Raw genomic sequence first — 57671 nt, forward strand, 5'->3', positions numbered from 1 at the left:
AAAAGTGTTACCTATGTCCCGGTACATGTGTAACCCATGTCCTGACCCCATACAGTTAGTCCAGAATGTAAAAATGTAAGGTCAGACCCCGGGCGTACCGGGCATATAGCTATGGAGGGCAGGCCGCGTGTGTCTCGGTTCGCGAGAAACGGGGGCCGTGAGACGCCCCGGGCAGGCAGAATGACATCAGCTCTTTGTCATCCTGAACGATAGTGAAGGATCTGCTTGAGTCAGATTGCTTCGCGCCCATCGGGAGCTCGCAATGACATTTTTGTTCTTGGCGCTCGTGTAGCTTTCTCAGCGAAGGAGGAGGAGTTTCTTGGCGGCTCTGTACTCTCCCGCCTTGATCTGGGTGAAATAGACACCACTGGGAAGTCTGTGATCCGCCGCATCAGTGCCATCCCATGTAACATGGTGTGGACCTGCCTTCGGTTTCCCGTTGGTGAGAACCTTCACCTGTCTGCCTGCAATGTCGTAGACCTTGATAGTGACCGCGCCTGGTCGAGCCAACTGCAGTGGGGACAGGTATAAACTTTTGGTTCGCGATTGGTGGAGCGGGCTGCGAGAAATTTCTTCAGGTTTTTTGATTCTTCTCTTGACTTACACCTAACTTACACCTATATTGTGAGTGCTATGGGAATCACTCCAAAACAGAAAAAGGTGTACGATTTCATAAGAGGCTACATCGGAGCATATGGTTTCTCGCCATCTTATGATGAGATACGGAAGCACTTTGGCCTGAGGTCCTACAACTCTGTGCAGAAATATCTCAGACAGTTAGAAACCAAGGGGATGATAAGGACCCCCTGGTCCAACAAGAAGAGGGCCATAGAACTCGTGGAGAAGCCCGGAACGACCTTGCAGATCCCACTCCTCGGGACAGTGGCAGCTGGCAGCCCTATTGAGCCCATACAGGTGAGGGAAGAGATCGAGATCCCCGAGGGGTTTGTGGACAGGGAGGACCATTTCGTTCTGAGAGTGAAAGGCGATTCCATGGTTGACGAGGGGATAAATGATGGCGACCTCGTCGTTGTGAGAAAGCAGAAGGTGGCTGAGAATGGTCAGACCGTGGTCGCGCTGGTCGACGGAGAGGTGACGATAAAGAGATTCTATGTGAAGGGCGAGAGAGTTGAGCTCAGGCCTGCGAATGAGAATCTCAAATCCATCTTTGTTGGGGCCGTTCAGGTGGAGATAGAGGGTGTAGTCGTTGCTCTGATGCGGCGGTACTAAAAGCAGCACAATGTGCATTTCCTGTAGAAGGTCCGCTGATACACGACGGGGTTCTGAATGGTACGGAACATAGTCCATCTGCATATTCCGGCTTTTGCAGTCGCTGTGGAGAGAGCGAGAAGCGCGAAACTGCGGGATAGACCGCTCATTGTGGGGCCGATTTCATCGCCCAGAGGCCGGGTCGTGGCAGCATCCTTTGAAGCTTACGAAGCCGGGATAAGGCAAGGCATGCCCCTGTCCAGGGCGCTCAAACAGTGCAGAGGTGCGGTCGTGGTCAATCCTGACCAGCAACTCTACTCCCACGTATCGAAGAGGATCATGAAGAAGCTCCTCTCGTTTTCTCCTGCTGTGGAGCCGATCAGGTACGGTCATTTCTTTGTGGATATGTCAGGTACCAGAAGGATTTTCGGCCACGTGGTCGACAGTGCTCTGAAGATGAGGAGGGAGGCCACAGACGACCTAAACCTGTGTGGGACTGTGGGGATAGCCTGCAACAAGCTTGTAAGCTCAGTTGCAGCAAGAATCAACCAACCTGGGGAGTACATCTGCGATGTGCCCTGGGGAAGTGAGTCTCAGTTTCTTGCCCCATTTAATGTGAGAGTGCTTCCCTCTGTGAAGAGAGTCGAGGAGACTCTTGTTGAGGATCTGAATGTCAAATTGGTCAGAGAGCTTGCATCTATTAAACTTGCTCACCTTTCCCGACTTTTTGGGGCGGAGGGGAGTTCGCTCTACAAGGAGGCTCGCGGAATTGACGAATCTCCTGTACGCCCCCCCAGAAGGGAACCCTCAGTTCTTGTGGAGAACATACTTCCAGAGGATACGAACGACGATGCAGTTCTGGTTATGGTTCTCTACAGGTTGACCGAACAGGCCGCAGAAATACTCAGTCAAAGGGGGGTTTTTCCTCGGGCGGTGACAGTCTACCTTAGATACTCAGACCAGTTCGATGCAACCAGAACAGCTTCGATCGACTCCTGCTCAAACCTGGATTCGGTTCTGTTCCGTTCGGTGGAGGACCTTTTCTTCAAAGTGTGTAGCAGGCGGCAGCGGGTCCGCTATGTCTCTGTTGAGTTCACACGGCTCACTCCAGTGGAGAGGCAGATGAGTTTCTTCGCGAGCGAAGGTCTGGATAAGGGGGAACAAGTGAGCAGGGCTGTCCAGCAAATCAGAGAGAGATTCGGTTCCTCAGCCATCAGTCCCGGGAGAGCATTTTGAGTTTCGTGCACCTTCATACCCACAGCTATTATTCGATGATGCGCGGGACTGCCAGCCTTGAAGCCTTGTGCAGGGCCATGCTAGAGCGGGGTATGGAGAGTTTTGCTCTGACCGACACAAACGGAGTATACGGGCTCAACTTCTTTCTTCAGATCGCAGAGGAGTTTGGAATAAGACCAATACTCGGAGCCGAGGTGAGGAAGGGGAGGCAGAGGGCAGTTGTTCTAGTCAAGGACGATGAAGGGTATCGCAACATGTGCCGGATCCTGACCGGTCTCCACTGCGATGAGAACTTTTCGATGGTCAGCAGTCTGCGGGAGAAACACGCCGGCCTTTTCATACTGAGTGACTGCGAGGATGTGGTGGTCGCTGTCAAAGAGATACCGGATGTATATGTTGAGCTTGTGTCGGGTCAACCGGCCCGCGAGAAGATTCACTTCGCAAGGAAAGCAGGTATTCCAGTTGTGGCGACCAGTGACGTCCACTTCGTCAACGCGAGCGACTACAAGCTCCATACGCTGCTGCGGGCAATCGACCTGAACACCAAACTATGCAGACTTCCGTCTGAAGAGCTCGCGCCTGAGTCAGCCTGGCTGAGGAGCCCGGCTCAGATGTCTCAAAGCTTCAATCACTGTCCTGAAGCAGTTGAGAATGCCCTGAAGATTGCATCCGGTTGCAAGAAGGACTGGAAGTTTGATGAGACTGTATTTCCAGGCACGAATGTGAAGGACCCTTCCGGACTGCTGAGAGAGAAATGTTATGAGGGTGCAGAGAAGAGGTACGGCCAGCTCTCCAGGAAGGTGACGGACAGAATTGAACACGAGCTCTCTGTCATAGAACAGAGGGGATTTGCAGAATATTTCCTCATTGTGCAGGAGATGGTAAATCAGGCCCCGCGGACGTGTGGCAGAGGTTCTGCAGCTGCGAGCATAGTCTCGTATTGTCTCGGCATAACTCACGTTGACCCCATAGCGCACAACCTCCTCTTTGAGAGATTCCTCAATCCCGGGAGGAAAGATCCACCGGACATAGACGTTGATTTTCCCTGGGACGAGAGAGATGACATACTCGATTTTGTTTTCAAGAAATATGGAAACCAGAGAGCTGCCATGGTTGCGAACCATGTCTGTTTCAGGGCAAGAGCAGCAATACGAGAGATTGCAAAGGTGTATGGGCTTAGTGAGCCTGAGATCAAGACAATAACTGGAAGGCTCGGGGGTATGTGGGTTTTCGAAAATGGCGAGGAGGTGGTAAGAACCCATCCAAAGTTCAAGGACGTAGAGTTGAAGGAGCCATGGCCTGAAATACTGAAGTGGGCGCGCGCCCTTGAAGGGTTTCCGCGGAACATGTCGGTCCATTGTGGGGGTGTGGTGATAGTTCCTGATGAGGTTTCCAGGTACGTACCCGTTCAGCCCGCTCCCAAAGGGGTGAACATAATCCAGTGGGAAAAAGACCAGACAGAAGACAGCGGGCTGTTGAAAATAGACCTTCTCGGAAATAGGTCGCTTGCTGTGATAAGGGACGCTCTGGTAGCAATTGAGAAAAACTACGGGACAAGGATAGACTACGCAGATTTGAACCCTCTGGAGGATCCCGATACAGTCGCTCTGCTTGCAAAGGGAGAGACAATCGGAGTCTTCTATGTGGAGTCACCAGCGATGAGGCAGCTTCAGGTGAAAACCGGAGCGGGTGACTTCGAGCATCTCATCATACACAGTTCGATCATCAGACCTGCGGCCAACGCATTCATAAATGACTATGTGAAAAGGCTTATGGGCGCGCCATACAGGCCGCTCCATCCTGCTCTTGATCAGTTGTTGAGCGAGACATATGGGATAATGTGCTACCAGGAGGATGTGACCAAGGCTGCGGTGGCCATTGCAGGGTTCGATATCGCTAGAGCAGATGGGCTCAGAAAGGCTCTCTCCAAGAAGAGGCCATTTACGAAGCTTGCTCAATACAAGAAGGAATTCTACGAAGGGGCGCTGCAGCGCGGAGTGAAGTTGGATACCGTAAGCAAGATTTGGGATATGATAATGAGTTTTTCTGGATACAGCTTCTGTAAAGCTCACAGTGCATCGTATGCTCTCGTTTCATTCAAATCAGCATACCTTAAGGCTCACTACCCGGCAGAGTTCATTGCAGCAGTAATAACTAACCAGGGCGGGTACTACTCCACATTTGAGTATGTCTCCGAGGCCAAGAGGATGGGGCTTCAGGTTCTCCTGCCAGACATAAATGAAAGTGAAAAGGGATATACCGGCAGAGCCAGGGAGATTAGAGTTGGTCTCATGCAGTTCAAGGGGCTGACTGAAAAGGCAATAGGTGCGGTTCTTGCTGAAAGGAAGAGAGGTAGGTTCAGTTCCTTTGATGATTTCATGAGACGGGTTGACGTTGATGTCTCGGACGTGCGGATACTCATTAAGGGAGGATGTTTTGACTCGATTTTGAAAGAGGAAACAAGACCTGGCCTGATGTGGAGGCTTCACCTGGGCAGGCCGTGTGCAAGGAGCAAAGGAGATATGCTTTCACTCTTTGATGCTGATGCCCCTCCTTCTCCCTCTGTTGGAGACTACGACGAAGCAGCAATGTTGAAGCAGGAGGTTGAGGTTCTCGGTTTCCTGGTGAGCAGGCACCCCCTTTCACTTTGCGAAGATAGGTTGGCCGGACTGGATTATGTGAGAGCTGGACAACTGGCCAGCCACATAGGAAAGAAGGTCAGGACCATTGGATGGCTGGTGACCGGCAAGACCGTACACACAAAAAATGATGAACCCATGGAGTTTGTCAGTTTCGAAGATACAACTGGAATATATGAAGCGACATTCTTCCCTGATGCTTACAGAAAATTTTGCCACTTGCTGGGAGTGGCCAGGCCATACATTCTCACAGGTCAGGTGGAGAGCGATATGGGAGCTATATATTTCTCTGTGGAAAATGTCCAGCCGCTGGACGAACAGAGGCCTCAGGCAGAGAAGGACGGCCGGACCAGTACTGTGCTGGCTACGAACGATTTTCTCGTTGAGCTCGCGGCTCAGCGGGGTCCGGGGCACTGCTGAGATTAACTTCTTTCCAGCGGTCAGCTGGCTCTGACATGTGAGAAATGATAAGTGTCAGATTGATAAGCCTACCACTAGGTACTTGAACTTGCATCAAGCAAGTGATAGAATGCGCCAGCACAACGGCGATGGTGAACATGCTCCAACCGGCTGACAAAACATGGAGATGTGGACGTGCCCCACGAATCGAAACTAAAACTTGATCGCATTGGCTACTGGTCTGAGATCAAGCTAGACATAGTAAAGCGATATGCGTCAGAGTACTCAAAGATACTGGCTGCACAACCCTCTCCCGGCTTCTACCACGTATATATAGATGCTTTTGCAGGCGCAGGTATGCATGTTTCTCGTCGTACTGGGGGCTTCAAACCTGGTAGTCCGCTGAACGCACTCTTGGTCACTCCGCCCTTCAGAGAGTATCATCTGATAGACATTGACAGAGAGAAAGTAGACATTCTGAGAGAGCTGGTGGAACAGAGGAGGCCGGAACAATGTGCAGTGCACGTCTATGAAGGCGACTGCAATTCTGTTCTGTTGACAGATGTTTTTCCCACTGTGCGCTACGAAGACTATCGCAGAGCCCTGTGTTTGCTGGATCCCTACGGTCTACACCTAGATTGGAAAGTAGTCGAGACAGCAGGACGGATGAGGAGCATAGACATGTTCCTCAATTTCCCTGTGGCTGATATGAACCGCAAGGTGTTTTGGCGAAATCCCGCTGGCGTGGCTGAGTCTGACATAGCCAGGATGAATGCATTTTGGGGAGATGAATCATGGCGCGAAGTCGCCTACACGACGGACAAGGATCTGTTCCAGATGATGGAGAAAACAGACAACGAAACGATTGCCGGAGCCTATCGTCAGCGATTAAGAGACGTTGCACACTTTAAACGAGTTCCGAGACCCCTCCCGATGCGGAACTCTAAGGGGAGCGTTGTGTACTATCTTTTCTTTGCCTCACAGAAGCCTGTGGCTTCCCGCATCGTAGAATACATTTTCGACAAGTACCGGAAGCGGGGGCAGAGTTAGTGGCTTTAAGATCAAGCATTGAGTGGACAGAATCTACGTGGAATCCTGTCACGGGGTGCACGAAGATAAGCCCCGGGTGCAAGCATTGTTACGCAGAGCGGATGGCAAAGCGCCTCCAGGCCATGGGACAGAAGAACTATGTCAGAGGTTTCGAGCTTGCGATTCACAGAGATGCACTGGAGACTCCAATGCGCTGGCGGAAGTCGCGAACCGTATTTGTAAACTCCATGAGCGACATATTTCACGAAGAAGTCCCGCCATGGTTTATCGATCAGACATTTGATGTCATGCGCCAGGCATACTGGCATCGATTTCAGATACTCACCAAGAGGTCTAAGCGTCTACTTGAGCTCAGTCCAACGCTACCATGGAGTCCGAATATCTGGATGGGCGTAAGTATTGAGAGCAAGATGTTTGAATTCCGTGCGGACCATCTTCGTAGGACAGGAGCTGCCGTCAAGTTTCTTTCACTCGAACCACTGCTGGGTCCGGTGCTTGAGCTCAATCTGCAGGGAATAGACTGGGTCATTGTCGGGGGAGAGTCCGGTCCAAGATCTCGGCCGTTGGATCCAACCTGGGTTATTGGCGTCCGGGACCAATGCCTCAAGGAAGACGTTCCCTTCTTCTTTAAACAGTGGGGTGGGGTGAATAAGAAAAAGGCAGGCCGTGAGCTAGAAGACCGGACATGGGACCAAATGCCCGGAGACTGGAAGACACGACCAGAGTCTGCTCATACCCGCCCAACACTTACGCTATAGACCGCAATAATCCCGTTCGCCTCTCTTGCTGCCGAAGGTCGTACTGGTATCATCCCCGGAATAAGGGAAAAAAGTCCTTGACTTCGGAATTACGATACTGTAAAAGGTCTTTAGGTAGTCTGTGAGGTTTTTCATGGGGTGGGGCTTGGGTCCTCGGCTACCTCTTGTGATGCCCCGCTGAGTCAGTCTGAGAGTTGCTGGATTCTGAAGCAAAGTTGGAGGGAGGTGATAGAAGAGGTTGTTGGGTGAGGTAGGCCGCAGTTTAATCAGGTTTGTGATAAAACAGTGGGGGGGATGATGAAGAGATTCATTAGTTGTTTGGTTCTTGCAGGTTTCTGTCTGGCAGCATCCATTGCTTTTGCAAGCGACCTGAAGATATCTGGTTTTGGCCAGTGGTGGTACTACTACACTGACGCTGGCACCCATGGGACCAGCGAGTTTATGATGAAAAGGATGAGATTCAAGCCTTCCTATCAGATGACAGATAAGGTCGGTTTCTTCACACAGTTTGACTTCAAGGCAGGACCTTCGGTCCACCTGCTTGACGCTCTGCTTGATGTTAAGTTGGCTCCCTGGATGAAATTGAGAGCAGGCCAGTTTTGTATTCCTTTCGGCATTGAGACTCCAAGCTCTCCTTTTGCCCTAGATGTCATTAGCTATTCGTATGTGGTGGGGGCGGGTGAGGGCACGGGTTTGTTCCCGGGCCTCCGCGAGGTTGGATTCCAGATGAGAGGAAAGTACCCTCCTGTCAATTATGCCTTGGCGGTCATGAATGGAAAGGGTCTTACCGGCGGTGAGGACAACAAGTTCAAGGATATAATGGGCAGAGTCGGTTTCAGCAAGCCCGGTATCAGCGTCGGTGGCTCTGGGTACTATGGATTTCACAATGCTGTGGTCGGCTTTGACTCAGTCAACATGGTAGACATAACTGATCCTGATTCCCTGTGGAACGTGCTCAGATATGGTGCGGATTTGAAAGTCGACATCGCCAATGTGCTCGTGAAGGGCGAATTCATTATGGGTTCGCACGGCGTAGCCGATGACTCGACCATGGGTCAGATGGGCTACTATGTTCTGCTTGGTTACACGATCCCAATCGGAGAGTACGGTCCAAAGGAACCGGGATACATGGCGTTGCAGCCCATGGTCAGATTCGATGCCTGGGACGGGGACACGGATGCGGATGATGACGGCCTATCCAGAATCACGGCCGGCGCCAACTTCTGGTTTGACAAGAACACCAAGGTTTCCGCTTTCTACGAAGTCAGGACGGAGGGCGGCGATCTGGACGTCAAGGACGACAAGTTCAGGCTCCAGCTAGGCCTGGCCTGGTAGCATCCGAAGAATTCATTTTGTAGAGGGCGCTGCCTCACCGCAGCGCCTTTTTACACAAACGAGTCCCATTCTGTAGTCTGTGGTTTGCAGATTACAGGTTTCGTTTAGTAATTCGTAATTTGCAATTCTGGAAGTTATCAGAGTTCTTTCAATCCGTTGAGGGCTTTCTTATTTGTGGGATCTATCTTCAGGACCTTTTTGAACTCGCGTGCGGCTTCCCTTTTCATTCCACTGCCGGCGTACGCTTGCGCGAGTGCAAGGTGGGTTGCTGCAAACGTCGGGCCAAGTCTGACGGCCTGTAGTAGGGGCTCAAGAGCTCTCTCGGGCATACCTAACGCGGTAAGAATCTTACCCAACCTGTAGTTTGCAGAGCTGTAGGGATCTCTGTCTCTGGCTTTCCGATAATAGTCTGCTGCAGTTTGATAATCGCCAATAGCCTCAGCTATGAACCCAGCCTGCTCAAGGAGCTTCGGACTTCCGCCAAACTCGGAGAGAGCATTCCTCACATAGTCTCTGGCTTGATTATAGTCCTTTAGATCGTCTACCAGAATCTCTATCAACTCCTCATAGTATGATCGTTTTGGTCTAATCTGGATTGCCTTCTTGAGGTAAGCGGCTGCTGCCTTGGGTTCTTTCTCCATCGTGGCAAAAATTGCCATTCTTCTATATATCTCGGCGGTGTTTGGACTGAGAGCCAAAGCAGTTTCCAGGTCTTTTCTTATTCCTGAGCGATAGATCGTGGCCCCCTTCGCGGCCAGGTTCTGGTAAACGCTTGCCCTCTTGAGGTAGGGCAGATACCAGTCTGGGTCGAGATTCATGGCCAATTCATATTCTTCAATGGCCTTCATGTAGGAGTCGTCCAGGAAAAAGAGATTTCCTCTTCTGAGGTGGATCTTTGCCTTTTCCTTTTCTGTCCACACGACACCCCGGGGCGGGAATATTTCCGGTCCATGGACCTGCTCTGCCAGGTCGCCAGTGAGAACATCGATGGGAAGATGAAGACTCTTGGGCGCAGAGAATTCAAGTATAGGCATGTCATCTGTGTTTATGGTCGCATCACGAACAATATCGCCCCACCCCTTTTCATCCACAAGGAAATGGGCCAGGAAGTCTGTTACTGTGGTTATTCCTATTTTCTTCAAATCGTATGCAACCTCTTGCACCTTCATCTTCTTTTTCATTCTGTCTAGATCGATCTGAATCTCATCGGCACTCCCTATCATGAGGTAATCGACTCCGAACGAACTCGACCAGAGCTGTTTGTGCGGGAATACGGAGGAGAAGGTCGCCATGACCATTTTGAAGTCCTCCGGGGTGAGGTTGTAGCCGTGGATGAATTGACACATGATGCCGCCCGGCTTCAACCGCCTGGTGCATATTTCGTAGAACTCCTTTGTGAAGAGGTTTGATATGCCAGCCATCCAGGGATTGGAAGGTTCAGACGTGATCACGTCGTAGTTTTCGTCCGTAGATAGAAGGTAATTTCTACCGTCAGCCAGTATTATTTGAATATTCGGGTTTTTCAAAACATTTCTGTTTACTTCAGAGAAATATTCACTCGCGGAGACTACTGCGGGTTCAATCTCCAGGCATTCTGAATACCGGACACCAAAAGAGGCTGTTGCAGCCAGACTGATGCCCGAACCTAAACCCAGGACCATGACCGTCTCCGGTTCACTGTGGAGAAAGAGAGGCACGTAGCCTATTAGAAGCTGAGTAGCAAGATCTCTTTTCGCACTCGCATCAGTCTTCCCGTCTATGGACAGGCTGATGTCGCTCTGATCCTTGAGTACAGCCACTGTTGAGTTCAGTCCATATCTGTGGTAGATGAGTTCGGGCACAGAGGCTATGTCTTCCAGGCTTCCCATCTTTGTCAGTTTCTCTAGCCACACGGCATTCGGTGCCACTCCAATGGTCATGACGTTCTGGTTCCACTGTTTTGGTGCTACAAAGACCAGAGCTATGAGTGCGGCAGCAGAGGCTGAGAAGATGCATTTGGCCACCTTGCCCTTTTTGCTCAATAGAAAGACCGACCCTGCCACGAGAACATTGACCGCTATGGCCAGCTTCAGCGTATCCTGCAACCCGAGGATGGGGATGAGGGCAAAGCTGGCTCCTGCAGAACCGACTATACACCCTGCTGTGTTGGCAGCATATACCTTGCCAATACTGGTCCCGATCAGCCGCCGGTCTTTGGTCAGTATGTGGCTGATCATGGGTAGGGTCGTTCCAAAAAGAGTTGTGGGAATGAGCATAACCAGAAAACAGATGAGGATCTCTCCAAAGAAGAGATGCCCCGCAGTGGGGCCAAGTGCTTTGTACATGTTCAGGAAAAGGACCGGGAGACGATCGAAAAGGAGAACTACCAGAAAGCAAGAGACACCAATAGCGAGCTCCACGGATGAAAACAGGGTGATGCTTGGAGTTCTCCTTCGGAATATCAATGCGAAGATAAGGCTGCCCAATCCTATGCCAAATATGAAAGATAAGAGCATTGTGTTGAAGGCATATATTGAGCTTCCTATGACGAGGGTCAGTGACCTCGACCACGAGACCTCATAGATCATAGATGCGAGCCCGGAAAGACCGATTGCAGAGGCCAGAACCAGAGCAGACGCATACCCTGGCCCCGCTGGCCTACTCCTGGCCACCTCTGGCCTGCCAGGGACAGGTGTGCGGACAGCGAAGCTGATCAGACCAACTACCACCGCGACAAAGAAGTTGATTGCGACGGCCAGAAGCATAGTGTTCCTCAGACCTATCTTTGGAAGAATCAGAAGCCCTGCAAGGGCGACTCCCAGGACTGCTCCGAAAGTGTTCAGGCTGTAAAGCGCCCCCACTTTGCCGGCTACGTCCTTGTTTCTTCTTATGAGTGCTCTGCTGATGACCGGGAGTGTGCCGCCCATCAGGGCCGTGGGTATCATGAGAACGATAAATGAGAGACCAAAGGTTAGAAGCGCCTGCCCCATAAAAGAAGATGTCGCTCCGCCATAACCTATGGCTGCTCGGCGTGCCAGGTTGAGAAGTGGTGGCACAAGGAAAGCGGTCAGACCTATGCCAGCTTCGAGTAATGCGTATCCAAGGAGTGGTCTTCTCCAGGTGTCTGCTGCTCGGCCAAAGAAGAAGTTTCCCAGTGCGAGGCCGGCCATAAATGAGGAAAGGACTGCTCCAACGGCAAACACCATGCTCCCGAAGGAGAGTGTGAGCAGCCTCATCCAGACTATTTCATACATCAGCCCTGCAGTCCCGGATAGAAAGAAGGAGAGATAGATTAGGGGCAGGAACGGGTTCCGGACTGGCGCATCAGGTGCGTGTGCCTTTTCTCCCTTGTGGGGTTTCTTTCTTGACACCTGTTAATGTTACAACACAGAATCGTCCGGGGCAAGCCATTTCTGGAGTGTGCGTTTGTCAGGCCTTGAATAGCGTGCGTGATCTAGACAGGCACCTCAGGCCACACTAAGCAAAGCACACTTGAGATATTCCGTCTCCTTGATAGAAAGGAGAACCGGGTGGTCTCTGGATTGAGTTCGCATTTCCAGAATTCTGAACGTCCGGCCAGCGACAGAAGCTGCTCTTCTGAGCATGTCAAGGAAGGCTTCCTCTGTCACCTGATACGAACATGAACAGCTAATCAGGATTCCGTTGGGATTGAGAATCTTCATGGCACTAAGGTTCACCTGTTTGTAGGCTTTAAGTCCCTCGGCCAGAGTGTTGCGAGACTTAACATAAGCCGGAGGGTCCAGTATGATAAGGTCAAAACGTTCGCGTGTTTGTTCAAATGACTTAAGTAACTCAAAGACGTTTGCTTCCTGGAAACTGCAGCTTTCCAGGCTGTTCAATCGTGCATTGGAACGTGCCCGTTCTACGGCGACCGGGGATGAATCAATGCCCAGAACCTCTTTTGCACCGAAAAATGCGGCGTGAAGTCCCCATCCTCCTGAGTAACAGAAGCAGTCAAGGGTCCGGGCGGACCTGGCGAATTCTTCAAGTCTGAGGTAGTTCTCTCCCTGATCGAGGAAAAGACCGGTCTTCTGGCCATCAAGAGTGTCCACTTCAAACTTCAACTTTCCGACCTCAACCACGAGGTTAGGATTGGGTTTTCCTTTCAATATCTTTTTTTCACAAGGGAGCCCTTCCGATTCCCGGGCCCTGGAATCGTTTCTTGCGATGATGACTGCCGGCCTCAAAAGCTCATCCAGAGATTTGACTATGGTCGGGAGCATCCTATCTATTCCAAGTGTATTGGCCTGTACGACAATATGGTCGTCATACTTGTCTACCATCAGGCCAGGAACGAAGTCGCCAGCGCCATGCACCAGGCGGAACGTGTTTCTTTCTGGGAAGATGGTCTTCCTGTAGTTGAAGGCGGCATCAAAACGCCTTTTGAAGAAACGGGCGTCTATCTCCTGAATCCGTTTGGTGAGTATCCTGACCACGATACGCGAATGGGGATTTATGTATCCTCTGCCAAGAAAAGTCCCGTTCGCATCAAGGATATCAACTATGGAGCCTGGCTCGAACTCCTTTATGTCTGTCTCAATCTCGTTGTCAAATACCCGCAGATGGCCCTGTCTCAGTCTGCGGTCTTTTCCTCTTCTTACGACGATCTGTCGAATCATGCCAGCATCTTACCATCTGGAGGGTGTCTTTTCAACTGCGTGAACCATATTCCCTGGATCCCGCTGAAGGGACTTCCGTGCGCCACATCAACCGAAACTGACAAGCATCGCTCCCAGAACGGCCAGGATTACGGCTGCCACGCGCCGCAGGGTGAGCGGCTCGCGCAGGAACATGGCAGCCAGTACAACAACAAATATGTTGCTTGTCTGGTTCAGAGCAGATGATATCGAGGCTTGAGTGTATTTCATGCCGGCAAGCCAGAGAATCATGGCCAGATAGGCTCCAGTGAAAGAGCCGCCGAGAGTGTAGTGCCAGGTGCCGGGTAGGGTAATGGAAGTGGCAATTTTCCGCCTGAGTGGATGAAAGAGGAATATGAGAGCCAGAGCGGGGACGGCACCAATCAGGCGTACCTCAGTCGCCCATAGTAGAGGAGAACGGTTGAGTACCGGTTTTATCATGACAATGCCCACGGCCATACATGCTGTTGCCAGCACACCCCACACGATTCCCAAAAGCAGGTCGTGCCTGCTCAGCTTCCCTACTGCTTCTTTTCGGGTTGTGGAAAGCACAGCAAGCACGACCATCAAGGCACCAACAATTTGCAGAATGGTGAGACGCTCTCCCAGCCAGATGACTGAAAGCCCAATGATGAAGGGACTGTACAGGCAGACAACAATCGCGGTCAAGCCCGCTCCGAGCTGGTTCAAGCTCTTGAAGAAGAGTGTATCACCCACCGCTATGCCGATTGTGCCGCTGAGCATTAGCAACCAGTATTCGGAGGGTGGTGCCTGGTGGAACAGGGTCTGGCCGAAAAGATACATCGTAGGAAAGACGAGTACGAGTGCGAGTGAATTCTTGAAAAGGTTGAGGGCTATGGGGTGGACCTTCTCACCGCTCCTTTTGAACAGAATGACCGCAGCCGCCCAGACAATGGCAGTCAGGAGAGAGAAGCCCTCACCGACATAGGTGATATTTTCCATGCCCCGAAACTACCCACATCCCCAACGATAGTCAAGCCCCAATAACCGGTGCCAGGCGTGACACATTGACATCTTTGACGGCCAGGCATCACTGTCAGATGTCACTCTTTTCCTTCGGGCCAATCGCGCGGGTTTCCAGGGAGCGAACAATTTTCTCGACACGTTTGCGCAACTGTCTGTCACTCAAGACCTTCGATTCGTACCGATATATTGCCTTTGACGTCGCAGAGGGGCTTAGACCCAGGATTTGAGAGAGCTGTTTTGTAGACGCATTTGCCAGTTTCTTGCTAAGAAAGGCGAATAAGCCCCTCCAGTGGGTATGATTGTACCTCTTACTCTCTCTTAAAGTCCCGAACGAGAGTCCTGATTCTTGCAAGACCAGACTCAATATATCGTGGATAGTTGGTGTACGCACGTCATCCAAAAACCAACCAGGCAACTTAGTGTCGACAGTGCTGTATTTGGCGTAGATTTGCGCTATAAACTCATCGTCTCCCAGGAATAGCCCGTCCTTAACAGGGGGTTCGATCCATGCAGTGCCTTCCTCAAGACCCTCTAGTACGAATCCTCTGTACGCATCATGCTGTGCTTCTGGAGTAGTGCCGAATTGGTCCAGGACAATTGTTGAATCGAGAAATGGAATTGGCCTTGAGCCGATGAAGTGTGGATAGCTCGACCAGCGCCATTCCTCTGGCAGAGCTACCAAATTGGCCCTCACAGGGTTAAGGTGGATATATTGGCTGAGTTTGAGTGAGTAGTTCGTTTCTTGCACGAGCGTCGCCTGGTACCGGGATCCGTAGAGGTGTCCTGTCCTGTTTCTCTTCTTGTTGTACCATTTGGCGTAGGCGGAATGCAAACGATGCATGAACATGGGCAGGTTCGCCAGCAGCGTTCTCAAGAAAAGGTGGAAATGGTTTGTGAGAAGGCAATATGATATGAGCACCACAGACATTTCCTTAGCGTATTTCGTCAGATACCAAAGGTACTTCATCCTGTCTTCATCATCCCGATAGACCGGATGCCTGTCGTTGCCGCGGTTGTATACGTGATAAAAAGCTCCTGGAAACAGGATCCTGGGTTTTCTTGCCATTCTTGATTACCTCCTTCAAAGATGTCAATGTGTCACGCCTGGCACCGGTTCATCCTGCCCGCTCAGAGGGGGATGGGGTAGTGGCGGTCGAGGGAGCGGTACTGGATTGCTTCTGAGATGTGGGGGGAGGTTATTCCCTCTGTTCCTTCGAGGTCGGCAATGGTTCTGGCTACTTTCAAGATTCGGTCGTAGGCTCTTGCTGAAAGCCCAAACTTGGTTATTGCCGCGCGGAGTAGTTCATGTGATGCTGAGTCTATCTCGCAGTATTTTCTCACGTCCTTTGGTCCCAGGTGTGCGTTGCAGTAAGTCCTCTTTCTCTCTTTGTACCTTTCAAGTTGAATGTTTCTCGCTTCGTCCACTCTGGCCTGAAGGTCAGAGGACTTCTCACCAGAGAGCTTGGAGGAAAGTTCCTTATACCTGAGAGCTGGAACTTCAATGTGTATGTCTATTCTGTCAAGGAGGGGACCCGATATCTTTGACATGTATTTTGCTATCTGGCCTGGATGACACGTGCACTCCTTGGTGGGGTCGGTATAGTATCCACAGGGGCAGGGGTTCATGGCGGCAGCCAGCATAAACCTTGCAGGATAGGTGAGCGACATGGCGGCCCGCGCTATGGTCACACTGCCGTCCTCCAACGGCTGCCTCAAAACCTCAAGAACGTTCTTATTGAACTCGGGAAGTTCATCCAGGAATAGCACTCCATTGTGCGCCAGACTCACCTCCCCGGGCCTGGGATGCGTCCCTCCACCTATAAGCCCTGCATCAGATATCGTATGGTGCGGCGATCGGAAAGGTCTCCTTGCCACCAATGCACCGTCAGCGCTCAAAAGGCCTGCCACACTGTGGATTTTGGTCGTTTCGAGTGCTTCTTCAAGGGTCATCCTGGGGAGGACTGTCGGGAGCCTTTTTGCCAGCATGGTCTTGCCAGAGCCAGGAGGACCTACCATTATGATGTTGTGTCCGCCGGCAGCGGCCACCTCCAGCGCTCTTTTGGCATGCTCCTGGCCCTTCACCTCGCTGAAGTCGACAACGTACTGTGAGCTTCTCTCGAAGAGTTCCCCGGCATCCACACAGAACGGCTGGATGTCCAGATCACCACCAAGGAGCGCCACGGCCTCCTTCAAGTTAGCAATGGGCAAAACATCTATTCCTTCCACTATTCCAGCCTCATTCGCGTTCTCCACAGGTAGGATTATCTTCTTGAAGCCTGCTTCCCTGGATCCCACAGTTATGGAGAGTGCTCCTCTTATCGGTCTGAGCGATCCATCAAGCGAAAGTTCTCCAAGTATGACCGTTCTTGAAAGAAAGGAGACAGAGGCCTGGGCAGTCGCGCCAAGTATGCCCACGGCGATTGGCAGGTCGAATGCCGCCCCTTCCTTTTTTATGTCAGCTGGTGCAAGATTTATCGTTATTCTCTTGAGGGGATATGAATACCCGGAATTCCTTATTGCTGAAGCAACCCTCTCTTTTGATTCTTTGACAGCACCTTCTGGCAGACCGACAGTGGCATAGGCAGGAAGGCCCGATGATACATCGGCCTCGACTTCAACGACATATGCGTCTATGCCCAGCACAGCGCCTGAGTTAACCTTGGACAGCATGCAACCCTCCTTATGTCACAGATGAAAGCTCAATCAATGACACGAGCAGAAGTATCGTTCTATGGAACTGATGAGGGACTCAGGATGAGTTGCAGCCTGTCTACTGGACTATTTTGCCCAGGACTGTTCTCCTGGCTGCGCCTGTAACCTGGGGCAGGCTTGAAGGCTCCCCAGCAATTGCCTGGTTTGCCAGTACTGCAAAAAGGAGAGCCTCCTTTGCATGGGGATGTACTCCCAGTTTGTCAGTAGTGTGGACCTCCATGGGTGAAAATGCGTCTTTGATTTGCTGCATCATAGTCCTGTTCTCTACTCCGCCGCCGCTCACATAGAGTTCGTCGACCTCACAGGTCTTTGCCACGAACTCCAGATAAGCTCTATGCACAGAAGTTGTCGTCAGGGTAACCGCTGTTGCCATGATATCTTGTTTAGATAGACCTTTCTCCTTTGCCACACGAATCAGTTTCTCTGAGAAGTGGTTGCCGAAGATCTTTCTTCCAGCAGACTTTGGAGGAGGAAGCTCAAAGAAATCGAACTGGAGCAATTCTTCAACGAGCTCTTGTGAGGGCGTACCCTTGGCGGAAAAAGTTCCGTTCTTGTCACATTCGGCCTTGAAAAGATTCCTCGCCAGGAAATCCAGAACCATGTTTCCAGGGCCGGTATCAAATCCGATTACATGTTCGGACCGACAGCCTGCTGGCAGAGCGGTAAGATTGGCTATTCCACCTATGTTCAGGAGTCCGCGTGATACTCTCGTATCTCTGAATAGTATGTAGTCGACACAGGGGGCAAGAGGAGCGCCCTCTCCGCCGCCGGCAATGTCAGCAGAACGAAAATCACAGACGACAACTGCTCGGGTTCTCTCTGCGATAATCTCTGCCTCACCTAACTGCAGGGTGCAGACGGGACATTCTTTTTCGTCCTTAGCAGAGTGGGGAATGTGGCACACTGTTTGCCCATGCGAACCGACGACGTCCACGTCATCCAGCTCGAAATCTGAAGACTTCAGCAAGGAGAGGCACGCCTCAGCGAAAATTTCCCCAAGCTGGTAGTTAAGGCAGCATATCTCTTCTACCGTTCCTTTTCCGTCCGAGACAGAGAGTACAGCCTCTCTGATGTGGTCTGGATACGGGTAAGTATCATGGAGGAGTATCTGCGCTTTGAGCTCAGTGCCTGAGCCTTCTATCCTGACGAGGGCTGAATCCACTCCGTCAGCAGAGGTTCCGGAGGAGAGCCCCACGATAAGCCTCTTCTTCTTAGAGGCTATTTCAGACAGTTTACTTGCCATGAATCGCTTTTTTCACGTTGCCGCCGGCTTTTTTCAGCTTGTCTGAGGCAGAGGAGAAGTCCTCGCCAGTCTTGATCATGACTATTGCCGCCTTTAGATTGCCCTTTGCTTTGTCCAGATACTGACTCGCCTCCTGGTAGGAGGCGTCCGTAAGAACGGTCAGTATTCTTTTTGACCTCTCTTCCAGTTTCTGGCTCTTCACCTGGAGATCAACCATAAGATTTTCATAGACTTTTCCCATTCTCACCATGGTGGTGGTGCTTATCATGTTAAGAATCATCTTTTGAGCTGTGGCCGCTTTCATCCTGGTAGAGCCCGTCACCACCTCTGGACCAGGAGTGGGACAGATGGACACATCGACTGGTATGTTCATCTGGGCTCTGGGATTGCAAGAGACGTAGATAGTCTTTGCGCCTATCTTCCTGGCGTGGTCAATAGCTCCAACCACATAGGGTGTTCTTCTGCTTGCAGCTATCCCAACCACGACGTCCTTGTCGGTCAGTCCTCTTTTGGCCAGCTCAATGCCTGCGGCCTCAGAGTCGTCTTCAGCCCCCTCCATAGACTTGATGAGTGCTTCGGGTCCTCCGGCTATGATTCCCTGCACCATCTCAGGGGGTGAAGAAAAGGTTGGTGGGCATTCTGCTGCGTCAAGGACACCAAGCCTCCCACTCGTCCCCGCGCCTGCGTAGAACACCCTCCCCCCATGGGACAAGCTCTCAACGACTATTTGGACGGCCTTTTCTATGTAGGGGAGTTCCTTTTGAACAGAACTGGCAACCTTCTTATCCTCGCTGTTCATCAGCTCGAGTATCTCTCTCACAGACATCTCATCTATGTGCATGCTGTCAGGATTCCTCTCCTCAGTCAGGAGCTGCGAGAGCTCATCATAGAGCTTTTTTTGACTCTTCTTTTCCATGTTGTGTTATGGTCTGAATGCGTCCACGATGTGGTTTACAATCCTTGGGCTCTTCTCGGTTATGGCCACGACGTCGAAGCGGCAGTCCACCCTTCCGTTCAGGTGTTTCTCAGTCAGATAGTCCAAGGCAATCTCAGCCATCTTCTTGCGCTTCCTTGAGTCTACAGCCTCCTCGGGACGGCCGAATGACATGCTCTTCCTTGTTTTCACCTCTACGAATATTACGGAACCTCTCTGCTCACATATTATGTCTATTTCTCCCCTGCGTGTCCTGTAATTTTTCTCGATGACCCGATAGCCTTTTTTCCTTAGATACTCTACGGCAATTCTTTCGCCCTCTTTTCCCAGATTCTTATTCTGCGCAGGGCGAAATATCATTGGGGTCTTATCAGATCTCTGACGGGGCGAAATGTCTTCCTGTGTATTTTGCAGGGACCGTGGGACAGCAGTGCTTCTACATGCTGGGGGGTTGCATATCCCTTGTTCCTTGCAAAACCGTATTGGGGATATGCCGCGTCATAGAGCTCCATCATCCTGTCCCTGTAAACCTTCGCAAGAATGGAAGCTGCGGCTATGGAGAGGGAGATGTCGTCGCCGCCGATGATGGCAGATTGAGGTAGGTCGAGACCTGGAATGGGATACCCGTCGACCAGAACATGGTCCGGGGGCATGCTCAACTTGGAGATGGCGCATCTCATGGCTGCGAAGGTTGCGGAGCGAATGTTCAAGTCATCAATGACATGGTGTTCTATGACACCTATACCATAGCTGAGAGACTCATTTACAATGGCGGGAAACAGCTCTTCACGGCGGTTAGGGGAGAGCTTCTTCGAGTCCCTGACGCCCTCCATGAAGGAGTCCTTTTTGAGGATGACTGCCGCCGCCACCACAGGGCCGGCCAGGGGGCCTCGCCCCGCCTCGTCGACTCCTGCGACAAACTGAATGTTCCTTGACCAGAGCTCCTTCTCGAAGGTGGTCAACTTATCTCTTCTCCTCTATTTTTGCTGCCTTTCCTCGCCTCTGGCGGAGATAGTAGAGCTTTGACCTTCTAACCTTTCCTCTCCGGAGTAACTCTATCTTTGATATGTTTGGTGAGTTGAGGAGAAATGTCCTCTCTACACCCACACCCTCGGTCACTTTTCTGACCGTGAAGGTCTTGCCCAATCCTACACCTCTGGTTCTAATAACCGTTCCCTGAAATCTCTGAATTCTGGTCTTGCCGCCTTCTTCTATTTTTGTATGTACTAGAACCAAATCCCCAGAACCGAATTTGGCTAGGTCAGGCTTTTCGTATTCTTTCTCAATGCTCCTTATCGGGTCCATTTGATCTCCCTGTTCTTATGTCTTGTATACTCTCTCTGTCTTCATCTGTCAAGTGAGCGTTTGCCAGAAGATCGGGTCTGTTTTCCATTGTCTTTTTGATTGCCATCCTTCTGCGCCATCTTCTGATTTTCTGGTGATCACCTGATGTCAGGACTGCGGGAACGGATTGACTGTGAAAATGCCGTGGCCTGGTGTACCTTGGTGCGTCCAGAAGGGCGCTCTGGAAGGAGTCTTCCTCGGCCGATTCCTTGCTGTTCATGGCACCGGGGAGTAACCGCACAATGGCGTCTGTCAGAACCATCGCCGCCAGCTCTCCGCCAGAGAGTATGTAGTCTCCCATCGATATTTCTTCGTCAACCACAAGCTCTCTGACTCTTTCGTCCACCCCTTTGTATCTCCCACAGAGAAGTATGATGTGGTTCAGGCCGGCGAGCCGGCAGATGAGTTCCTGGTTCAGCCGTTTTCCCTGAGGTGAAAGCAGGATTACCGTAGAATCTTCCTTTCTTAGATGTTCCACAGCCCTGAAAATCGGCTCGACCTTCATCACCATTCCTGCCCCACCGCCGAAAGGGTAGTCGTCTGTGGTCTTATGCTCGTCGTCTGCAAATCGGCGCAGGTCCACAATCTCTATTTCCACGATCTTCTTGTCCCTCGCTTGCTTGATGAGACCGCTGTTGAATGGTCCATCAAACATGGAAGGGAAGATGGTGACAGTGTCGATTCTCATTCCTGGTCTATTAACCCCTTAATGGGTGTGATTATTATCCTCTTCTTTTCGATGTTTATCTCTTTGATGAAGTTGTCCACCAGTGGCACCAGGATCTCTTTTCCGTGACCGTCTATGACAAGAACGTCGTTGCCGGGGAGTTCCAGGATATCCGTAACCTCGCCGATTGTTTCCCCGTTCTCCCTGCAGGCAACTAATCCGACTATCTGGAACTCGTAGTAAGTCCCTTTAGGAAGCGGTTCAAGCTCCTCTTCAAGTACGCTGACGTAGCACCCCATGAGACTCTTCGCTTTTTCGCTCGAGTCAACGCCTGAGAGGGTCAAGTTGTATCCGCGCCTATGCTTTCTGGCGGCAAGGACCCGGTACTTCTTGACCTGTTTGCCCACTAGGTACACGCTTCCAAGCTCGAGGACGCGCGAAGGGAAATCTGTGAGTGACGCAACCCTCAGGCTGCCCTTGTTTCCAAATACACCTACAACCTTGCCGACTGCGACAAGATCAGGCATTACTCAAGGATCTCTAGTACCGCCCTTTTTCCAGCCTTCATGGAAGCTGCCGTGATGATGGTCCTTATTGCCTTTGCCGTTCTTCCTTCCTTGCCGATTATCTTGCCCAGATCGCCTTGTCCCACTCTAAGCTCGTAGACAACCGTCTTTTCGCCATCTATCTGCGAGACGGTGACCTTCTCCGGGTAATCCACAAGAGACTTTGCGATGTACACTATGAGGTCTTTCATGAGTCCTCCTCTGTTTGCTTCTCAGTCTCTGCCTCTTCTTCTGTAGGTGTCTCCACCGTGTCCGTCGTCGACTTGAATTCCTCTTCCTGGATGCTCTTCCTCGCCAGATTCACCAGTCGCTGAGCTGTTTCTGAAGGCTTCGCGCCCTTTGTTACCCACCAGTCCACTCTTTCGAGATTGAGTTTCATAGGCGTCTTCTTGAAAGGGTCGTAGTAGCCAAGGATTTCCTTGAACTTACCGTCCACAGCGTTTCGTGAATCAGCTACAACAATCCGGTAAAAGGGGCTCTTCTTCTTTCCCATCCTCCTCAGTCGTATTCTTAGCGTTAGTACCACCTCCTTGATTTCGTGACGTATTTGGAAAAACGGCAAATTCAGTATATATACGGGACGCAAAAAAGTCAACAGCTTTTTCCGCAAGTTGAGCTCCTGGGAAAGGAAGAGCAGTAGACACGTACCCCTGCTGAAACCTGATGCGAACTGAAGGCGAGTCCGCATATCAAGGTGGGCACCACTCCCTCGGATATTGAATAGCGCCCTGTTTGCCTGCGAAGGTGATGTGAGCAGGTAGAATGTTCTTGACTGCTGCGATCCGCTCTTGAGATGGTGTCTATTCTGGGAAGTTCGCCGTTCGCTTTGGGAATTCCACCTATTTTTTTTGCCCGGCGAAGGGTCCTCTGGCAGGCTCAGGAGTGAAACAGCAATAGCCGACTTCATCAAATTGATATCTGATCTCGCGCCATTCGCTTTCCTCTATGGATTTCATTGCATCGACGAAAAGAACATTGTACTCTCTGTAAAAATGGCTGGATAGTATCTCAACAAGAGGTGCGGTAGCATCGTCCAGTTGTTTTGTGAAGTCACGAAAAGGAGTCGTGTCCTTTAAGTCAAAGGTCTTGTAGAGATTCTTCTTGATTTCCTTAATCTTGCTGTGTTCATTCCACATGATTGAAGAGGGCCGCGACATTCTGTGTTTTTCAAGATAAGGAAAGAGTACGTTCTCCTCTCTCATATAGTGAGTCTTTGACTCCTTGAAGTGATTCACGATACTGTTAACCTGATTCAATAGTCCAGCCGCAGAGCCAAAATCATTCTTTTCCCTGACTCGATTCACAGCAACTCGGATATCCACAGCGAACTGAAGGAGAATGTTGTGTTCTTCCATGAGGATGTGGATCGGGTGCCCTGGCGGCGCCAGGGTCTTCTCTTTTTCAACTGCTTCCTTGAAAACGGCAAGATGAACGTCACAAAGTTTTCTCATCTTCTCCGTAGACATGCTTCCTATTTGCGCCGTTTCTTTAGGGGGTGTCTCTTCGGCCAGTTTATTCAGTTCTTCTTTCAACTCTTCAGGATTTCTACCCTCACGAAGTCTCCCCATTAGAACTTCCAGTGCTTCTCTCCGGGCGGGCAGTTCGCTCATCCTCTAGCCCCCTTTTCCAACACTTCAGCCGACTTGCTCACTCACACTACACAGTTGTAGCATCTCTTGATTCTGTACAACTTTCGTTGAGAAACCATACTCTCTTCACACTGGCCCCGTCCCATAATCTTACCACACATCCCACTGGTAGGTCAAGCAAATCAGAAAACCTATTTCGCTCAGCGTCTGAAAACCCCATGCTGGTAAGGGAAGCGACGTTTTTTGTCCTGGCTTAGAAAGGAGCGGAAAGAGTGACTTGGCTGCTATCCGGTTTTGTGCGTTCGCCTCAAGTTCTCGGCCATTTCCTTGATTTCAGTCAGATCTCTGGTCATTTCGCTCCAGCCGTACCAGAGCGCATAGTCGGGATTGGCATGGAATGTTCCCTGAAATGTCCTCATCCGGTGTTTTAGAAACATCACAAACAGTTGTTGTTCTATGTGAGTCGGCGCGTCGTGGAATGTGAGCAGATCCGGAAAAGCGTATGCATAGTTCTCGGGCTTCTTGAGTATGCCATCTTTGTACAGGGCGGCAACTATATGAATCGCCTCGGCCATCAGGCGGTCGGCCTCTTTGATCATTCGATCGCCTTTTGCCAATTCCGCCTTGGCAAAATTGATAGAATGGCACTGATTACAAGTCTTCACCATCTTGTTACGTTCATTCTGCCAGTCGTCTTGTGTCAAACGAGCAACATCGGCCGCCTTCGCAACATCCAACCTTGCTGTTGGTTTCCCAGCAGGGTCAAGCACGCCAAGAGCCTGAAGGACAGCGGTCCTATCAGCAGCCCACTGTTTGTCTTCAGGCATAGGGAGCCTCACAGCAAGGAATCCCCATGCCGTTCGAACAGCGTGGTTCCCCTCTTGCATGTGGCATGTCTGGCACGTGGGCGCTGCTGCATCTTCGGGGAGTATTCCACTTTGCTTCAGCAAGTACCTGACGCCATGTTTTGAACCTGAATACATTTCCCATTGAGCGTGGTCAAAACCCATGTGGCAGGTCTGACAGGCCTGGGGCTGGCTCGCTTCCTTGACGGAGAACGTGTGGCGCGTATGGCAGGCATCGCAGGAGGCAATTCCGAACCCAGCTCCGTTTTTTTTCAGAGTTTTTATCTCCTTTTCGGTCTTCGATCCTATTTTGTGGCATCCACCACATCCCTTCATACCCTCCATTAAGGCCATAGGCTGCATGTGAGCTGTGGGCATGGCCTTCATGGCAGCCCATGCCTTAGCGTGCTTTCCCTGCTTGAACTGGTCGACCTGTTTCTTGTGGCACACGGCACACGTCGCCGGAGTGGGAATTTTGACCTTGGCCACGTCCCTTGCCGATGTGTGCTTGCTTCCATGACATACGGAGCAGTCAATTCCAGATTTGCCATGCTTACTCAACTGCCAGTCAGAAACTATTCTGGGTGTGTTCTTCTTGTGGCAGTCCATGCATGTCTGAGCCAGGCTAGTGGATGCAACCAAGAAACTGACAAGCAAAACGCCGAACCCTCTATACATCAAAGCACCTCCTTGTTCTGCTTTCCTGGCCGAACTCTCAGGGCAGCATCGCACACCATTCAGCGCCCTTCCTCAGCCTTTCGCTTTCTGAGGCTTCAGCTACCATTCTCCTGTTTGTATAAAATACACTGAGTTGGTTTGATGTCAATAGCCGTTTCGTAGCTCCTGGATTTTTCTCTGTGGCCACAAATCTGACTTGCTGGAGAACATTTAGCCTTGCTGCGACCTGATACTCACGAAGTACTTACCACTCACGAATCATGATTGCATGCGCAATCGACTGTGTCAGATCAGCTCGGACACAGTCTCTGCCACCTTTTCCAGGAAGATTCTGTCTTCTTCCGTAAAGCGCGACAACTGGTGAGAGTCTATGTCTATTTCACCTGCGATACTACCACTTTTGAAGATAGGAACGACTATCTCGGATTTGACGTCAGAGCTACACGAAAGGTAATTCGCCTCCCTGGACACATCCTGGACAAGAAATGTCTCTTCTCTCTCTGCAGCCTGGCCACATATCCCTTTTCCGAAAGGTATTCTTGTGTGTTCCGTCTCCTCTCCGGCAAAAGGGCCGAGAAGGAGTTCCCTTTTTACAGATGAGTCCACGAGATAGAATCCGACCCAATCATAGTAAGCGACACTTTCTTTGAGCAACCTGCAGACATCCAAGAGCTTCTTTTCTGCCTCGACTGGTCCTTCGACGATCCTGCTTATTCTCTCCAACAGGGAATTGAAAAGCTGGCTCCTGCTCGAATCTTTGATCACTTTTTGTCTCCAAATGTTTCCTCGATCCAGGCCTTGATCTCGTCTCTTAGGTGCCGGAAGGCGGTCATTATTTCATCCTTAGTACCGTGGAAGTCCATGGGGTTCTCAAAGCTCTTGTGGAGTTGCATTACTGCCCGAGGGAAGAAAGGACAGGTTTCTCTGGCGTGGTCGCATACTGTGACAACGTAGTCGAATTCCGTATCCCGGAATTCGTCGATGCTTTTTGAACGATGTGATGATATGTCAATGTTCGCTTCGCCCATAACCTTTATTGCTTGAGGGCTCACCTCCGTGGGGTGAGTGCCAGCACTGCGAGCCTCGTACCTGCCGCCGCGCGTAGCTCTTAAAAGCCCCTCTGCCATCTGTGAGCGGTTGGAATTGTGGGTACAGATGAACAGGACTTTCTTCTTTGCTGCTTCTTGCATCGGGTCTGACTGTGTCTTCGATGCCGTCCGTCAGGTTCTGAGGGTCATCTCCACTGAACCCTCTGGGCAAGCGTCGATACAAAGGCCACAGCCGTAACAGTTATCCTTGTCTATGGCCAACTGATCGCCATTTAGTCTTCGGGCACCGAAGTAGCAGATATCCACGCACGTCCCGCAATTAGTGCACTTATCCGAGTCAGTTGTTTCAACGAGACTCCCTCTGTCGCATATCTCGCTTGGGTCCAGGAAGTATCCGCAGCAGTCGTCGCAGCAAAAACATATTCCGTCAGTCTCCGCAATGTGGGATTCGTTTCGGAAGGGCCTTGTTACCAAATGCTTCTTCTCCGCTTCCTTGAAAATGTCCTCGACCTCTGCCGGGGAGATCTCTTTTGTGCTCGTGTCGCCACTGCCCGCAATGTCACCCCTGAACATGAGACAGACATCGATGCGCGAGCGACTACACTGTCCGCGACTTTCACGGCATCCGCAGTTCATCACCCAGAATCGGTCGCGCCCATTAATCAGCTCTCTTGCCTGCTCACGAGTGCAAACATAATGAAAGGCCAGGTCTTTCTGATCCATAGTGCCTCCTGTGATCTGGCCGACTCCGGCCCAGGACATCGATTATGGACTCTTTTTTTGTATACTAGGGTGGTGGTTGCTCTTGTACCAACTTCTTCACAAATCGTTTCGACTCCTCAGTGTATCCCAGACTTCTATAAAATTCCCGTGCACCCTCGCGGGGGATATCATTGCTTATCTCTAGTCTGGTGCAGCCGGCCTCTTGCGCAACGATTTCAAGTGAGGTCATCAGGGCCCGGCCGATGCCAGAGCGCTTGTGTTCATTCTTCACCACGATAGTCATTATTCGTCCGATGTGTCCGGGTTCGTGCAGCATCTCTGTAATATGTAAATGGGCAACACCGAGAACCTTGTTGTCCAATTCTGAAACAAGGACAGTATCTCTATCGCTTTTATACAGTATTTCTATTTTTAGCCGTATGAACGCAGGTTTGATGGAGAACCCAAGTTCTTCCAGAAGACCGGCAACCTGGGTTCCATCCTCAAGATTGGCCTTTCTTATTTTGATTTCTTCCACGATTTCGCCTAACGATTGAATGGCACCATTGACATTCGGGGCGGTCCGGCCATGAGCAGTTGGTCGGGGCGAGAGGATTCGAACCTCCGACTTCCTGCTCCCAAAGCAGGCGCGCTAAACCGGGCTGCGCTACGCCCCGACGTTCTCCGTTTTGGTTAAGCTAGCACTCCGGGTTTGCTCTGTCAACTGGTTTGTGATGAGGCTTCTTGGCGAGTGATTCGTAGAACTGGTCCGGGGATTTCCCCATTGCTTTCTTCTCCATGGGGCATGGACTCGTGCCCCGAGCGTTCACTATTAGCTCGACCTTTTCAAGAGCCAGAAATAGAAGACCGGACTCCTCAAGTGCCTCCACGGCCGCCTTGCTTATCAAAGGTGTCAGTACCAGGTCCACCTTAGCATATATGCAGAGGAGGGCCGCGGCTCTTCCAACCGTCTTATCAAGAACCGTAGCGCCAGCCATTTCAGGATAGTGACTTTCTATGCATTCCATCAGGGGAATCAGCTGGTCGTCCTTGGAACGGAAGAGGACGCCTTCCCTGTTCTCTACTACGAGAGACCATGGACTGGACGCGAACTTTTCCAGTTTTTCGAGGAGTATTCTTTCCCGAGCTATGAGAAGGCTCTCCTGGCAAAAAGCTTGGCTATGAGAGGAAGAAGGGCAATCTGGATGGCTATTCCCGGGAGCCCCGCGATAAATGCGCTGGCCAAATAGCTGAATGGAGGTGATACTCGCATCAGATAAACCGCAAACATTACGACAATCCTGCCGGCGATGAGTGCACCGATCAAGGAAAGCCAGACATTGCCGTTTAAGCGGCGCCTGAGTAAGCCGGAGACAAGTCCATACGTTGTGATCTCCAGAGTGAGAGGAAGGAGGACAATCGCAGGAGGCATTCCTGAGAGCGCGAAGCTGATGATAGGGCTCAGGAGTCCAGCGACGAGGCCTGACCGCCACCCAAGAAGGAGGCCGGCGCAGAGAACGAAGAAATGCATTGGCAAGAATGTGCGCCCGGCCACAGGTCCTGCTATCAGATGGGTCGCCCAGGGGACTCCAACTGAAAGTGCAACAAAACCTGCCGTAAACCCTGCAAGGACAAGAGGTTTGGGTCGTTCAAAGACTGTTTCTTTTGCGACTGAAAGGTTTTGTCTGATTCTCAAGGCGACCTCCCGGGTTGCTTGTGAGAAGGGGTTGTTCCTTGTTGACAGGATACTTTTGGAAAAGGAAAAGTCAAGCCATATCCTGCACATTTTTCATCTTGACAATTTGCTAGTATTATATAATATATGAAGTACACAACAAATGATGAGTATATGAGGGAATTGACTAGAAAACAGGCGAGAGTTTTGGAATTTGTCCAGAAATTCATTATGGAAAGAGGCTATCCTCCTACCATAAGGGAAATAGGTACTCGGTTCAGGTTTGGTCCAAGGGCAGCAAAAGAACATTTGGACGCCATTGAGAGGAAAGGTTATATCAAGAGGAGAAAAGGTGCTAGAGCGATAGAGATTTCCTACCATGCGCGAGTCCGTTTTGAAGGGGTACCATTGGTGGGGAAGGTAGCAGCAGGAAGTCCAATTCTGGCCGAGGAGAATCTGGAAGGATATGTTGGACAAGAGGACTATTTTCCTCGCGGAGATAGAGTATTCTTTTTGAAAGTGAAAGGTGAAAGCATGAAAGGTTCTGGCCTATTCGAGGGGGATCTCGTTTTGGTTAGAAAACAAAATGTAGCGTCACAAGGGGATATTGTCGTGGCAAGAATTGGGGATGAGGCGACTGTGAAAAGATACCACGAGAAGAAGGGGAGGGTATCGTTGATACCTGACAACCCTGATTTCGATACAATTCATGTCCATCTTGATGAAGATTTTGAAATATTGGGTAAGGTAATAGGGTTGTGGAGGAAAATTTGATGGTGATTGTACCGCTCGCATTTGATTCGATGGGAGCAAGGGGGTCGTCATGCCTTGTAGAGGTTGGTGGGAAGAAGATTCTTATCGATCCAGGGGTAAATCTTGGTCCAAAAAGACATAAACTTCCTCCTCATCCTCTGGAAGAGGAGAGGAAAAAATCACTCTGGGGACGAATCAAATTGAGTGGAGAAGAAGCTGACATCATCGTTCTTACACACTACCATTATGACCACCTTAACCCTGAAGGGTATGATGTCTTCTATAACAAAACGATCTTCCTGAAACATCCTGAAAAGAATCTAAATTACAATCAAATGAGGCGTGCCTCTCTCCTTTTGGAAGATATTAAGAACAAAGTGCAAGAGATCGTTTTCGCGGATGGGGTAACTATAAATATGCAAGACGTGACCATTTCTTTTTCTCAGGCTGTTCCTCATGGGATGGATACGAGAAGAGGATGTGTTATTCAAGTATTCATTGAAGGAGGTTCGGGAAGTTTTTTATTCACCTCTGATATTGAAGGCGCAAACCTTAATGAGCAGATTGATTTCATAATCGAAAAAAATCCAGACATCCTATTGATAGATGGACCGGCAATAACCTTCCCAGAGTGTCGCTCTCACAGGATTTCTGAAATAGTAGAAAAAACAGATATAAAAAAGATTGTGATTGACCACCACATTATGAGAGAAACTAATTGGAAGGAATATATTGAAGATGCGTATATGGTTGCAAGAGAGAAGGGAGTGGAGATTCTTTCTGCAGCAGAATTCAAAGGAGAAGAAGAAGACCTGCTCGAAGCAAGAAGAGTGGAATTGTATGAAAAGTATCCAATATGAACGGGGAGATCAAAATATGTTATTTCCTTGCCTCATAAAGATCTTGCTAGAAATTGCTTCGGCTCGCTACGCAGGCCTCGCAAAGACATTTTTTTCTCAATGAGTGACGGTAAAGGATTTACCATGAGGACCACCCACACCATCTTCCACTCCCTTGAGGGAGGATGTTATTATTCAAGAATTCAGATCTAAGATTGACGATTGAAAGCAACGCTTGCGGGGAAGAATGAGAAAGATTATTCACATAGACATGGATGCTTTTTTTGCTTCCATTGAAACAGTGAGCAATCCCGGCCTCAAAGGTAAACCAATAATAGTATGCGGGAATCCAGAAGGTAGAACTGCAGTTGCATCGGCCTCCTATGAAGCCAGGAAATTCGGGGTGAAAGCGGGGATGGGGCTTCCGGAGGCTCTCAGGCTTTGTCCCAGGGCAATTCTTGTCGAAGGAACCCCCTCAAAATATATTACTACATCATTAAAGCTATTAAAGACGCTCAGCAAGTATTCGGATCTTCTGGAAATATTTTCGATCGATGAGGCTTTTCTTGACGTCACCAATACAGAGCATCTTTTCGGAGGTGCCAGAACGATATCTAAAGAGATAAAAGAGTATGTGGTGAATAACTTTTCAGTCACCTGCTCAATAGGAATTGCTCCCAATAAACTTCTTGCTAAGCTTGCCAGTGGGTTCTCAAAACCTGATGGACTTTCGGAAATCCAACCAGAGAATGTATCACAAACCCTGGAAAATATCCCTGTGCAGGAGCTCTGCGGAATTGGGGAAAAGACCAGAGAAGTATTATCCAGGTTGGGAATAAAGACCTGTGGTGAACTTGGACGGTTTGATGTGAGGAAACTTGAGAAAGGGTTTGGAAAGGGGGGTAGAATTTTTCGTGATATGGGGCTCGGGATTGACAACTCTTCCGTCCATCCCTATTACTATGAGTCTGAAACAAAGTCTTTTGGACATACCATGACATTGCAGGAGGATACAAGAGACTTAAGCTTGATATTGAGACACCTTCTTCAACTGTCAGAACAGGTTGGAAGAAGGCTGAGGAAAGAGAATTATGCTGGGAAGACAATCACAGTTGTGATCCGATATGAAAACTTCGAAACACTTACTAGACAAAAGACATTTGATCTCCATTTCGACGAAGGGCTTCCAATATACAGAGCCGCAAAATCAATCTTCTTGAGGGAGTTTGACAGGAAGAGGCTTCTTCGGCTGATAGGTGTGAGCGTATCAAACTTGGTTAAGGGGAAAAAGCAGGAAGAACTTTTTAAAAAACAAAGAAACGAAACTTTGATAAGAACTCTTGATGATATTAATGATAAGTATGGTGAATTTGCTGTGACAAGAGGCAGCATTCTTTATACTGGTAGAAAGCAAAGCATAGTTCCCTTCGGGCTCATCAAACAAAAAGGAGCTTAGACAATGACAAGAATCGGCACAAGCGGATACTCCTTCTCTGATTGGAAGGGGCCCATTTATCCCAAGAACATCAAAGACCCCAGCCTTCTCCCTTACTATGAGATAGAACTGGGGTTTGACACTGTGGAGATTAACTTCACATATTACAGACTCCCAAATGCCAGGACTACCGAGGCTATGGCGAAAAAGGTCTCGGACAAGTTCACCTTTGTCGTCAGGTCAAACAAGGATATGACTCATGAAATCTGGTCAGACAAGAAAAGAACTGAGATTATCGACAACTCGGACGTCTTCACTCAGTTTATTGAAGGTCTCAGACCCATGACTGAGAAGAATAAGCTCTCATGTATACTCCTTCAGTTTCCTGTCTTTTTCCTCGCGAGTTCCAGGAATGAGGACTACATTCTACAGTGCAAAGACAGATTAAAAGGGGTTCCTGTGGTGGTCGAGTTCAGGAATAAGGCCTGGATCAGGGACAGGACTTTTGATTTTCTCAAAAACAATGAACTCGGGTTCTGTATCGTTGACGAGCCGCCGCTTCCCAGACTTGTTCCCTACAAGCCGATTGCCACGTCCGGTGTTGCCTACTTCAGGTTTCATGGCCGGAACAAGAACTGGTTCAGAGCAAGCCGGGAAGAAAGGTACAATTATCTCTATTCAGAGGAAGAGTTGAAGAAATTTGTCCCGGATATAGAGAAGATGGCCAGGAGCGGCCTTAACACTCTCGTATTCTTCAATAATTGTCATGCAGGATCGGCTGCAAGGAATGCTCTGATGATGAAGAAATTCCTAGGCCTCCTAGACGAGTTCTCTCAGGGTCAGAAGTATGCGATAGGAGAAGATGAGAGGGAGCCCGGAATGCTCTTCTGAGGGGATTGGTCGGCCTTCTTACCATCCGATTTAGTCCTGAGCCTGAAATAGGCGAGGAGGAGTGCCACCATAGCAGTGGCGACAAAGATGAAGAAGCCTTTGGCAAATTTCTCCATTGGTTATTTCTGAGTGTTGGAGCCGAGCCTGAAACCTTACCTCTTCAAGAGAATAGTCTTTGAAGTCCTGTCAAAAACGGTTCTGCCAGATCTTGAGCACCTGAGACTATAGAAGTATATCCCATTCGGTACAGCATTCTGCTTGGAGTCGCGTCCGTCCCACTCTACGACCTGGTATCCTGCGTTCTCTATGCCGTTTTTCAGAGTTCTCACAAGTTGTCCTGCAGAGTTATAGATCTTGAGCTCAACCTTGCTCCTGGCAGGCAGTTCGAGTCTCAAGGAAGACGTCTCTGAGAATGGGTTCGGATACGCTTCAGACATACCGTAGAAGAGCGGTATCCTTCGCAGATACGCTGACTCTTCCGCACCCACCTCGGGACAGAAATAGACTGTTGCCTCATCTATGTACCAGCCTTCCTCGGTGACATACTTGTCTGAACCGAAATTGAATCTGAATAGGACCGTCCCGGAATATGTGCCGATATCAAAAGTCTCGTACCGCCAATCGTGTGATCCTGAGAAACAGGGTGTCCCGGCAGGAAAAGGACTGTCGAGATTGTCGATTATGGTGTACTGGTATCCTCCCTGTGGAGTGATCTGAGTCCAGTTGCTTCCGCCATCAGTCGATATCTCGACAAATCCTCCATCCCATGCGCGTGTGGCATTACGATTCTCCGCATCCATCCGGTGCCAGAAACCTAACACTGACCCCAGCTCAAGGTCGATAGAGGGTGTGATGAGCACGGAATGGTTGAGGTCGTCATAGTTGCTACCGTTCGGTCCGCCGCATTTCCAGGATGTGGAGTCCAAAGGATTATAGTTTCTGAACTGTGACATGTGCCACTCATCGACATATCCACCGCTGCCCTGCTGGTGTACCCAGTCGCCCTGTCCACTCTCCATGTCGTCATAGAAACCTGCGCACACCTCGAAGGTGTGATAAGACTGATCCGGAGGTTCATAGCTGGTATTGGAGCCTCCGGAGGAATCCACGGCCACAATTCGATAATCAAAGATGTCAGACGTGTCCGCTCCAGAAGCGAACTGCGCAAAATAGAGATCAGTACTCGCGAGCCGCTGCATGGGGATCGGAACCTCGTCCAGCCCGTTTCGCTTGTATTCAAGAGTGACCGATTCAAGACCCAGGTTGTCTGTCACTTCTACAATGGCAGTGGCCGGCCATGCACTCAGGGGCATGTCCATAAGAGGATCATGGACTATTGTCGGGGCCACGGTGTCGCTACCCACGTAGAATGAATATACACTGTCGTCAGGCGCACCGATGGGTGATGTCATACAAAGGAGCGACATATAATAATTGACTACGGTTCCTGCTGGCTGCGCAGGTATGAACGCCTCGTATTCGTCAGGATTCCCCGTACTGTCCATGGCCATCTGCGTGTAATTCGTATCCGGTGCGATGGTGTAGAGAAGCCATATCGTATCCTGGAAAGGAATAGTCGGCACAATCTCAGCCAGGATCTGGTAAGGGTTAAGAGTATCTTCAGTGTCCGGCAGAGGAGTATGGTCTACGGTTGCCGGTCCTGGCCCGATGCCGTGCTTATCAAAGGCCAGATAGATGACGCAGGCATGTGGAGTGCCGTCCCCGAGATTATCGTTGTCGTCATCTGCTATGAGGACCTCGATAAGGTAATCTTCAAACAGGATGGCTTCACCGTACAGGGCATATACCCACAAGCTGTCTGTGAGGGTACGACCTTCGTACGTTCTCAGGTCCCACATTGCTCCGCCGATGATCAAACCATCGTTGTGAGATTGGCCGATGAAATCCTCGGGGTATCTTCTGTTATTGTCGAGATTTCGAAGGTAGCCTCCGTTGAAGACGAGTCCTCCGTCACCCAGATATGGGTCATCATTGTTGGTGCAGGCGCCGTAGTCCGCGAAACCCTCGTGCATTGCGGCAAACTGCTGACCGCTTCCAAAACTGTAAATGTGGTCGATTATTCCGTGAGTGTATTCGTGATAGATTACGTCGCTGAAAAGGGCGAGATTCCTGAACCCTCCGGGGGCGTTGCTCCCTTCTCCGAAGTGGATGTCTCTTCCGTCATAGAAGGCGTTGTCATAGTTTGTGCCGTATCTTACTTCAGCAATCATCTGATAGTCCATACCATTGAAATAGAAAGGTGCACCCTTAATCCAATCGTGTATGAATACCACATGATAATACATGTTTATCTCGTCCATTAACCCATCGCCCGGCGCCGTCCACGCCCAATCGTGCGGAGAAGATGTCAAGGCGCTGTCAGAATGGAGTGCCTCAGGCCCGTCCTCATACATCACTCTCACGTAAAGACCGGACAACTGTGACTGAATGGGATATAGCCCCGCTGGACCGACTTCAATGGAATAGTCACCTATGAGGTCGGTGTTGTCCTGCCCTATGCTGGGTACTGTGACCGTCTCATGGGCGTAGGGCATCTCAACAGGAGTCTCATCGTAGAATTCCGGGAGCATAAAACCGGTAACTGTGCCTGAGACGGCGTCGAATTTGATTTGATTCTCAGAGTGTATCACCTCGTTGGAGTGTGCATCCACAAAGACAAGCCAGTTACCCGGAGGCGACTTAGTTCTCATTCTGGTAGTCCATGCCAGATGGTAACGATGAGGCATCACAGACTCATCTGGATATACAAGGAGTTTGGTTTCAACCAGTTCATCAGTTTCCTCTTTGAAATCGACGCTCTCTTTGGCAGTCCTTACGGCAGCCTGCTCAGATACTGATGGACTGGCATTCACATCAACATGTGGAAAGCATTCCGAGCCGAACAAGAGAAGGTTGCCGTTTTCTGCAACTCTGAAGTGCACCCTGCCCCCGTAGACAGGGACACCTTCGTATTTCTGATCAAAAATGACGTACCACTTTCCTCTGAGCGTCTTTCTGGAGACAGCGAGATTGCTTTCCTTGATGCCAAATAGACTCTCGTTTGCTCTCAAAAAGGAGCGGCAAGCCTCTTCGATATTTGTTTGGTCAACCGTTGCCGTGATTTTCAGACCTGAAAGGAGCGCTCTGTGTGGTATGTCCCTTACGGTGTCCCAGCGCAGTGTCCATTCGACATCATACTTTGAGGTGAACTCCTTCCATTTCTCTGGTACGGGCGTTCTACCGCCAATAGTGACGTAGCGCGACTCCCCTGGGGCTGTGTAATGGTCGGGAGTCTTTTCGCTTCTAAAGCCTTCAGCGTGAAAGGCGAACAATACGGTCAAAGATACTGCAAACAACAAGGTGAGACCGCGAAATTTCATCAATACCTCCGTTTGATGGGGTTTGGAATATCTTCGCTGTGGTTGCAGGTACAGAATACATGAGGGCTCCTAACCTGTCAATCCAATAAAGTAGAGCAATTTGGCCCAGTTCAGAGCTTGATTTTCCTTGCGAGTGTGGTATGATTAAAATATGGGATACATATGTCTGGTTTCAGACTCTGGCCTTGGAAAATGGAGGATTATATGAAAGCCATTTCGTTTCTGGTGATCGCCCTGGCGAGTTCATTGGTTCTCGCTTCAATATGTTCTGGTATGGAAATCGTGCAGTCTGTCCAGTTCTCGTCCAATTCTCTCGCTATTTCTGATTTTGAAGGATACGCCAAGATTAGACTGAAGGGGTGCGACCTGACTGATGAAGTTGGCAAGCCGCAATTACCTATGAAGACGATTCTGATCTCCGTCCCCCAGTTTGCGAATGTTGAGGGCATTAGAGTCCTATCGACTGAGAGTGAAGATGTCCCGGGCAACTATCTCATATTTCCAGCACAGCCCCCGCAGATTCTATCCATGGAGAGCGTTACTCAGAAGCCCGTTGAATTCGAAGAACCGGACCTTGAGGTCTATTCCTCCAGGAACCCCTATCCGGGTAAGCTGGGGAGCGCGGGCAGAACAGGAAATATGCTTGGGTACAAAGTCCTCGGTGTGACTCTCTATCCTGTTCAGTACACCCCATCTGAAGGTAGACTGACAATACACAAGCGACTGGAAGTGAGAATCGAATACAGTATTGAGTCTGGCGCGCTAAGACTGCCGGGCAAAAGGTCTCCCACTTCTGAGCGGTTCTGCAAGAGTGTTCTCAAGAGCCTGGTATTGAACGAGGAGGAGTTGGAGAGTGAGGAGCCTGTTTTTGAACCAGTTGTCACCATGCTCCCTCCAGATGATTATGAATATGTGGTCGTCACATCTGCAGTATACGACTCGGTCTTCCAGCGTCTGGCAGACTGGAAGACGAAAAAGGGCGTTCCAGCAGATGTGGTTACAACCGAGTGGATATACTCCACCTATTCTGGTTGGGATAACGCCGAGAAGATCAGGAACTTCATAAAGGACGCGTATGCAAACTGGGGAACGATATGGGTTCTTCTAGGCGGAGACACGAACATAGTTCCGGATAGGGTAGGCTTTGCAATGGAATGCGAAGCGGGGTTCGACCCGGATGAAGACAGCATAAGAGCCGACCTCTACTATTCGGATCTGGACGGAACGTGGGACTCAAATGGCAATCATATTTATGGCGAAGTTACCGATGGTGTCGATTTGTATACTGATGTTTTTGTGGCCAGGGCTTCGGCTGAAGACCTTTCAGAGGTCCAGGCTTTCGTGAACAAGGCTCTGACGTATGAGAGAAATCCAGTCACAGATTATCTGACCAACATGGCCTTTTTCGCTGAGGTTCTCTGGAGCTTTCCTTACACTGATGCCGGGGTCTTCAAAGACATGATAGATGATGGTTCCGTACCGGCGAGATTTGACATTAGAAAGTTGTATCAGCGGGACGGGACCGAAAACAAGGATACTGTTGTCGCTGAGATCAATCGAGGCCAGAACATCATGAATCACGCCGGTCATGCCAATGTCTACATTATGTCGGTGGGGTCGGGTGCGCTCCGCAGGGGAACTATGGACAGCCTTGTTAACGGTGACAGAATTGGATTTCTATACTCTATTGGCTGTTATCCTGCCGCATTCGAGGACGACTGTATAGCCGAGCATTTCATAACCAATCCAAATGGCGGTGGTATGGGTTTCATAGGTAACTCGAGATATGGCTGGGGATCTCCCGGCAATCCAGGATATGGGTTTTCTGACATGTTCGACATCGAGTTCTTCAACCAGCTTTTCAACAACAACGTCGCCAGGATTAGTGCTACTCTGGCTGCTACCAAGGCTGCGTATGCTCCCAAGTCTCATGGGGAGAACATATACAGGTGGCACCAGTATCAGCTGAACGTTCTGGGTGAACCGGAGATGTTCGTCTGGACTGACTCGCTCAGCACCCTGAGTGTCCGCCATCCGGACTCGATTCCGATGGGAACTTCAGGCTTCGCCGTGACGGTGGACGACGGGCTTGTGCCTGTTTCAGGCGCACTCGTGTGTTTGATGAAGGACAGCGAGGTCTATGAAAGAGCTCTTACTGACGGTGCTGGACAGGTATCTTTTGGTGTCTCGCCGGCTTCACCCGGGCACATTCAGGTGACGGTAACAGCTCAGAACTTCCTTCCCTACGAAGATAGCACAGCGGTTTTCTCCACGGGACCATTTGTGGAATGCTTCAGGTTTGGCATTGTCGATTCGGTTGGGAACAATGACGGTGTTTGCAATCCGGGTGAGAAGATATGGTTGGGCGTTTCTGTCAAGAATAGTGGAAATCAGGCAGCGAACTCAGTTGATGGTGTTCTTTCCAGTAGTGATCCTTTTGTCAGTCTTGAAGAGACCCTCGCTACGTTCGGAGACCTTGGTGCGGGCGACACTGCACTGGGGATTCCTCAATTCGAATTCTCGATTGCGCATGCTTGCACAAACGGGCATGTCGCGTACCTGACCCTGGAGACGAGTGATAACTCGGGTCACAATTGGTCTGATGTTATTGGTGTGACAGTCGCGACACCAGTCCTTTCATGTTTCGGTTACAACGTTCAGGATACTACTGGAAACGGTAACGGGATTCCTGAACCCGGAGAGACTGTTGACATGTTGGTCTATGTCAGGAATTCAGGTTTAGGAAGAGCGAGGGGCGTGACGGCTCTCCTTTCGTGTGACGATCCCTTCATTTCGCTTCCGGGGTCTCTTGCCAATGTTGGTGATATCGAGCCAGGAGAGAATGGGTGGGCCCGGTTTGTTGTGAGCATCGATGCCGGATGCCCGGAGCCTCATTTCCCGTGGCTTGACATCAATATGACTCCTTCTGATTGGGAGACTAACTCGGACAGCCTGTTGTTCGTTGTGGGAAGTCTTGGGCTTACCGATGACGTTGAAAGCGGTGAAGGAGACTGGACCTATGAGGGGCTCTGGCATATCACGGAACACAGGTCTAACTCTGCGACCCACTCCTGGTATTGCGGGCATGAGGACTTGTGGTACTACGACGACCAGATGATTGCCTCGCTCACAAGTCCGCCCTTTGTGATTGGACCAAATCCTTATCTCAGTTTCTGGCACTGGTATAACATGCCCATATACGGTTCCGATGGACTCTATATTGAAATAAACACAGGCTCAGGATGGGAATTGATACACTTTAAAGGCTGCGGAGGTGCGCTTGACTCGCTGCTCCCGGGCAACGTGTGGTTTAAGGATTGGTATGATCTCTCATCATATAGTGTAGGTGACTCAGCACGGATCAGGTTCAGGTTCTTCAGCGACCTGGCTGATGTGGGCGAAGGGTGGTATATTGATGATATTAACATTGGCGCTGAGTGCACGGGCATCGCCGAGGTGATCAGGCGGAGGGCGCTGGGTGGTCCACCAAAGCTCTACCAGAACGTGCCCAATCCGTTCACAGGGACGACGAGGATATATGCGAATAATCCTGCTGCTGGGAAACCAACAGTAAAGGTCTACGACATAGCGGGAAGGCTGCTAAACTCTCTACCGATGATCACAGATGGAACCGGCAAATTCGCTGCTACATGGGACGGCCGAACCGCTGATGGAACCCTCGCACCCAGCGGCACCTACTTCTACCGGCTCGCCCTACCCAGCGGCCCCACAACAAGGAAAATGATATTGATTAGATAAGAACTCTCCTTGGCGGAAGGGGGCAGAGGCGTTGCCCCATGACGCGAGACGGGAGCAATCGGGTGAGCGAGACCACAGAGAGCTATCGTGAAACAGCCATCACCAGGAGCTAGCGAGGTGAAAGTATGAAGCTGAAGGAACTGATTCTGAAAGAGATTGAGAAGGTCCCTGAGGAGTATCTTGCCGAAATACTCGATTTTATACGCTTCCTGGAAACAAAGGGATGGGGAGAGGGGATGGGTACGGCGGTTGCGAGCGAAACGTCCCTCAGGAAAGACTGGCTAAGACCTGAGGAGGATGAAGCTTGGCAAGATCTGTAAAAGGAGATGTGGTAGTTGTGCCGTTTCCATTCTCGGACCTAACGCATGCCAAAAAGCGTCCTGCCTTGGTTGTCGCGGAGTTGGAAGGGGATGATCTAATTCTTTGCCAGATTACGAGTCAGCAGATCAGCGACAGATATGCGGTTCCGATTGAAGAAAATGACTTTGAGAGAGGGACACTCAGACAGAAGAGTAATGTGCGGCCGAGCCGGATATTCACGGCAGACCGCCATATTGTCTTGTATCGTGTTGGCCATCTCAAAAGTGGGAAGACTAACCAAGTCATAGAGACAATCCTGGATATTCTACGCCAGTGAATTGGGCGACCTCTGGCAGAGCGTACATAGACTTCGCGACCTTCACAATCTCCCAGCTCTTGCCTACAACAGTTGCGTCTTGACATTTCTTTTGCTCTGGTGTTTAATTCTCATGCAAAGGCAGAAGAGGCGCCTTTTTCGGGAGCGGATCAAATAAGGAGGAGATGATGGGCGCAACTCTCCGAAGTCGTGTGATCATGTCCCTTGTATTTGGGATTTGTTTCTTGTTTCCTCTCACACCCCAGCCGTCCCTTGCCCAGATCACCTTTGAGAGGACGTATGGCGGGGCCATGGAAGATAGAGCCTTCTGTGTACAGCAGACCGCCGACGGAGGTTATGTTCTGGTCGGACTGACATCGTCCTTTGGTGCAGGATTTGAGGATGTCTATGTTGTCAAGACTGATTCCATAGGTGATCCCATCTGGACCAGAACATACGGAGGCTCATCCTTCGACGATGCTGCATTCGTGGAGCAAACGAATGATCGTGGATACATTATCGCTGGGACAGCCTTTGTGATTGCTGACAGCGCCTTCAGGATCTATTTGATCAAGACGGACTCTCTTGGTGACAGCCTGTGGACTCGCACTTACGGCAACTCACTGGCAGATTTTGGCTCCTGTGTACGCCAGACCAAAGATGGGGGCTACATCGTCGCAGGAGTGTATAGTTACAATGATGTCTATCTCATCAAGACTGATTCCGTGGGGGACAGTCTGTGGAGCGGGGTCTACGGCGACTTCACCCCAGAATATGGGTACGGTGTACAAGAAACAGACGATGGCGGTTACATAGTAGTGGGGCGGTACTTCGCTGGGCCACGTAACGATGTCTACCTGGTAAAGACCGACTCGATCGGAAACGCCCTTTGGACGAAAACCTACGGAGGGGATGATAGCGATGTTGGGTATTGTGTGGAACAGACTGGAGATGGTGGATATGTACTCGTGGGGTATACATCTTCTTTCGGGGCAGGACAAGAAGATATATATCTGATCAGAACTGATTCCTCTGGTGATACCTTGTGGACCAGGACTTATGGAGGTAATTCGCTTGACTGGGGTTACCTTGTGCACGAAACCTCCGATGGTGGCTATGTTATCTGCGGCGGCACTTGGTCTTTTGGCCCTGGCCATATAGACGCATATCTGATCAAAACTGATTCCTTTGGGGATACCATTTGGACCAGGACCTTTGGTGGGTTCAGTGAGGACTGGGGCAGTTGCGTTCAGATTACTGACGACGGCGGCTATGTAGTCGCTGGATGGGCTGCTTCGTTCGGTGCTGGGAACTACGATTTCTACCTGATCAAGACAGACAGTCTCGGACGAGTGCTGGGAATCCAGGAACAAGACCGAAAATCGAAAATCGAAGATCGAAAATCGCTGCAGAATCAGCCAAATCCATTTCACGGTTCCACTCTAATCTCATACTCGATGGCAGTACCTGCTCAGGTCACCCTCAAAATCTACGACATCATTGGGCGCCTGGTGGAGACCCTTGTGAATGAGACTCAAGGACCAGGCCTACACCGAGTGCGTTGGGATGCCAAAGATCAACCCTCTGGGATCTATTTCTACAGGCTCAGGGCTGGCGACTTCACGGCCGCCAAGAAAATGATCTTGGTGCGCTAGTGGATTCATAGAGCAGGGATGGTGTCTCGAAGTCAAGTCAGGGATCCCGAGCACTTCGGGAAGCTCAGTGTAAACTATATCGAGGGGAGCTCATCGAGAGGCACTGTCCCCACGTTTTTTATCTGACTGTGCGGCAGGGCCCGAGCCAAGCTCATATGCACCGCCTTTTGGTTGAATACTGCGGATCACTACCCGACCTTGAATAGGGGGAGACTGTGAGAGGAATTATCGTCTTTGTATTGTTTGTAATGATCTTCGCTCTGAGTTCGGCCAAAGCCGAGGACCTGAGTCTCCTGTACAACGAGTTCAGAGTGCCGACATACGAAGTCAGGAACTTGTCCGTTTCAGGCCGGGAGATCTTCTACGCATACAAAATGGGAGACCATTATATGGTCAGTTCACATCCCTCAGTAAGCATCTACTGGGTCAAGCAAACGCCCAAACTGAACTGGTGGTTGGATGAAGGTGCTTTTCTTGGAGTTCACAAGAGCGAGAATGCTGATTTGGAGACGGAGTACGGTAACCACCTCCACGCTGCGGGGCGTGTGTATCTTACTAGTTATCAAGGGGTGTTTGTCAAGGCGCGGATCTACACACGCTATCACAATGACTGGGACGATTATGTCTCGCTCCGGGCAGGACTGGGCGTGGGAAGAGTCACCGAAGTAACATCCGTTGCGCGCGCCATTGCCGCTTCCAGGGAAGTCTTCTCCGCATCGACTGGAGAGTTATCGAAAGAGGCCATAAAGGATGTTGCAGAGATGATTGACAAAAGGCGGGCCTACGTCGAAGACTTCAGAGATGAGTGGGAGAGCAGATTCTACGGAGACCTCGGGGAGCTGCTTGAGAGTTACGGCGCCAGTGAACTCAGCTTTGCTCAAGCCTTAAAACTGAGGGAAGTGATGTTCAGCCCAGTCTACAGAATCTCCCCGAAGCTTATTGGTTGGGAATTTGCAGTAGAGTATGAGAACAGTCTGACGTACGACGGTGCCTTCAGAAGAAGCAGGGGCTGGCTCCTCACTAATTTCCAATATGCAAGACCCATGGCGTTGAACCAGCAGTTTCGGGCAAGCTTATATCTTTCGCTCCCGTTGGGGCAGATGGACCTGCGTAGTGAAGGCCAGGTGTCATATACCATAGACCACAGTTACAACTGGACTTCCTATGCGAGAACTGGCCTGAGGCTAAAGGCACCTGTAGGAGAGACCGCATCCCACCACTACGAGATCTCGCTGGGAACATACCGCGGAATGAGCACCGACCTATGGGTTCACGGAGGGGCCTCAGTCTCGAAGGAAGAATTCTGGACTGAAAGCGTGGAGCTCGAAGCTCACCTCGGCTTCACCTACTACATATTCTAGACAAAGAAGAGATCAGTCTCAATTCTCAGGCCATGTATGCACGGACACTAGAGTCCGATTTTCAAGATTTGATCGTAAAGAGGATCACGATACAATATGAGCCTAATCAAAGATCTTAGACCGGTAGAGGCACTCCATCTATTAATTCATGCCAGAAAAGAACTCGACAGGCAATTCTGGGGATTGCCGGATCCCAGACGAAATGCACAAACAAGTTCTCTAGTCGCTACTATCGTCTATCTAGCAAATGAAAGATATATTCAACCAAGAAAGCTCAGCTCTTGGGGAGAGCTTAGTTCTTTGGTTTTGCGGTCTATTGCTTTGCAACTAACTGAAAAAGGCAAAGAGATGCCCAGTTCATTGCGCACATATGAGATGAAATGTCTTGAAGCAATTGCTGAAAATCGTGCAAGGGATTTGTATCATGCGGTGAGGGATTTTGATTTTAGAGAGTTCTTGGCTAATGAGGGGCTTCTCAGAACACAGAGACGAAAAAGAGGTGTGTGGATTCTCAAATGGACACATACTGACTATTTGCCAACCGGAGAATATGAAAAAGCAATGCAAGAATTACACGATCTAAAATGGAAGATACAATCCGCCATCCGGGCTAAAAGCCAGGATAGATATCTAATTTCTATGAGTTACGCTTTTCCTAGTGTTGGATCAAATGCCGCTTTCTCAAAATACGCCAAGAAGACTGCACATCCTGTAGATCCTGATTATATAATTATTGCAGCACACGCAGCCAAAGGAGCGCGCAGGGTTGCGGATAGAGTCTATCGGAGCGAGCACTCAGGTTCGGGCGGATAAACATAAGCCTTGGGCTCAACCAAACCATCCTCCTAATCCTTCCTGTCTCTCTCGTTGTTTTCCAGCATCTTTCCATGCTCGCCTTCTCCGATGCGAAGTCTCAGATCTGAGATCTTCGTTCTGAGATACTAAAAGGTATCCTCAGTCGGCTTTGCCTCTCTTCTTCGGCGGGGTCAGGACAGGAAGGGCCAAAAATGTCTCATGCCAGCAACAATGTCTTCCTCCGTCGGCTGACGCCGACGAAGGATTCACATCCTTCTAGGAAGCTCACCGCGCTCCGCTTGTGACCTTCAAGAAGGAGTGGAATTCGCAACTGGCTATTCACAGAGGAAGCGAGAATTCTGTTTGAACAGATTTCTGAACTTTCTTTGGTCTCCTGACCTCGATTCCCCTTGAAATAGGCCCCACAAGAGTCCATAATCCACATTCGGGAGCGGAAGGGCCGTCTTCCCAAGGAGAAGACTAGGTGAAGCGATTTGCGGGCAAAGCCATCGACGGACAGATTGCTCTATTCACCCTTCTTGTCTGCGGTGTTTGTTTGCTGCTCTGCCTTGTTTCCAGTCCCTGCTTTGCCCAGGTCACCTTTGAGAGAACATATGGTGCAACCGCTCGGGAGTATGGCCACAGCGTCCAGCAGACCTCAGATGGCGGTTATATCGTTGCGGGGGACACGAAATCCTTTGGTGCAGGCCAGAACGATATCTACTTAATCAGGACGGATTCGCTTGGAGACATTCTCTGGACAAGAACCTATCGAGGTTCCGACCCCGATCGGGCCTACTCTGTCCAGAAGACTCGTGACGCTGGATTCGTCATCTCGGGGGAGACCATCTCCTCCGGCACAGGGGTTTATGATGTTTACTTAGTCAGGGTAGACTCTCTGGGAGACACGCTCTGGACAGCAACTTATGGTGGCGATGAGTCTGACGCTGGCTACAGCGTCCTGCAGACCTTGGATGGTGGGTATATCATTGCAGGAGAGACAGGGTCCTTTGGTGTGTTTGGAAGGGATGTTTACTTAGTCAAGACCGATTCTCTGGGAAATCTGGTCTGGGCTACAACTTGCGGTGAGGATTCCTCTGACGATGTTGGTCGGTGCATTGTGCAAAGCTCGGACAAGGGGTATGCAGTCGTAGGAGGGACACACTCTGTGTCGGGCTCAGCTGATGTTTACCTTATCAAGATGGACACTCTAGGAAATGTTCTCTGGACGAGATCCTACGGTGGGACTGAGGAGGATTTTGGGTTTTCTGTATTGCAGACTGCTGACGGTGGATACACTATCGCAGGATATACATTCTCTTCGGGTGCAGGATGGCACGATGTTTATCTCATCAGGGTGGATTCGTTGGGAGACAGCCTGTGGGCAAGAACCTACGGTGGCGTCAGCAGTGATGTTGCCTACTCAGCGGCGAGCACTTCGGATGGAGGGTACATCATTGCAGGGGCGAAGCAGTCACCAGGATGGTTTGATGTCTATCTGGTCAGGACGGACTCTGTTGGTGACACCTTGTGGACAAGGACCTATGGTGGATACTGGGATGATATGGGTCGCTCCGTACTGCAGACCTTGGATGGTGGGTTTATCGTTGTGGGAGCCACCTGGTCGTTCGGTGCTGGGAACTACGATTTCTACCTGATCAAGACAGACAGTCTCGGACGAGTGCTGGGAATCCAGGAACAAGACCGAAAATCGAAAATCGAAGATCGAAAATCGCTGCAGAATCAGCCAAATCCATTTCACGGTTCCACTCTAATCTCATACTCGCTGCCAGCAGCCACATGCGTCACTATTGAAGTCTACGACATCACTGGACGGCTGGTGGAGATAGTTGTAAATGAAACACAGAAGTCTGGCATCCATCAAGTCCGCTGGAACAGGAAAGCAAACTCCTGCGGCGTGTATTTCTACAGGTTGAAGGCAGGCGAGTTCGTCGAGACGAAGAAGATGGTGGTAGTTGAATGAAAGGCTCAGGAATCAGGAAAGGAACCTACTTTTGTAGATATGTTCGGATTTCTGTTCTCCTCGTGATGTTCCTCACTCCAGGTGTACTTCTGGCGCAGATTACCTTTGAGAGAACATATGGTGGTGGTCAATTTGATGCTGGGCGCTCAGTCCAGCAGACCTCAGACGGCGGGTATATCATTGCAGGACAGACTGAGTCTTTCGGCTCAGGCTTGGTCGATGTCTACTTGGTCAAGACGGACTCTCTGGGTAGTGTTCTCTGGGATACAACCAGCGGTGGTAGTTCGCATGACTGGGGGTTTTCAGTTCAGCAAACCCTTGATGACGGATATATCGTTGGAGGCGTCACATCGTCCCAAGGTTCAGGTCTGTTTGATGTTTACCTTGCGAAAACGGACTCATCGGGAAACACTGAGTGGGATATGACATATGGTGGAGCCCAGGACGATTGGGCAAACTGTGTTCAACAGACCATCGATGGTGGGTATGTAATTGCGGGGCAGACAGGGTCCTTTGGTTCAGATTTGGTTGATGTTTATCTCATCAAGGCGGACTTCTCGGGAAACATTGAATGGGACACGACATACGGAGGAAATCTCTATGACGGAGGTTGGCATGTTCAGCAGACCACGGACGGTGGCTACATCATCGCGGGCCAAACTGCATCCTTCGGTGTAGGCGGGGACGATGTTTACCTCATCAAGACAGACTCTCTAGGAGGAGTCCAGTGGGACACAACATACGGAGGAAGTCTCGATGACGGAGGCTGTTGCGTTCGGCAGACGAGGGATGGTGGCTATATCATAGCAGGACACACATCATCTTTTGGCGTAGGCGGGGACGATGTTTACCTGATCAAGATAGATTCTCTGGGAAACATTGAATGGGATACGACATGCGGCGGGACTTCCGAGGATTGCGGATATTCAGTCCAGGAGACCTTTGACGGAGGGTATATAGTTGGCGGATGGACGAAGTCCTTTGGTGCGGGTATGTACGATGTCTACTTGGCTAAGACAGATTCTGTGGGGAATCTCCTCTGGGATGTGACCTATGGGGGCTCATCTGATGACTGGAGCAACTCGGTGCAGCAAACCTCAGACAGTGGCTTCGTAGTCGCAGGATACACCAACTCTTCTGGTGCTGGCGGAGGTGATGTCTACCTCATCAAGACCGACGAGAATGGCCTGACAGGCATTGAGGAGACAGGCACGAAATCCGCAGTGCCCCATCGATCATTCCAACTATTCCAGAACCACCCAAATCCCTTCCACCACTCGACCGTCATCTCCTATGTTCTTCCTCAGGCCACTGAAGTCACTCTCGAAATCTACGACATCACTGGACGGTTGGTTGAGACGCTCGTGAATGAGAGACACGGACCTGGCATCCATCAAGTTCGCTGGGACCGAAAAACCAACCCCAGCGGTGTGTATTTCTATAGGCTAAAGGCAGGCGAGTTTGTAGAGACGAAGAAGATGGTGGTGGTTCAGTGATTCCGCCGGCGCATAGCCCACAAACAAGAAGGGTGCGGTAGTATGGAACACTTGAAGAAGAACCTCCTGACGGCTGTTATCCTGATACTCATGTTCCTTGCAGTACAGGCCCTTGCGGAAGAGACGGAGGAAGAATTCAGGAAGATTGAGATATCCAAGGGCTTTTTTGCCCCTTCATTCAAGGTCAACGGGGACAAGCTCGAGAAGAACGAGGTTGAGAGAATGGTGCTCTCTCTTGGGGATGAGGAGGCCACGGGACAGCTGAGGAGCTACAAACTCTACCACTACGCGAGCCTTGTTCCCTCGGGAGTGGGTGGGTTCCTTATGGGGTACTCCCTCGGTTATGCAGCATTTGGTGGTGAATTTCCGACGGCCGCGTTCCTTTCGGGCTGCGGTGCGACTGGGGTCGGATTCCTCTTGGACAGCGTTGCTAACAGCAGGCTTGCAGGATCTGTCGGTCGGTATAATCAGGTCCTCAAGGAGAAGTATGGCATTTCTTTAGTTCCCCAGCCCGGGACATCCCAAGGGCTCCTGTACCTGAGCTATTCATTCTGATCGCCGGGGTAGGGCTTTCCGCTTCTCTCCCTCGCTGGTGATCCGGCGCGGACACAAAAAGATTTGACATTTCCCACGAGACCTATACCGGGAATACTTGGGGACGGTGCCCCCGGCCTCGCCAGGGATCTCTATCTTTGAGACACGGAGAGGACACTTGACATTTTGACAGTTTCTGACGGGCCTGGTCCGCCGCCTTCTGGCTTTTCGTAGAGGTAGTCTCTCAAGGCGTTAGCCCGACGAAGCCACGGAGGGCGTAGTCGGGACCAAAAATAGCTCATGCCGTCTTTCGACGGCCCAAATAGCGGTATCCTCAGTCGGCTTTGCCGCCTAAGGATTAACTCTTTCTAAGATTCGACCTGCGCGAGCGCTTAAAACCTTAAAAAAGGTAATCCCATGGCTACCGCCACGGGATCAAAAATGCCACGTGCCGTCCGAGGACGGCCGAAATAGCGGTATCCTCGAGAGGCATAGCCTCTCAAGGACCAAAAATAGCTCATGCCGTCTTTCGACGGCATGGCTCTTTTTGGTACGCCAGGCAGGATTCGAACCTGCGACCTACGGATTAGAAATCCGTTGCTCTATCCAAACTGAGCTACTGGCGCATAAGAACTTACAAGAACTCAGTTTTCAGTTGTGCCAGATTTGTGCCATGTTTGGGTCAAAAACAGTATAGACCATGCAATCGGTAGACACAATGCAAATCTTGAGAACGTCAATAGGGATATGAAGTTGCTGGGATTCCTTACCCGACAGTCGTTTCCGCAAATTGCAGTGTTTCGAGCTATCGAAGTAGCACCATCTTCTTCGTGTAAGTGAAGTCGCCTGCCTGGAGGCGGTAGAAGTAGATGCCACTGGGATGACCATTTGTATGCCAATCGATGCAGTATGTTCCAGACTCTTGCGTCCTGTCCACAAGTGTCTTCACAAGTCTGCCAGCGTGATCGAATACTTCGAGTTTGACGTGAGATGGAAGGCTGAGATCATACGAGATACCTGTTTTTTTGTGAAATGGGTTAGGTGAGTTCTGCCAGAGCGCCCCTCGGTTCTCGCGTACGACGTCAGCATGCTGAATCGAACCATTGTTTTCTGACTCTGGACCTGAGCATCCCCCAAACGTACGAGTCAAGTTGGCCAATACCCCGTCTCCTGCCGTGTGAATCTGAATGTTCCCTCCGCCTAGCACTCCGCCTGCGGCATAGTACAGATTGCTGTCCGAGTCCCAGACATATAGGCTGAATTTATCTTTCGCATGGCCTGGCTCGCCTCTGTCTTCTACCTCGCAGTCGAATGTGTATTCACCTATCCCGTCAACTCGACAATCGCCAGAGAAATCTGCGGTCGTGTCTCCATAAACAATCAATGTGTGGATTGTGTCGCTGTGGACCTTCATCTCGATTCCGTGGTCGTTGAACTGGAGTTGACCCCAGGTAACACCGCCCTCTGAGTGCACATTGAAACCGAAAGTCCGCTTGTTCGCAGGTCCGAGTGGGTTGCCGGGAATCCACCCGCCTCCAGTGATGAGGCTGGTCGTCGTGACCACTCTCATCCCTCCGGGGTACCCGTAGGAGCTCCAGGAGTTCCAGCCGTAGACATAGATTCCAAATGGACGGTCCGCTGTTACGATGTGGCATCCGTCGCTCGCTTCAACAGTCCCGTGTGAGTAACCCGTCAAGCCTATTAGCGAGAAGATGCTTGGATTTATTGGACTCCCGTCAAAGAGCAACGACGATATGGCTATGGTTGGCACAACGATGCTGGTGAAGTCAAGCGTGTACCCCGCCGGGATCAGATAGATGTAGCCATCCAGAAACTGTTCCGTCGGAAGGATCAGAACCTCAAAAGGATCCCCTGGGGCAAAGGCCCACGAGTAGCCCGTAGCATACTGGGCGACGAGCACTGGTTTGTCGGCAACGATCTCAGTTGGCTCCTCTATGGTGACTTCAACCAGCTCTGCCCTGTTAAGGTTGAATGGAGACCCGGGAACGGGTGGCGTGAAACTCACGGTCGTGTTGTCTTCACTCCCCAAAACTCGTAAGGGGTCGCCCAGTGAGGAGCCAGGTCGCTCGAAAACGGACGTCAAAAAGCTCCGTCCCCAAGTCGCGACCGGGGTCATCTGCTCCACGAGGAAATCACAGCAGCAATGTCCTATGGGTATGTCTGCGCACTTGCACCCAGCGAACACCGCAACAGGCTTAGTTGACATAACCTGGCTGCCAGAAAGGTCCTGTTGATAGCCCGCCTGTAGCTGATAGGTATCGAACCTATTCAACGTGATGTTGAAGGGTACCCCCGCAGGCTTGCCGTCCAGTGTGTTTGCTGACGGTGTGATAGTCACCTGGCTGTTGTCGGCTGTGCAAACTAGGGTGAACTGTGAGGGTGCTAGTGTTGGGTCCCAGCCCCTCGCGGATACAGTCTCTGGATACCCCAGGATGATATACTCATTTCCGAGGATATCCGACGGCAGGGCCATATATGCATCGCAGGAGGCCCCATAGGGCGCTCCCGGGTGGACGACATACACGCAAGCGTCATGGTCGCTCGTTACGTGAATCCCCAGATTGCCGACGATGCCGCTGCCTTGAACCTCCGCAGCCATAGGGATTAGAATCTCTGCCGCACTATGCGGTTGCACTGTGAAATCCTGCGACCAGTTGAGTCCTGGTATATTCACCATACCGCTGGTCAGGACGTCAGCAGTGACAATTATCAGCGCGTCCCTGTCGTACAGGTTTTCCGGAAAGGCTATCACGAAGTCTCTGCCCCAGCTGTCAGACATCCCGCTGAGTGACAGAGGTCGGTGGAGGTCTCCAGAGCGCAATGGCCTCGAATCTCTGTCCGGGGTCTGAAGGACAGTCCTCTCTACTCTAGCGTAACCGCCTATTCCGACATGACCCCCGTCGTGACGGTGGCCGCAAGAGCAGTCATCAACGATGTCTGTCGCTCCCTGTCTACCGAGGCTGACTCCCCGTATTCCCAGCAACGAACAGAAAGCGACCCCCAAGACAGCCAATGCAAGCTTCCCGCGTTTCATCTTTCTCTTCTCCTCCTGGTGACCTCTAACAACTCCTCTGGAGTGTCTTTTCAGGTTGCCAATAGCGCCCTGTGGCACCCGTGTGGAGGGAGCATACCCTGTTTTACCCTTGTATGTCAAGGGTTTTCGCCTGAAGTCCTGGACATCTTGATAGATAGAATGAGAGCAACTTACACAGGATTTCTGTAGGCTAACATAGGCCCTCCGCTGGTCAGCGGGTCCCGGGAATAATGTCACGCTTCGCTGTAAAGGGGACATGGATGTTGGATTTGGCTTCTTGCGCTCCCTCCGCCTGTAAGATTTGGGGACGGTGCCCCCGGCTTCGCCAGGGATTCCTATCTTTGAGACACGGAGAGGACACTTGACTTTTTGACATTTCTGAAGTTCAAATGGTGTGTGCCAGATTTGTGCCATGTTTGGGTCAAAAGTAGTATAGACCATGCAATCGGTAGACACCATGCAAATCTTAGGAACGTCAATTGGCGTATGGAGTTACTTGAATCGCTTACCCGACAGTCGTTTCCGCAAATCGCCCGATTTAGAATTAGAAATCCGTTGCCCTCCGGCGGAGTTTATGCTTGGCGGAGCCGAGTGCGAAGGATCTCTATCATAGTACGAGATTATCGAAGACTCTATCCAAACTGAGCTACTGGCGCAACTAAACGCAGATCTACGATCTGAGATCTCGTTATTATGACTTGTGTTAAGGTGTTGCGGTTGAAAGATAGCACCGCGGTTGGCGGATGTCAATACCCTCCACAAAGGACAGAGCAGGTATGAACAGGAATGACGAGCCAAGCATCCCCATTCCCGTATTCCCGAAATCCCGGGAATTCGAAAATGCGAAAATCCGGGAATGTGCAAATGTGGGAGAGTGCTTCTGGATTTTGGTTGTTTGGGCGTGTCAAAAATGTCAAGATGCCAAGGAGGGGTGTTATACACCATGGACCCGTTGTCCGTCGCGTTGGTTATTCGTCAAACATGTACTCAGCAATAATCTTGCCGAGTGAGCTGTCGAGGTTTCTGAGAATTGTGTACTGCTCTGCCGCAAGCCAGACTTCTCCAAGCCTGGCGTAGGCCCTCCCAAGATCACGATGACAGAATGCATCTTCTGGACTCAGGCGTGATGCTATCTCGTGGGCTCGGATTCCCTCGCCATAGAGTCCCATGCCATAGTAGGCCTCAGCCAGAGACGAGTAGGTGAAGTCATATCCAGGATCGATTTGGATTGCTTTCTTGAATTCCTCCACAGCATCGTCGTATTGTCCAAGCTTGGTGTAGGCTCGTCCTAAAGAGGCATGAGGAGACCCATAGTCTGGGGCAAGGCGTACATACTCTCGGTACTCCCTTGCAGCTTCCTCGTAGCGTTTGAGTCTCTCATAGATAAGCCCAAGACGAAAGCGTGCCCATATGTCGTCTGGATCTATACGGGTCCCCTTTAAGTACGATTCAATCGCCTCATCGTGCCTCTCTAGTATGCAGTAGGTCGAACCCAGCCTGAAGTGGAGACCGGCGTCTGAGGGTATGATACGGATGGCGTCTCTTAAGGCATAGATTTCATCATCGTACCGTTCCAACTTTCCGTAGCAGAACGCAGCTTCGATATAAGCCTCTGCATACTCCGGGTCCTTCTCAAACGCTTGTTCAAAGTAAGAAAGCGCCTCTCTGCGGCCCCTGTATATCTGGACGAGCCGGCCTGCCCAGTATAGATCTTCTGGAGAATCATTGGGCGGGTCTGAAGCATCCGATTTCCAAGGAAAGAAGCTGTGGTTCTCACCACTTAGTAGCGCTGGAACTATCGCTGCTGGAGCTGCAACCGTCAGTGTATTTGGTCCGGTTCCTATTCTGTCGTTTGCAACACCTACAACCTCCCCTTTCGTGTTTATGACAGCGCTACCGCTCCATCCGCCTACGATAGGAAGCCTGATCACCAATACCGTTCCTTTTTCAGGAATCTTTGGGGCAGCTTCTACGATACCCTCAAGAATAGTCCGCTCCCCGTCGTGGGGGTGTTGTACGAGGACCACGTGCTCTCCTGGCTCTGGAGGAGAAGAAGCAAGTGGGAGCGGGTGCAGGGCATGCCGCGGTACGGGTGCCGAGAGGAGTATAACATCCCGCTCTTTATCCTCGGCAAGAACCCCGTCAATGGGATAGATTTCTCCAAAGATAGTCCGGACCACCGTCCTGTTTGGGTCATGAACTACATGCGAGGCTGTAACCACTGCCCCATATTCGTTCACAATAAAACCGCTTCCCCAACGAATAAGCCTGCCTCTCCAATCCAAGGTTTGTACAAAAACAGTCGCGGGCTCGACCAGGTCGGCTATCGCAGTCAGCTCACCTTCTGTTAGTTCCGAAGAGACGGTTGGGATGGAGACAACCGAGGCGATACAAATGATCAGGAAACATCCGACAGCGCGGGGCGCGCTTTTGCCTTTCCCTGTCATAGATCCCCCCCCTTATAATCTGTGCCCTCTTGCCCCAAAAGTCAATAGGACGGCCCCGCGAAAGCGCTCAGAAGCAGATTTGGGAGTCAGGTTCCAAAAAACCAGCACAGACAGGGAATACTATGTGCGCACGTGCGCATATGCGCACGTGTGAACGTACTTTTTCCAGAGCTTCATTCGTCATGTGGGCGTCGCCTTCTGCTGGTCTGGCGCGTTCGGTACAGTTTTTCCGTGAAACCGCCTTCATCGAGGAATCGCTGCTCGAGTTGGCGCACCTGCTGGTCAAGCAGGTAGTTGGCTTGGTGGATCAGGCAGATAAGCGTGTTGGCAACGGTTTCGGGACTGTTTTCAATATAGGTCCTATAAGTTTCATAGGACCTATTCTGCCTGTAAGCCAGTTTCCGAATTGCTCGGGCCTTCGGGTGGTTTTTGTCCCAGAGCGCCAGCCCCCTTTGACGCAGAAAGTCCTCGTAGTCAAGGAGCAGCTCTTCAAGGCTGGCACGGGCTACGCTAGTCAACCTCAGTTCGGTCTTCTTCGATGTGCCCGATGCGACGCTACCTTCAGCAATATTCTGTTTGCCGCTCCGCGCCGCCTGAACCATCTGATCACGCGTGCGTGAACGCCGTTCAATGAAGTGGTCGCAGAACACCACAGTCGCGTCGTAGATGATTTCTGCTGTCTGATAGGACTTGAGGTTGCGGTAGCCCCCATGGGGATCAATGAGCCTTGGTCTTCCGTTGCTATCCCTATTCCACTTGTCAGGTAGGCCTATTTCTCTTTTTTCCTCCTCTGCCATCATCCTCCTTGTGGATTCCGCCCGCCTGGACAGGCCGTTGGGGTCCGGCCTTGACATTCTTGCGCTATCCGTGGAGTTGTTGTAGCTTATTGCCCAATAGCACGCACATGATTTTCACAAGCTCAGATCTACGATCTCAGGTCAAAATAGCACTACGGTAGGCGGATGTCAATACCTTCCACAGAGTACGAAGGCGGAGCCATCAAGGGCGAAGTCGGGGCAAAGTACAAGGTCTGGGATTGCAGGGTTTTCGTTCTACGTTCTGCGATGTACGTTCTAAGTTGTGAATTGGTTCTGATGACCACCTTCACCCAAGGTTTCTTAGCCTCAGGAGTATCTCAACGTACGCAAGCACCACTCTAGCGGAAGGCGGCATCTTGTCCCGGAGACGAGACTTAACGTAACCAAACATGATGGAACGCAGGCGCTGCTTCACAATCACCAGATTTCCATCCATGAATTCGGGGTAGATACGTATATATTTGATAATACACTGAAGCTGATAATAGACCATCTTGGTGCGGTCAAGGCTTATGTTGCCAGGATGCTGTCTCCGTATTGCGGCGGGATAGTTGGAACATACAACCTTGTATTTGAGCATAAGCCGAAACCAGAGGTCGTCGTCGTGGTTCCTTATCATCTTCTCGTCAAATCCCTTCATCTCTATGAAGATAGATTTCCTCAGCGTGACAGTGTCTATACCGATGAAACTCTCACTAAAGAAATCTCTCGCGATACGGCCCGATGGCAATGGTGGCACACGGTGAACTCTCACCGGTTCGGGAGACAGCCGACCGTCAATGCTCATAACATATTCATCTGAATAGACCATACCTACATCCGGCTCTCTTTCAAGAATCTCTACCTGTTTTTCGAGCTTCTGCGGTCTCAGGAGGTCATCGCTGTCAAGAAAGGAGATATACTTCCCCCGGCAAAACGGCAGAGCGGCATTCCTTGCGCCGGCAGGTCCTTTCTTCTCATCGAGATAGACATATCTAAAGCGGTCGTCCCCCAAGGAATCCACCACTCGTTTCGTCCTTCCTTCATCCTCGGAGTGGTCGTCCATGACTATTGCCTCGAAATCCTGGTATGTTTGCTGCAGGACACTATTGAGAGCCTTCCTTAAGATAGTAATACGTCTGTATGTTGGAATGATAATGGAGACCTCAGGCATCATCACTCACCTTGTACAAAACCCACATCTGTTTGCCGATCCTTCCACTCTCCAAAACAGAGAAGCCATTCTGCGCCATTAAAGAGTCGTACTGATGCAGAAACCAGTAGTCGGAGGATCCGGCAAAATCTGAGTCAGTCATTTCGTTCAAGTAGATGTAACGACCCATGCAACAGAGCTTTCTGACGACCCCAGCAACGTCTTCGGGAAGAACGGCTGCGAGAACCCTGGTTGAGAGTATCAGATCAAAATACCTGTCTGGAATGTCGAGCTTTACGATGTCTTGGTTAATCAACGCGAACTTTTTTCTAGGAAACCTCTTCCTGCATATTGCCAGAGCTTTCGATGAGATTTCCTGTCCACACACCTCAGGGACTTCCATTTCGTCATAAAGGGGAAAACACCTACCATTACCACATCCGATATCCAATAGTCTTTTCGGTCTCACCTTGCTGATAACATGCCTGATGACATCATAGTCTTCAGTACCTTCACCCCACTCTTCATAGATATCGTGAGCCCTCAGATTCCAATACATGCGGCGCAGCTTTTTCCTCGACTTCGGTTTGGTCAGCAGGTTCAAGATGAACCGGCGACCGCGGTTCTTTATCCTAAGCAACTGGCGCCGCAATAGTTTGATAGCAAAAATTACGCGTGAGTTTTTCACTTTTTGCCTAACCTGGATTCAGTAGTCTTTGTCTCTGAGAGCTTGATTTCTGTGTCGGAACCGTCTGGTGAAAACAACCCAGAGCATGTTTTCGGCTCCCTGCGCGCTCCACCGAGCTCCAACATCTCTCTCCAGAGAAGAGGTGGTGGCGAACTGAAAGCTCTCGTCTCCACGATACGCAAATAGCTCCTTCCAGCTGATTCTGCGGTCCCCGTACTCTCCGATATCTGGCTACTCTGCCCTCGATCTATACCACTCCCGAATCGACTTGCTCACAAGGGTTCTCTCCTCTCTGTTAAGCAGGAGACCGACATGGACAAGAAAGAGACCTGATAGGATAGCAAACGCAATTCCCAGTTGCCAGTACATTGTCAGAGCAAGTACCGACCGCGCGAGAAACGCCAGTCCATAGATCAAGGCTCCCAGGAGGAAGATACGAAGTACGAGCGCATAGTAGTCGATTACAGCCATCTTCACCAGTTTCGCAGCTATCACGGGCTGGATGAACAGTCTGGTTATTATAGTCGGAATCAAGGTGCCCAGAGCGACGCCATTTATGCCCAAGCCGAAGTACTTCACGAATAGTATAGAGAGTCCGAGATTGGCAACACCTTCAGAAAGATTCATGAAAGCATAATAATGATGCCGCGCCTTCGCATACATCAAACTGATGGCGGTCGATTGGGTTCTTATCATGAGAAACGCTCCACCGAGGATTACCAAAGGCGCATAAGAGTCGATGTAGCTTGGTCCCAGCCACCTGCGGATGAACGGTGCTCCAAGGATGATGAGACCCGAATAGACAAAGACAGAAAAAGCACCCGTAACCTTTACTCCGAGCAAGAAGCGTTCTTTCAGTTTCTGTGCGTCTTCACGGCCTACATATTGCGCCAGCAACGGGGAGAGTATGCCGAGGAACCTCAGAGACGGCTTATTGGACATGGTCGCCAGTTTGTTCGCGACGGCGTAGTGTGTGACATGATTGACAGATATGAACGCAGCGGTCACTACTTCATCGACCTTGAATCGCAGGATATCGCCTATCTGGGCGAGAAAAGTCTTGCCGCTGTAGACGAGTAGACTCTTGAGCTCATTTCTGTCCAGATGGCCTCGCTGAAACCCCAAACGGGGCACTACTCTCCTGGCCGCACTCAAAAAGACAAAATTTGAACATAAACTCGCCACAAGGGTAACCAGCGCTAATGTCCTAAGCCCATAGCCCAGAGTGAGTACTACGACCATCAGTGCAGCTGTCATCAGTATCTTAAGGACCTCTACCCAGGCCACAACATCGAGGCGTATGTGAGATTTCAGAACCGCGACATAGGGGTAGAAGACGAAAGAGATCGACAGGTTCAATCCAATAATGACCATAACACCCGCAATAAGATGGGATTCAGCGAACCTGGATTCCAGCAGCAAGACTGTCAGTAATGAGATGGCTACCAGAAAGAAGACTACGGCACTGATAAGGAAGTAAAGAAAGAAGCCGTTTGAGAAGATGATTCTGTATTCATCTGGATCGTTCTTCCCCAAGCAGATGGACAGGTGGTTCTGTAAGGCGGAACCCACTCCGAACTCGGACAGGGCGAAGTATCCGACTATGGTGCTGATGAGAATCCAGATGCCATAGTAGTAGTCACCGAGCTTCCCTATCAAGAAGGGAGTAAGAAGCAGAGCGACTACTACGCCAACGAAGTAATTCAGCACCTGCACTACGGAGGAACTCAGGATTTTTCTTGAGTTCTTGACGATGGCACTACCTCACAAAAGAAGCCC

At 50.5% G+C, this 57671-nt stretch carries 46 protein-coding genes, 2 tRNA genes and 2 pseudogenes; 19 read left to right on the top strand and 31 right to left on the bottom strand.

Features of this window, described 5'->3' with window-relative positions:
* Positions 1-297 precede the first annotated feature (297 nt).
* Positions 298-588 (bottom strand): T9SS type A sorting domain-containing protein, encoded by a 291-nt coding sequence (locus E3J62_08260; GenBank protein ID TET45096.1) that lies wholly within the window; start codon positions 586-588, stop codon positions 298-300.
* Positions 589-633: 45 nt separating this feature from the next.
* On the opposite strand from E3J62_08260, the gene lexA (E3J62_08265) reads away from it, so the two are divergent.
* The 6 genes from lexA (E3J62_08265) (at position 634) to E3J62_08290 (ending at position 8626) form a co-directional block, all read left to right on the top strand.
* Positions 634-1230, top strand: a complete 597-nt coding sequence (lexA, locus tag E3J62_08265; GenBank protein TET45097.1) for a transcriptional repressor LexA — start codon at positions 634-636, stop codon at positions 1228-1230.
* Between the two features lie 57 nt (positions 1231-1287).
* Positions 1288-2445, top strand: coding sequence for a hypothetical protein (locus E3J62_08270; protein ID TET45098.1), 1158 nt, complete (start codon positions 1288-1290; stop codon positions 2443-2445).
* Positions 2442-5504 carry a DNA polymerase III subunit alpha gene (locus E3J62_08275; GenBank protein ID TET45099.1) on the top strand — a complete coding sequence of 1021 codons (3063 nt, stop codon included), beginning with the start codon at positions 2442-2444 and terminating at the stop codon, positions 5502-5504. The genes E3J62_08270 and E3J62_08275 overlap by 4 nt, the downstream gene beginning before the upstream one ends.
* Positions 5505-5654: 150 nt before the next feature.
* A complete protein-coding gene (gene tcmP, locus E3J62_08280) occupies positions 5655-6533 on the top strand; it encodes a three-Cys-motif partner protein TcmP (GenBank protein TET45100.1) in 879 nt (292 codons plus the stop codon).
* A complete protein-coding gene (locus E3J62_08285; protein TET45101.1) occupies positions 6533-7291 on the top strand; it encodes a phage Gp37/Gp68 family protein in 759 nt (252 codons plus the stop codon). The genes tcmP and E3J62_08285 overlap by 1 nt, the downstream gene beginning before the upstream one ends.
* A 294-nt stretch (positions 7292-7585) precedes the next feature.
* Positions 7586-8626, top strand: a complete 1041-nt coding sequence (locus E3J62_08290) for a hypothetical protein (protein TET45102.1) — start codon at positions 7586-7588, stop codon at positions 8624-8626.
* A gap of 137 nt (positions 8627-8763) precedes the next feature.
* On the opposite strand, the gene E3J62_08295 is transcribed toward E3J62_08290, so the two are convergent.
* The 22 genes from E3J62_08295 to E3J62_08400 all read right to left on the bottom strand — a co-directional run bounded on the left by E3J62_08295 (position 8764) and on the right by E3J62_08400 (position 28162).
* On the bottom strand, positions 8764-11859 hold the full coding sequence (locus E3J62_08295) for a tetratricopeptide repeat protein (GenBank protein TET45103.1): 3096 nt from the start codon (positions 11857-11859) through the stop codon (positions 8764-8766).
* Between the two features lie 213 nt (positions 11860-12072).
* On the bottom strand, positions 12073-13245 hold the full coding sequence (locus E3J62_08300; GenBank protein TET45104.1) for a class I SAM-dependent rRNA methyltransferase: 1173 nt from the start codon (positions 13243-13245) through the stop codon (positions 12073-12075).
* An 87-nt stretch (positions 13246-13332) separates the two neighbouring features.
* Positions 13333-14226 carry a DMT family transporter gene (locus E3J62_08305; GenBank protein TET45105.1) on the bottom strand — a complete coding sequence of 298 codons (894 nt, stop codon included), beginning with the start codon at positions 14224-14226 and terminating at the stop codon, positions 13333-13335.
* 94 nt (positions 14227-14320) lie between these two features.
* Positions 14321-15316, bottom strand: a complete 996-nt coding sequence (locus tag E3J62_08310) for a hypothetical protein (protein TET45106.1) — start codon at positions 15314-15316, stop codon at positions 14321-14323.
* A gap of 62 nt (positions 15317-15378) precedes the next feature.
* Complete coding sequence (locus E3J62_08315; GenBank protein ID TET45107.1) at positions 15379-16920, bottom strand: ATP-binding protein; 1542 nt, start codon at positions 16918-16920, stop codon at positions 15379-15381.
* Between the two features lie 100 nt (positions 16921-17020).
* The gene (locus tag E3J62_08320; GenBank protein TET45108.1) at positions 17021-18205 is read right to left on the bottom strand and encodes an anhydro-N-acetylmuramic acid kinase; all 1185 of its coding nucleotides are present in this window, start codon (positions 18203-18205) and stop codon (positions 17021-17023) included.
* A complete protein-coding gene (gene murQ / locus E3J62_08325) occupies positions 18195-19121 on the bottom strand; it encodes an N-acetylmuramic acid 6-phosphate etherase (protein ID TET45109.1) in 927 nt (308 codons plus the stop codon). The genes E3J62_08320 and murQ overlap by 11 nt, the downstream gene beginning before the upstream one ends.
* A gap of 6 nt (positions 19122-19127) precedes the next feature.
* A complete protein-coding gene (locus tag E3J62_08330) occupies positions 19128-19499 on the bottom strand; it encodes a YraN family protein (GenBank protein ID TET45110.1) in 372 nt (123 codons plus the stop codon).
* Positions 19496-20101 (bottom strand): ribonuclease HII, encoded by a 606-nt coding sequence (locus E3J62_08335; protein ID TET45111.1) that lies wholly within the window; start codon positions 20099-20101, stop codon positions 19496-19498. Before E3J62_08335 ends, E3J62_08330 begins: the two co-directional genes overlap by 4 nt.
* A 1-nt stretch (position 20102) precedes the next feature.
* On the bottom strand, positions 20103-20444 hold the full coding sequence (gene rplS, locus E3J62_08340; protein TET45112.1) for a 50S ribosomal protein L19: 342 nt from the start codon (positions 20442-20444) through the stop codon (positions 20103-20105).
* Positions 20422-21171, bottom strand: coding sequence for a tRNA (guanosine(37)-N1)-methyltransferase TrmD (trmD, locus tag E3J62_08345; protein TET45113.1), 750 nt, complete (start codon positions 21169-21171; stop codon positions 20422-20424). Before trmD ends, rplS begins: the two co-directional genes overlap by 23 nt.
* The gene (gene rimM, locus E3J62_08350; GenBank protein ID TET45114.1) at positions 21168-21677 is read right to left on the bottom strand and encodes a 16S rRNA processing protein RimM; all 510 of its coding nucleotides are present in this window, start codon (positions 21675-21677) and stop codon (positions 21168-21170) included. The genes trmD and rimM overlap by 4 nt, the downstream gene beginning before the upstream one ends.
* On the bottom strand, positions 21677-21907 hold the full coding sequence (locus E3J62_08355) for a KH domain-containing protein (protein TET45115.1): 231 nt from the start codon (positions 21905-21907) through the stop codon (positions 21677-21679). The genes rimM and E3J62_08355 overlap by 1 nt, the downstream gene beginning before the upstream one ends.
* Positions 21904-22404, bottom strand: coding sequence for a 30S ribosomal protein S16 (rpsP, locus tag E3J62_08360; protein ID TET45116.1), 501 nt, complete (start codon positions 22402-22404; stop codon positions 21904-21906). Before rpsP ends, E3J62_08355 begins: the two co-directional genes overlap by 4 nt.
* 151 nt (positions 22405-22555) lie before the next feature.
* Positions 22556-23326, bottom strand: a complete 771-nt coding sequence (locus tag E3J62_08365) for a DUF438 domain-containing protein (GenBank protein TET45117.1) — start codon at positions 23324-23326, stop codon at positions 22556-22558.
* Between the two features lie 263 nt (positions 23327-23589).
* Positions 23590-24828, bottom strand: coding sequence for a cytochrome C (locus E3J62_08370; GenBank protein TET45118.1), 1239 nt, complete (start codon positions 24826-24828; stop codon positions 23590-23592).
* A gap of 285 nt (positions 24829-25113) precedes the next feature.
* On the bottom strand, positions 25114-25554 hold the full coding sequence (locus E3J62_08375) for a GAF domain-containing protein (protein ID TET45160.1): 441 nt from the start codon (positions 25552-25554) through the stop codon (positions 25114-25116).
* Positions 25555-25589: 35 nt separating this feature from the next.
* Positions 25590-26018, bottom strand: coding sequence for an arsenate reductase ArsC (locus E3J62_08380; protein TET45119.1), 429 nt, complete (start codon positions 26016-26018; stop codon positions 25590-25592).
* 30 nt (positions 26019-26048) lie between these two features.
* Positions 26049-26639: a 4Fe-4S dicluster domain-containing protein gene (locus tag E3J62_08385; protein ID TET45120.1), complete on the bottom strand. Its 591-nt coding sequence runs from the start codon at positions 26637-26639 to the stop codon at positions 26049-26051.
* Between the two features lie 25 nt (positions 26640-26664).
* Positions 26665-27195 carry a GNAT family N-acetyltransferase gene (locus E3J62_08390; GenBank protein ID TET45121.1) on the bottom strand — a complete coding sequence of 177 codons (531 nt, stop codon included), beginning with the start codon at positions 27193-27195 and terminating at the stop codon, positions 26665-26667.
* A tRNA-Pro gene (locus E3J62_08395) sits at positions 27178-27256 on the bottom strand. Before E3J62_08395 ends, E3J62_08390 begins: the two co-directional genes overlap by 18 nt.
* Before the next feature lie 21 nt (positions 27257-27277).
* Positions 27278-28162, bottom strand: a complete 885-nt coding sequence (locus tag E3J62_08400) for a DUF1893 domain-containing protein (protein ID TET45122.1) — start codon at positions 28160-28162, stop codon at positions 27278-27280.
* A gap of 266 nt (positions 28163-28428) precedes the next feature.
* Between E3J62_08400 and lexA (E3J62_08405) the strand changes: the two genes are divergently transcribed.
* The 4 genes from lexA (E3J62_08405) (at position 28429) to E3J62_08420 (ending at position 32172) form a co-directional block, all read left to right on the top strand.
* Positions 28429-29028, top strand: a complete 600-nt coding sequence (gene lexA / locus E3J62_08405; protein TET45123.1) for a repressor LexA — start codon at positions 28429-28431, stop codon at positions 29026-29028.
* Entirely contained in the window at positions 29028-29867 is an 840-nt protein-coding gene (locus tag E3J62_08410) for an MBL fold metallo-hydrolase (protein TET45124.1), read from the top strand. The genes lexA (E3J62_08405) and E3J62_08410 overlap by 1 nt, the downstream gene beginning before the upstream one ends.
* Positions 29868-30093: 226 nt before the next feature.
* A complete protein-coding gene (dinB, locus tag E3J62_08415; protein TET45125.1) occupies positions 30094-31302 on the top strand; it encodes a DNA polymerase IV in 1209 nt (402 codons plus the stop codon).
* A gap of 3 nt (positions 31303-31305) precedes the next feature.
* Positions 31306-32172 (top strand): DUF72 domain-containing protein, encoded by an 867-nt coding sequence (locus E3J62_08420; GenBank protein ID TET45126.1) that lies wholly within the window; start codon positions 31306-31308, stop codon positions 32170-32172.
* 152 nt (positions 32173-32324) lie between these two features.
* On the opposite strand, the gene E3J62_08425 is transcribed toward E3J62_08420, so the two are convergent.
* Complete coding sequence (locus tag E3J62_08425; GenBank protein TET45127.1) at positions 32325-35552, bottom strand: T9SS type A sorting domain-containing protein; 3228 nt, start codon at positions 35550-35552, stop codon at positions 32325-32327.
* A gap of 162 nt (positions 35553-35714) precedes the next feature.
* Here E3J62_08425 and E3J62_08430 point away from each other — a divergent pair, with 162 nt between their 5' ends.
* The 9 genes and pseudogenes from E3J62_08430 to E3J62_08470 all read left to right on the top strand — a co-directional run bounded on the left by E3J62_08430 (position 35715) and on the right by E3J62_08470 (position 47773).
* Positions 35715-39311, top strand: coding sequence for a T9SS type A sorting domain-containing protein (locus E3J62_08430; protein TET45128.1), 3597 nt, complete (start codon positions 35715-35717; stop codon positions 39309-39311).
* 125 nt (positions 39312-39436) lie between these two features.
* Complete coding sequence (locus E3J62_08435) at positions 39437-39631, top strand: DUF2281 domain-containing protein (protein TET45129.1); 195 nt, start codon at positions 39437-39439, stop codon at positions 39629-39631.
* Positions 39616-39948: a type II toxin-antitoxin system PemK/MazF family toxin gene (locus E3J62_08440; protein TET45130.1), complete on the top strand. Its 333-nt coding sequence runs from the start codon at positions 39616-39618 to the stop codon at positions 39946-39948. Before E3J62_08435 ends, E3J62_08440 begins: the two co-directional genes overlap by 16 nt.
* 164 nt (positions 39949-40112) lie before the next feature.
* Positions 40113-41582 carry a T9SS type A sorting domain-containing protein gene (locus E3J62_08445; GenBank protein TET45131.1) on the top strand — a complete coding sequence of 490 codons (1470 nt, stop codon included), beginning with the start codon at positions 40113-40115 and terminating at the stop codon, positions 41580-41582.
* Positions 41583-41797: 215 nt separating this feature from the next.
* On the top strand, positions 41798-42943 hold the full coding sequence (locus E3J62_08450) for a hypothetical protein (protein ID TET45132.1): 1146 nt from the start codon (positions 41798-41800) through the stop codon (positions 42941-42943).
* A gap of 96 nt (positions 42944-43039) precedes the next feature.
* On the top strand, positions 43040-43756 hold the full coding sequence (locus E3J62_08455) for a hypothetical protein (GenBank protein ID TET45133.1): 717 nt from the start codon (positions 43040-43042) through the stop codon (positions 43754-43756).
* Between the two features lie 502 nt (positions 43757-44258).
* Positions 44259-45416, top strand: a pseudogene (locus E3J62_08460) (hypothetical protein).
* 302 nt (positions 45417-45718) lie between these two features.
* Positions 45719-46918, top strand: a pseudogene (locus E3J62_08465) (hypothetical protein).
* Between the two features lie 342 nt (positions 46919-47260).
* Positions 47261-47773 carry a hypothetical protein gene (locus tag E3J62_08470; GenBank protein TET45134.1) on the top strand — a complete coding sequence of 171 codons (513 nt, stop codon included), beginning with the start codon at positions 47261-47263 and terminating at the stop codon, positions 47771-47773.
* Between the two features lie 527 nt (positions 47774-48300).
* Here the strand turns inward: E3J62_08470 and E3J62_08475 are convergent.
* The 7 genes from E3J62_08475 to E3J62_08505 form a co-directional block, all read right to left on the bottom strand.
* Positions 48301-48378 (bottom strand) — tRNA-Arg (locus tag E3J62_08475).
* A 179-nt stretch (positions 48379-48557) separates the two neighbouring features.
* The gene (locus E3J62_08480) at positions 48558-51266 is read right to left on the bottom strand and encodes a T9SS type A sorting domain-containing protein (GenBank protein ID TET45135.1); all 2709 of its coding nucleotides are present in this window, start codon (positions 51264-51266) and stop codon (positions 48558-48560) included.
* Between the two features lie 509 nt (positions 51267-51775).
* On the bottom strand, positions 51776-53254 hold the full coding sequence (locus E3J62_08485; GenBank protein TET45136.1) for a serine protease: 1479 nt from the start codon (positions 53252-53254) through the stop codon (positions 51776-51778).
* A 173-nt stretch (positions 53255-53427) separates the two neighbouring features.
* On the bottom strand, positions 53428-54051 hold the full coding sequence (locus E3J62_08490) for a four helix bundle protein (GenBank protein TET45137.1): 624 nt from the start codon (positions 54049-54051) through the stop codon (positions 53428-53430).
* 307 nt (positions 54052-54358) lie between these two features.
* The gene (locus E3J62_08495; GenBank protein ID TET45138.1) at positions 54359-55228 is read right to left on the bottom strand and encodes a glycosyltransferase family 2 protein; all 870 of its coding nucleotides are present in this window, start codon (positions 55226-55228) and stop codon (positions 54359-54361) included.
* Positions 55218-55844, bottom strand: a complete 627-nt coding sequence (locus tag E3J62_08500; GenBank protein TET45139.1) for a class I SAM-dependent methyltransferase — start codon at positions 55842-55844, stop codon at positions 55218-55220. The genes E3J62_08495 and E3J62_08500 overlap by 11 nt, the downstream gene beginning before the upstream one ends.
* Before the next feature lie 279 nt (positions 55845-56123).
* Positions 56124-57647 (bottom strand): hypothetical protein, encoded by a 1524-nt coding sequence (locus E3J62_08505; protein TET45140.1) that lies wholly within the window; start codon positions 57645-57647, stop codon positions 56124-56126.
* Positions 57648-57671 lie beyond the last annotated feature (24 nt).

It is taken from the genome of candidate division TA06 bacterium, from assembly GCA_004376575.1.
Lineage (GTDB): Bacteria > Hydrothermota > DG-26 > E44-bin18 > E44-bin18 > E44-bin18.

Coding starts and splice junctions, on each gene's coding strand:
- E3J62_08470 (TET45134.1), top strand. CDS start 47,261: ATGGAACACTTGAAGAAGAACCTCCTGACGGCTGTTATCCTGATACTC.
- E3J62_08370 (TET45118.1), bottom strand. CDS start 24,828: ATGTATAGAGGGTTCGGCGTTTTGCTTGTCAGTTTCTTGGTTGCATCC.
- E3J62_08490 (TET45137.1), bottom strand. CDS start 54,051: ATGGCAGAGGAGGAAAAAAGAGAAATAGGCCTACCTGACAAGTGGAAT.
- E3J62_08435 (TET45129.1), top strand. CDS start 39,437: ATGAAGCTGAAGGAACTGATTCTGAAAGAGATTGAGAAGGTCCCTGAG.
- E3J62_08270 (TET45098.1), top strand. CDS start 1,288: ATGGTACGGAACATAGTCCATCTGCATATTCCGGCTTTTGCAGTCGCT.
- E3J62_08420 (TET45126.1), top strand. CDS start 31,306: ATGACAAGAATCGGCACAAGCGGATACTCCTTCTCTGATTGGAAGGGG.
- rpsP (TET45116.1), bottom strand. CDS start 22,404: ATGCGGACTCGCCTTCAGTTCGCATCAGGTTTCAGCAGGGGTACGTGT.
- trmD (TET45113.1), bottom strand. CDS start 21,171: ATGAGAATCGACACTGTCACCATCTTCCCTTCCATGTTTGATGGACCA.
- E3J62_08315 (TET45107.1), bottom strand. CDS start 16,920: ATGCTGTCCAAGGTTAACTCAGGCGCTGTGCTGGGCATAGACGCATAT.
- E3J62_08355 (TET45115.1), bottom strand. CDS start 21,907: ATGAAAGACCTCATAGTGTACATCGCAAAGTCTCTTGTGGATTACCCG.
- dinB (TET45125.1), top strand. CDS start 30,094: ATGAGAAAGATTATTCACATAGACATGGATGCTTTTTTTGCTTCCATT.
- rimM (TET45114.1), bottom strand. CDS start 21,677: ATGCCTGATCTTGTCGCAGTCGGCAAGGTTGTAGGTGTATTTGGAAAC.
- E3J62_08330 (TET45110.1), bottom strand. CDS start 19,499: ATGATATTTCGCCCTGCGCAGAATAAGAATCTGGGAAAAGAGGGCGAA.
- lexA (TET45097.1), top strand. CDS start 634: ATGGGAATCACTCCAAAACAGAAAAAGGTGTACGATTTCATAAGAGGC.
- rplS (TET45112.1), bottom strand. CDS start 20,444: ATGGACCCGATAAGGAGCATTGAGAAAGAATACGAAAAGCCTGACCTA.
- E3J62_08480 (TET45135.1), bottom strand. CDS start 51,266: ATGGTGTCTACCGATTGCATGGTCTATACTACTTTTGACCCAAACATG.
- E3J62_08445 (TET45131.1), top strand. CDS start 40,113: ATGATGGGCGCAACTCTCCGAAGTCGTGTGATCATGTCCCTTGTATTT.
- E3J62_08310 (TET45106.1), bottom strand. CDS start 15,316: ATGGCAAGAAAACCCAGGATCCTGTTTCCAGGAGCTTTTTATCACGTA.
- E3J62_08455 (TET45133.1), top strand. CDS start 43,040: ATGAGCCTAATCAAAGATCTTAGACCGGTAGAGGCACTCCATCTATTA.
- E3J62_08300 (TET45104.1), bottom strand. CDS start 13,245: ATGATTCGACAGATCGTCGTAAGAAGAGGAAAAGACCGCAGACTGAGA.
- E3J62_08295 (TET45103.1), bottom strand. CDS start 11,859: ATGTATGAAATAGTCTGGATGAGGCTGCTCACACTCTCCTTCGGGAGC.
- E3J62_08430 (TET45128.1), top strand. CDS start 35,715: ATGTCTGGTTTCAGACTCTGGCCTTGGAAAATGGAGGATTATATGAAA.
- E3J62_08385 (TET45120.1), bottom strand. CDS start 26,639: ATGTCCTGGGCCGGAGTCGGCCAGATCACAGGAGGCACTATGGATCAG.
- E3J62_08380 (TET45119.1), bottom strand. CDS start 26,018: ATGCAAGAAGCAGCAAAGAAGAAAGTCCTGTTCATCTGTACCCACAAT.
- E3J62_08320 (TET45108.1), bottom strand. CDS start 18,205: ATGGCAAGTAAACTGTCTGAAATAGCCTCTAAGAAGAAGAGGCTTATC.
- E3J62_08365 (TET45117.1), bottom strand. CDS start 23,326: ATGAGCGAACTGCCCGCCCGGAGAGAAGCACTGGAAGTTCTAATGGGG.
- E3J62_08305 (TET45105.1), bottom strand. CDS start 14,226: ATGGAAAATATCACCTATGTCGGTGAGGGCTTCTCTCTCCTGACTGCC.
- E3J62_08495 (TET45138.1), bottom strand. CDS start 55,228: ATGATGCCTGAGGTCTCCATTATCATTCCAACATACAGACGTATTACT.
- lexA (TET45123.1), top strand. CDS start 28,429: ATGAGGGAATTGACTAGAAAACAGGCGAGAGTTTTGGAATTTGTCCAG.
- E3J62_08425 (TET45127.1), bottom strand. CDS start 35,552: ATGAAATTTCGCGGTCTCACCTTGTTGTTTGCAGTATCTTTGACCGTA.
- murQ (TET45109.1), bottom strand. CDS start 19,121: ATGGAAAAGAAGAGTCAAAAAAAGCTCTATGATGAGCTCTCGCAGCTC.
- E3J62_08485 (TET45136.1), bottom strand. CDS start 53,254: ATGACAGGGAAAGGCAAAAGCGCGCCCCGCGCTGTCGGATGTTTCCTG.
- E3J62_08290 (TET45102.1), top strand. CDS start 7,586: ATGATGAAGAGATTCATTAGTTGTTTGGTTCTTGCAGGTTTCTGTCTG.
- E3J62_08410 (TET45124.1), top strand. CDS start 29,028: ATGGTGATTGTACCGCTCGCATTTGATTCGATGGGAGCAAGGGGGTCG.